This is a genomic window from Methylobacterium sp. Leaf88 (assembly GCF_001422795.1).
GTDB lineage: Bacteria > Pseudomonadota > Alphaproteobacteria > Rhizobiales > Beijerinckiaceae > Methylobacterium.
The window spans coordinates 383-58,053 of record NZ_LMMK01000007.1; the positions used below are offsets into that span (position 1 = coordinate 383).

Sequence of the window (57,671 nt, forward strand, 5' to 3'; positions counted from 1 at the left end):
CCGGTTCACGAAGGATTTCGTGAAGGTCTGGGACAAGGTGATGATGCTCGACCGCTACGACGTCCGGACGCGGTAACCCGCCCCCCCGGCGTCTCGTGAGGGGAGGAGGGGCCGGGACATCCCCGTACGGATGTCCCGGCCCCGGCCGCCGTCACGACCGCAGGGTGGACTCCCCGGATCCTCTCGGCTCGCGAACCCATCGCACGGGCGCTGGCACGACGGCATTCTGCGTCGTATCCTGCCGCGCGCGCACCGCGCCAACCCGACCCGGAGGCACTGACTGCCATGCGCCGGTCCCATGCCGAGAGCCACCTGATCGACCGGATCGGCTGGCTCCGCGCCGCGGTCCTCGGCGCCAATGACGGGCTCGTCTCCACCGCGAGCCTGATCGTCGGCGTGGCGGCCTCCACGGCCGCCACCGGCGAGATCCTGGTCGCCGGCACGGCCGGGCTGGTCGCTGGCGCGATGTCGATGGCGGCCGGCGAGTACGTCTCGGTCAGCTCCCAGTCCGACACCGAGCAGGCCGATCTCAGCCGTGAGCGCCGCGAGCTGGAGCAGGACCCTGCGGCCGAGCGCGCGGAACTGGCGGCGATCTACGTCGGCCGCGGCGTCGACCACGAACTCGCGCTGAAGGTGGCCGACCAGCTCATGGCCAAGGACGCGCTGGGCGCCCATGCCCGGGACGAGCTCGGCATCTCGGAGTTCACGACGGCGCGCCCGATCCAGGCCGCGCTGACCTCGGCGGCGACCTTCTCGGCCGGGGCGGCACTGCCGCTGCTCGTGGCTGCGATCTCGCCGGCGAACCTCGTGGTCACCCTCGTCTCCGCCGCCTCTCTGATGTTCCTCGCCGTTCTCGGGGCGCTCGGCGCGAAGGTCGGCGGCGCGAAGGTCCTGCGGGCGACGGCCCGCGTGGCGTTCTGGGGCGCCCTGGCGATGGCCGTCACGGCCGGCATCGGTCACCTCGTCGGCAAGGCCGTCTGATCGGCCATCGGCTTGAACCGGCCCCTGATCCGGCGACGAAAGATCGACAGCAGGGCGTCGCTGCCAGGACCGGTTTCGGTGTCGGAAACGCCGATGCGGTTCGCCCGCTTCCAGCTCCAGCCGGACTCCGACGTCACGCGGACCATCGAGGCGGCCTGCCGCGCCGCCGGCATCGCGAACGGACCGATTTCCTCCAGGGGTCGCCAGCCTGCCCACCCGGCAAGCCGGGGGGACGCCCAGCCGGCGTTCACCGAGAGGAATTTCCTCTCTCGAGGCGGAGGCCGAGAACGACGGACTACGCGGAACGGTATGCGAAACTGAGCCGTTCCCTGAGCCCGGTCGGCGTCAGCCCCGATGCCGCGCCGGCAAAAACCCCCTGTGAGGACGCCCATGAGGAAGTCTCTGTTCGCCGCCGCCATCCTGGCAACCCTGGGCGCCATCGCGGCCGCCCCGGCCTCTGCCGCCCCCGGTGTGATCGGAGCGGTCGACGCGCCGACCGCCGTCACCGAGGTCCGGATGGACGGCATGCATGGCCATCGCGGCCATGGTCGCATGATGGGTCACCACCACATGCGCGGCCACATGATGCGTCATCACCACCGCCATCACCGGATGGGCCACCGTCACCATCGCGGCCACATGATGGGACACCACCGCGGCCACCGGATGTAAGCGAGCCCCCTGCGGGTTCCGATCGATCTGGATATGAGCGCGGACGAGAGGGTCACGGCACGCGACTGCGTGGGTGACGCTCTCGTCTCCGCCGGCGGAAATGAAGCTCCCCCGGTGCTTGTTGCGCCCGCGATGCCGGGTCGGCGCTCCATGAACCGTTACGACAGGCAGCCTTGGCGGGCAGGCGGGCCAATCCCAGCCTCGACCCCGACAGCTGGGCAGCCCGTGATCCGAAGGACCCGGATCGCCGGTGCCGCACCGGCCCCAGTGGGGGAGGTTTTTAACGGGAGAGGTGGTGGGCCCGGCAGGACCTTAACCTACTACAGCAAGACACCAGATAAAACAGGTACTTAGCCCAACCTCACAGGTGCCCATGTGTAACACTCCTGTGGCACTCGCGGAAGGCCTAGCTGGACCGTGCAATAGATTGCACGGGCTTAAGCGGACGCGTGATCTCGGATCAGCACACCGAAGATGCGTGGATCTCCGCTACCCACGACTCATTCCGAACGGGAACGGCCCTAAGGGCCTGGGCTGCCGAGAAAGAGGCCTGCCGTGGGGGAGCTGGAGATGATCCAGCTACCGATCGCGCTCGCGAGCGCCGGAAGGCCACCAGCCAGCGGCTCGCGGCGGCTGGCCTCTGCTACGGGCGAAAGGGCGAGGCCGGCTATCACCAAAGCTGGCATCGCTGCGGCCCAGGCTCCAGGCAGCCCTAGCGGGAGAAATCTGACGCTTCGTACCCGCGCCGAACGTCCGAGAAGGGTGGTGAGCGGACCCCGGCTCTTCGCCCGAAAGCGGACGCCCCATGTCTGACCTATAGCGGACCATCAGCTCTGGCGTTACCGCCTCGCCTCCCGCCCCGCCTCGATCATCGAGCGGATGCGCGCCGCCATCGTCTCGATGGCGAACGGCTTGGTCAGCACCCCCATACCGGGCGCCAGATGGCTGTTGCCCAGCACGGCGTTCTCGGCGTAGCCGGTGATGAACAGCACTTTGAGGTCCGGTCTGGCAATACGGGCGGCATCGGCCATCTGCCGCCCGTTCATGCCGCCGGGCAGGCCCACGTCGCTGACCAGGAGGTCGATGCGCACGTTCGACTGCAGGATCCTGAGCCCGGCCGCGCTGTCTCCGGCCTCGATGGCCGTGTAGCCGAGATCCTCCAGGATGTCGGTGACCAGCATGCGCACGGTCGGCTCATCGTCGACCACCAGCACCGTCTCGCCCTGCTCGGAACGTGGCAGCGCGACTGCTGGGACCATATCCGAACCATACGGCACCTCGCCGTAGTGGCGCGGCAGGTAGATAGAGACGGTCGTCCCCGTGCCGACCTCGGAGTAGATGCGCACCTGCCCGCCCGACTGCTGCGCGAAGCCATAGATCATCGACAGCCCGAGACCGGTGCCCTCACCGATGGGCTTGGTGGTGAAGAACGGCTCGAAGACCCGCGCCACGACCTCGGGCGGCATGCCGGTGCCGGTGTCGGTGACGCTGAGCGTGAGGTACTGCCCCTCCGGCACGTCCTGCTGCCGCGCCGCTCGCTCGTCCAGCCATTTGTTGGACGTCTCGATGGTGATGGTGCCCCCGTCAGGCATTGCGTCGCGGGCGTTGATGCAGAGGTTCAGCAGCGCGTTCTCCAGCTGAGACGGGTCGACCAGAGTGGGCCAGACCCCTGAAGCGCCGACAACCTCGACGGCGATGCCGGGACCGACCGTGCGCTGGATCAGCTCCTGCATGCCGAGGGTCAGACGGTTCACGTCCGTAGGCCTGGGATCGAGCGTCTGCCGGCGGGAGAAGGCGAGCAAGCGATGCGTCAGGGCCGCTGCCCGTTTCGAGGCGCCTTGCGCGGCAGCCATGTAACGCTCGATGTCGTGAAATCGTCCCTGCTGCATGCGGGACTGCATCATCTCCAGCGAGCCGGATATGCCCGCCAGCAGGTTGTTGAAGTCATGCGCGAGCCCACCGGTGAGCTGCCCGACCGCTTCCATCTTCTGCGCCTGCCGCAGGGCCTCCTGCGTGACGGCGAGCTCCGCTTCGGCGCGGAGCCGGGCCGAGATGTCCCGCGCATAGTGGAACGCCCCGATGACGCGCCCCTGTTCGTCCCGCAGCGGCGAGTAGGAGACCTCCCAGCGGGGCTTGGCCAATCGAGGGTCGCCGAACTCCTCGGTGACCGTGTACGCCTCCCCCGTCAGGGCTCGCGCCATCAACCCACGCATGATCGGGGCCTGGTCGGGCGGGAACAAGTCGGGAAACACATCGCCGAGCGCGACCCGACGCCCGAAGATCCGATAAAACTCGTCGCTGTGCGCCCGGTTGAAGTCGATCAGGCGATAGTCCGTGTCGAAGGCGCAGATCGGATCGGCGTTCGACTGGATCATGTCGCGCGAGAGCTGCAGTTCCGTCGTCCTGGCACGGACCTGAGCCTCCAACGTCACGTTGAGGTCGCGCAGGCCCCGTTCAGCAGCGTGCTGCGCACTGATATCGGTGTTGGTGCCAAACCACCGAACGAGTTCGCCAGCCTCGTTGCGGATCGGCTCAGCGCGGGTGAGGAACGGCCTGTACTCGCCCGTGGCCGAGCGCAGGTGATAGACGCCTTCCCATGCCTCCCCGGCGGCCCAGCGTCCACCGACCTCGGCGATGATGCGCTCGATCTGGTCCGGCAGGTGGACGTCGCGCCAGCCCCAACCCTGCATGACCTCGAGGGTCGTGCCGGTGTATTCATACCATCGACGATTGTACCAGAAGATGTGCCCGTCCGGCTCCGCCATCCAGGCCAGTTGGCTGACGTTCTCGGCCAGGGCTTGGAATTCGCGCACCATTTCCCCGAGTTCCCGCTCGCGCTGCCGCAAGGCGGTCTCGGTATGCACCCGCCGGGTCGTCTCGGTGCAGGCGCAGAACATGCCCGCTACGGTGCCGTCCTCGCCTCGCAACGGCGAGTACGAGAACGTGAACCAGGTCTGCTCGTCGAAGCCGTTCCGCGCCATGCGGAGCGGCATGTCTTCCATGTAGCTCGCCTCGCCGTCGAGGGCCCGCCGGACGATAGGTTCGATGTCGCTCCATATCTCCGGCCAGACGTCCCGAAAGGCGCATCCAAGCCCGGCGGGATGCCTACTCCCCAGGATCTGGACGTAGGCGTCGTTGTAGAGGAAGCCGAGGTCCGGCCCCCAAGCTAGGAACATCGGGAACGCGGAACCTAACATCAGACTGACGCTCGCCCGTAACGGCGCGGGCCATGTTTCTGGCTGGCCGAGGGGTGACAGCGTCCAGTCATGGGCACGCATCAGCGCACCCAACTCGGTCCCGCCAGCGAGGAACGCGGTTTCGCGACCGACCGTGTCAGCCACGGCTCGCCCTGCCGTGGGCCACCGGAGCCTTAATCGCCGTGAGGGTTGCAGCTTCGTCACGCTCCAGCAGGCGGAGCGCAGACCGCATAACCTCACTGATGCTGCGGTAGCGGCCGGACGCGAGGAATGCGCACAGGAGCGCATCCTGTTCCGGGGTGATCGAGACGGTAACGGTTCGGCGCACGGACATCGATAAGCCATGCCTGCCGGGGCTTGTTCTTACAAGCGCGACACGGCCACAGATGCCCCCTAAGACGCTTCAGTTTCTGGTCGCGGCGCAATGCCAGAACCTCCGCTGATCGCCCATCCGGTTGTCGGTCTCCACCTCAACAGCCTCGAAGCAGACGTTCCAAGGATCGGCAAGGGGTCGAAAGCGTCCTTGAGCGGTCACGCTGGATCGGGTTCAGACCTAGGCCGTGCCGACGACGTGGAGCTTTTGCCCGTCTCTCGGCCGGGCCCGAGACCGGACCTGAGTTGTGTTTTGGGGCTGGTCTGCGCCCTGATCAATTTGATCACCCCGGTGCAAATTTTGTACCTCCCCCTGCAATGATTGCAGGTTCCCCCCGGTACTGAGTACCGGTCCCCCCTGGCACTCAGTGCCACCCCCGGTAATCGTTACCGGTCCCTGGTCATCTCCGTTCAAGGCCGCGACGATGGTGCGGGCCTCGTTCAAGGCAGCATGGCCTGCCGGGGTGAGCTTGTGCACCATGCGGTGCTGATGGATCAGCCGGGCGCGCAGCAATCCCGCACTCTCGGCCTCGACGATCCACCCCCAGACCCCGGTCCGCGAGAGCCCGGTGCCGCGCACGAGCATGTCGAGGTTGGCAGCGACGCCGCGCCGCTGGAGGCGTTCGATCTCTGATAGCAAGAGGATTACCCAAAGCCCGGCAGGCGTCCGGTTGAGGGCCAGGAGTGTCGAGGCGAAGTCGTTGAGGGGGGCAGTCGGTGCAATGTGCTGCACGGATGGGAACTCCTGATCAGTGAAGGGAGGCGGTGGGCTGGGCTGCACCGAGTTCGGTGGTGATCATCCGGGAATAGGCTGGCGTGAGGGCGTACTGGGGGGCACTGGCCCTTTTCCGAAGCCGGGAGCGCGTGAGCACTCCATCGCGAGCCAGGGCCTCGCAGACAGGCTGCGGGGCGCAACCGGCTGGGCCAGTCTGCTCCAAGCGGTGATGGGCGAAGAGCAATTCCAGCACCCGCTCTGCGTCTTGCCCCTGGGCAGCCCGAACCACAGCCAGAACGAGGCGCTGCATGCTTACGGCTTCTCCGGTGACGTTCCCCAGTTTCATGGCGCTGTTCCAAAATGCATGAAGGCGCTCCCCAGCATCGCTGCGAAGTGAACAGAGAGTATCGATCACAGTTCCTCGTGTAAACTTCCCGCGATCAGTGACGATGTCATTAATCTTTGGGCCATCGCTGTACTCCACTTCAAGCCGCACTCGACCAAGCATCTTCGCATAGACCTTCAGGAAAACATCCTTGCGCAGCTCCAGGCGCAGAATTTTTGCGTTCCCGTCACCGGATACCTTCACGTATCGGCTGATACTCACGGCTGCATCGGCATTCAGTACCCTAGTCGCGAGAGCATTGACCCATGATACCGCTGCCGGGTGATCCAGCTCCCATTGCACTTCGGCTGAGCGCACGTGCGTGAACTCAAAGCTATCGAAGCGGCCATCTATTTCGGTCGGGGTGAAGACGGCCGTGAGCGCGGCTTTGACGTGGTCAAAATAGGCGTCGAGGACGCCGCGCCACCATTGCTCGCGCTCCGAGAAGTGGGGGAAGTACGCCCTGCCGATGATGACGTTGTCCCGCCCGTCAAGCGTCTGAGCTTCCAAGGCCGCGCGTCGGTTCGGATCACGCCACAACGCGTCGAGCGGGTCGAGCAACCGGACGGCTTCAACCGACGGATCAGTCTGGTAGGCGATGAAGCGAGAGGGGTTGAGGTGCAGTTCTAGCTCAATTTCGAGCCGCGAGGCCTGGTGCCTGTAGCGCGCCTTTCCTTCCATGCCGAAGAGCCAGTCGGCAGAGGAGGTCTTGAGCTTCCAGTCCCAAGAGGTGACCCCACTATTGCACCGGACTAGGCCACTCCCTCCAGCCCCGCCCCGATCATCAGCGCTCCCCAGCAAACCCTCTACGTCTGCAAGGGCCACGTAGGCCCGTACCTTGGCCACCACTACCAGCTTGTCGTGCCGGGCTTCGGCAGAGGGCAGAAGGGCTGTTGCAGGAATGGCCGGGTCTAGTGGGCGATTGCCTGTCTTAGAGCGCAGCCGGGCATATGGGATGCCTGGGGCTAATAGCAGGGTCATTTTGTGTGTCCCTATAGATGCACAGGGCTGGCGTCAGCCCGTGCAACACGTTGCACCGATTAAGGGGTGGGTGGCTGAGGGGCGAGGGCGCGATGTACACTGCCCTTACCGATGCCGAGCCGCGCCGCGATGGTGGCCATGCTCAGGCCCTCAGCCGCCAGGGCTTTTATCTCGGCCGCCTTGGCGCGTGCGGTAGGCTTCCGGCCCTTGTAAGCGCCCTCGCCCTTGGCCCTCGCTATACCTTCGCGCTGGCGCTCCAGCATCATCTCCCGCTCGAACTGCGCCACGCCGCCGAGAACGTTCAGCATCAGCTTGCCAGTGGGGGTCGAGGTATCCACGCCCAGGTTCTCGATCCGCAGGGCCACGCCCTTGGCCTCCAGAGCGGCGATGATCGTGCCCAGGTGCGTGACAGACCGGGCGAGGCGGTCGAGCTTCGTGACCACAAGCGTGTCGCCCTCACGCGCGAACTCCATGGCCGCGTCGAGCACCTTGCGCGGTCCAACAGATGAGGCCTGTTCCTTGTAGAGCTTGGTGCATCCCAAGCCGGTGAGGTCGCGGACCTGGGCCTCCAAGCCGGCTTCCTGTTCCAGGGTCGAGGTGCGGGCGTAGCCGACGAGCATGGCGGGGCGTTCCAAACGTTTTCGTTCCACTAGGGTCTTGGACATAGAGCTTTCATCCGTTCCAAAAGTAAAATCTATTTTATTGGAACAAAAAATCGTGGGGTGTGGAACGGTCCACTGGAGCAAGCCCTGTGGAACGATCAGAGCCATGCACCCGACGCCTATCAGGCTGGGGGCGGCGGCACGGCAGCCAGTTCGGCCGCCGCTTCGGGGGCCGTTACCGCGAGGCTCGCCAGAGCTTCAGCCTCGGCATGCGGGTTCGATGACCAGGGCGCGAGAAGCCAAGCCTCCAGATCATGAACGGGCTGGCGCGGCACTGGAGGCTCCCTCCAGCCTGGGTGGCCCTGAAGTTTGTCGACCGGCACGACTGCGTGGAATTGCAGAAGGGCTCGCAGCTCGCGTAACGCGCGGACGGACACCCCATGGTCACCGAGGGCATCGGCGGCAGCGTAGACATGGCCGAGACCGTCTAGGGTGAGCCGGACCCAGTCTTGGAGGGTACGGTCCGGGCTCGCCGCCGCGCGTGCGAACAGCCTCTCCAAGGCGAGGCTACTATCAAAGGCCCCAACCGACGGCGCTGCCCCCTCAGGTGAAACGGTGTCCGTCCCGAGCGCGGACGGGGGTAGGTGAAAGGTGACTGCCCGCCCGAGATGGCTGGCACGATGGCGCTGGAGTGCGGAGCGCGATGGGAGGCCGAACCGGGCGAGCACCTCGTCGAGCGAGGCGCCGGCCGCAAGATCGGCATCGATCTCAGCACGCCGGGCGTGGCCGCACAGTGAACATCGTCGAGGCATGGGACGGCTCCGCGTATCGAAACGTCCCGGTTGGTATCGAAACCGGGACGCAGGGTCAGACCATCGTCGGCGCGGGCGCCGTGGCGTGAGCGTTGGCAACGATGCGGGATACCTGAGCGGCCTCGTCCTCAGGATTGTCGGCATCCATCAAGGCGGACAGCTCCGGGTCCAGGGCGCGGACAAGGGCCATGGCAAACTCCAGCCCATCGGCCCGGAGCTGAGCGGTTGAGAAGCCGGTGAGGGCGGGAGCCTCCTCCAGGGTCTTCTCCTGAGCGACGATGAGGTCCGCGACGAGAGCGCCGGTTACGAGCGCTAGCTTCTCGCGAAGGGTTCGCTCTACAGCGACGGGGCGCGCGGCGTCCGCCATCGCGGCAGGCAGAGGTTTCGGGAACGGCTTCCGGCGTGCGCGGGAAGCAAGGCGGACACGCGTGGTCGAGCGGAGCATGATGGCCTCCTATGGCTGGGGCTGAGCGGGGATATCGATCTGTGCCGGCGTGGTGGCCGCCAGCACGATCAGAGCGAGGCGCCGAAGGTCTCGCTGATCGCTCGCCTTCAGGGCGCAGACGGAACCGGCAAGGGCGAGCGGATCAACTTCGTGGACGCACTTGCGTCCAATCGATCGTAGAAGATCGACCCAGCCGTCGATGACGGTTTGGCGCGGATCGAGGGGGATTTTGCGACGCTTGTTCATGATTTGTACTCCGGTCAGGCCGCGAGGGCGCAGGGCAAGAGGCCGAGGGCTTCGCCGAACACCTCGACGAGGGCGGCAGGCAAGATGTCGGGGGGTATTGCCGAGGGGGCAGGAGGGCGTGGATCGGAAACCCCGCATTCGTAGCTCCGGAAAGGTCGGCCACGTCGCGGAGCGGGCGTTCGGCGAAGCGAGCGAGATCGGCAGCGAGAGTGCCCTTCACTGCGTTTGGGTGCTCTTCCACGAGGTCGACGATCGCGACCTGAAGCGCGACAGCTTCCTATAACTGATCAAGCCCTTGAACCCGATCGAGCCGCCGGCCGTGCTTGGCCTCCGCGATCGGCGATACTCGCCTTGCGCCAAGATCAAGGGCGTGGGCCGCGTGGGCCGCGTGGGCCCGAGACAGAAGGCGGGCGCAAGCCACGAGATCGAGAGGCGGGCGCCCCACGAACTTCGCCTCCACGCGCAGAAGGGCGATGCAATTCACAGGTTCACCCCTGCAGGCCGCATTGCAAGAGCTGCGTGTGCGGCCCCGCGCGCGCCCGGCTTGGCGCCTGTACTGCGCTGCGTGAGCGCGAAGTCGGCTGACTTGCGAGACACGGCGACCGGTTGAGGTGGGGCTTCTACTCGCGTCGCGCGCGTGATGCGGAAAGTGCCTGAATTTTTCGGACACGGCGGTTGCTCCTAAAGTGCGCGCCGCGTGCAACGTATTGCACCGGACGAGTTGCGTTGCAGGTATTCGGCGCATGCTGCTCGGATCACGTCCGAGCGCGTCACGCGGTGCAGAGACTTCGCGCTGAGCACGGCTGCGGCCTCGTCGATCTTCGAGGCCATTTCTGCCGACGCGCGTATCCTGATGACTTGAGCTTGCATGGTCGTCATCCGTGAAAGAAGACGGGGCCGGCTGTCTCACGACCCACCCCAGGGACGAAGGATCCCGTCACCATCGGCGACACATGCGGACTACAGTACGCCCCTCATACCTGCAAGTAGTTTATTCGCTTTCTTGCCGTTGACGATGGATTGTTCACTGGGTATATCGCACCTTCACTGTACTACGCGTTCAATTTTTGATCAAACCGGTTACGGTGTAACTTGTTGCACGGGCCCTCAATAGCCTCCCATGCGGCTGAGCAGTCCGCCGGCACGGCGGTCGTTCAGGCTCTCCTCGCGGATCAGGGCCCGGAGGGCTTCTTTCATCTTGCGAGCGGCGCCCTTCTGGTGCGCTTGATCTTGCTGCGCGTTGCCTAACGAGCCGGACATCTGGACGTTGATGTCGCCGAAGCTCACGCCGCCCCGGCTACCTCCGCCACCGCCGCCCGTGAAACCCGTTGCACCGACGCCGAAGGAGCCGTCGGCCATCCGGACGGTCGGGAAAATAGCCTCGTCGTCCTTGGCGATGATACCGCGCGCGCGGCTCTTCAACCGGCCGACGATGCCACCGGCATGAAAGCGCGGGGGCCCCGACCACTTCCACTACGTCACTAAGCAAATGCAGCAGGGCATCGGAGGCGACTACTTCCGGGACAAGAAGAAAATGCCCCGGGTCGGAGGCTTCTGCTCCGCCCATTTGGCTCGACGCACCATCCAAGGCTTCGAGGCTATGCTTTGGCTGCGCACGGGCTTCGGCTTTGCCGGCGTGTGGACCATTGTGAGCAAAACTAGCTGCTAGGGGTCTGCTTTAAGCTTCCCCAAGCGAACAAAGCGTGAAAGCGGGTCGGAAGAGGCCCCTTCACGCCTTATGTCCAAGCTTGCGATACGCCCCTTGCGCCCTGAAAGCGGACGTTCCGCTACCGACCCAACTTAGTCACTCACACGCGGCTGCAAGTTTTTGTAAGCAGACGCATGTGCCGCCGCCACTCTGGCAGATATGATCACCCTTAGGGCACCGGGATGCGGTCGCAACCGGTTCGCGGATCGGGACGCATTGGACCACGGCCCGTTCGTACCGAAGCCGTACAGTTGTTCCGATGTCGTCAAGGCCATTCATCGCGCGGACTAGCGTTCAACGAGGGGTTCGTCTCCCGACGGCATATGGGGAGGCGATTGTCGCGCGGGTCGCGCGACAGCGAGCTGTTTGTGGACTGACGCAAGCTTACCAGTCCATCTGCACTGTGACCGTATAGCCCAGATCACATTATCGGCGTTGAATGCTCCTGTCGTAGGCAGGCGCCGACCTGAATGTTATGGGCTTTGACATGACGCGATCCAGTGTCGTTGGCCACCATGGGGATAACCTCGCTTGAACGTACGGAGCGCCGACACCTTCACGGTCGATCTGACGGCCTGCGACCGCGAACCGATCCACATCGTCGGCAGCATCCAACCGCACGGCTTCCTGCTGACCCTCGATGCGGCCAACCTGGCCATCGTGCAGGCGAGCGCGAATGCGCCGGTTGGGACGGACGTCGGCGCGGCCCTGGAAACCGCCATTCCCGAACTGGTCCCTGTCGTAAGGCGCTATCTCGACGATCAGCCGACCGAGGACGGGGCCCACTACCTGCGGACCGTCACCCTCGCCGCCGCCGCGTCCCAGGCCTACGAGGTCGCGGCGCATCGCGTTGGCAACCTCGTCGTGCTGGAACTGGAGGAGTTCGCCGACCCATCGGTCGAGGCCGGGCTCGACGCACTTAGCCTTCGTCTGCGAGCCTTCGTGCAACGCCTCCGTCAGGCACGGAACGTGGAGGATCTGTGCGCTATCGTCGCTGAGGACGTCCGGCACGTCACGGGCTTTGACCGGACCCTGGTCTACCGATTCGACCGGGACTGGCATGGCACGGTGCTGGCGGAGGCGGGCAACGGCAACCTGCCTTCCTACCTTGACCTGCGCTTCCCGGCCTCCGACATCCCTGTCCAGGCGCGTGAGCTCTATCGGCGCAACCGTCTGCGCATCATTCCCGACGCCGGGTACGTCCCCGTCCCAATCCGACCGACGCTGACGCCGGCAGGCCCACCGCTGGATCTCAGCCAGTCCGTGCTACGCTCCGTGTCGCCGGTCCACGTCGAGTACATGCGCAACATGCGCACGATGGCTTCGATGTCGGTCTCGATCCTCGTCGACGACCGCCTCTGGGGCCTGATCTCCTGCCACAACGCCGAGCCGAAGCGTGTGCCTCTCCAGGCCCGCAACGCCTGCGACTTCCTCACCCAGATCTTCGCCCTGCAACTCTCGGCCCGCGAGCGCGGTGCCCAGGCCGAGCAGCGCCTCGCCCTCGGAGCGATCCAGGCGCGTCTTCTCGGTTTCATGGCCGAGGAGGACAGCTTCGTCGACGGCCTCCTGAAGCACCCCGACGACGTCATGGCGCTGGCGAACGCCGCCGGCGCCGCCATCGTCACCGGCGACCGCTGCCGCCTAATCGGCGCCACCCCGGGCGAGACGCAGGTGCGCGCCCTCTATGACTGGCTTTCCGCCCGCGAGGATGCGGACGAGGTCTTCACGACCGATGCGCTGTCCGAACTTTTGCCAGAGGCGGAAGCTTTCGCCGCACAGGGCAGCGGACTCCTCGCGATCTCGGTCTCGAAGAAGTATGCGAGCTACATTCTCTGGTTCCGGCCCGAGGTGGTTCGAACCGTCAAGTGGGGCGGCAACCCGGCCAAGCCCGCAATACCCGACCCGGAGGGCGGCCCGAACCGCCTGCACCCGCGGAAAAGCTTCGAGATCTGGAAGGAGACCGTAAAGGGGCGCTCGCTGCCGTGGTCCCTGCCCGAGGTCGAGGCCGCCAAGGACCTGCGCTCCTCCGTGCTTGGGATCGTCCTGCGTCGCGCCGAGGAACTCGCGGCCATGAGCGAGGAACTCCAGCGCTCCAACAAGGAGCTGGAGGCGTTCTCGTACTCAGTTAGCCACGACCTGCGCGCGCCGTTCCGACACATCGTCGGCTACTCGAACCTCCTCAAGACCCGCGAGGCCACGAACCTCTCGGACAAGGGCCGGCACTACGTCGACACGATCATCGAGGCGGCCTTCTCGGCTGGTACCCTTGTGGACAACCTCTTGACCTTCTCGCAAATGGGTCGCCACGCCCTGAACAAGGTGTCGGGGGAAATGAATGCCCTCATCGAGGAGGTGCGCCGGAAGGTTCTTCGCGACGTGCCGCCGGAACGGACGATTCGTTGGGAGATCGGCCGCCTGGGACGGGCCTACGCCGACCCGTTCATGCTGCGGCTGGTCATCGAGAACCTTCTGTCGAACGCCGTGAAGTACACGCGCGACCGCCCGGAGGCCGTCATCGAAATTGGGCGCGCGGCACCGAAGGACGGCGAGGCGGTCTTCTACGTGCGAGACAATGGCGCCGGTTTTGACATGGCCTACGTCGACAAGCTCTTCGGCGTGTTCCAGCGCCTGCATCGGGTCGAGGAGTTCGAGGGGACCGGTATCGGCCTCGCCAACGTGCGGCGCATCGTCGAGCGCCACGGCGGGCGAACCTGGGCCGAAGGTGCGCTCGGCAAGGGCGCGACCTTCACCTTTACGCTGCCCCTTCGGGGCGAGGGATACTGAGATGGCCGGCCTGAAGCCGATCCTCCTCGTCGAGGACAACCCGAACGACATCGAGCTGACGCTGGCCGCCCTCGAATCGAGCCAACTGGCCAACGAGATCGTCATCTGCCGCGACGGTGCGGAGGCCCTCGACTGGATCTATCGGCGCGGCTCCCATGAGCGGCGGGCGCCGCAGGACCCAGCCGTGATCCTCCTGGACCTCAAGCTGCCGAAGGTGGACGGACTCGAGGTCCTGGCCAAGGTGAAGGGCGACCCGGCGTCTCGGGGCATCCCCGTGGTGATGCTGACGTCGTCTCGGGAGGAAACGGACGTGGTCCGTTCCTACGACCTCGGGGTGAACGCCTTCGTGGTAAAGCCCGTCGGCTTCGAGGAGTTCTTCGCGGCCATCAAGGACCTCGGCGTATTCTGGGCGGTGCTGAACGAGGCGCCTCCGCACAGGGGAGGCTGGCCATCGAACGTGTGACCGGTACGCCGGGGCCCTTGCGCATCCTTCACCTGGAGGACAGCGACCTCGACGCCGAACTCATCGAAGCGGAACTCGACGGTCTTGGCCATCCGGTCGTGATCGAGCGCGTGATGACTCGCGACGCCTTCGCGGCGGCGGCGCGGCCAGAACGCTGCGATATCATCCTGGCCGACTACGTCCTGCCGACCTTCGACGGCGTCAGCGCCCTCGGCATCGCCCGGGAGCAATGCCCCGAGGTCCCCTTCATCTTCTGCTCCGGCACCCTGGGCGAGGACGTGGCCGTCGAGGCCCTGAAGAACGGAGCGACCGACTACGTGACGAAGCAGCGACTTGACCGTATGCCGCGCACGGTCGTTAGAGCACTGGCGGAGGCGCGCGCCAAACGGGACAAGGCGGCGGCCGAGGCCGCGCTCCAGGCCGTGAACGAGACCCTCGAAGCCCGCATTGCCGAGCGGACGCAGGAGCTTGCCGAGGCCAACGCCGCGTTGCAAGCGCAGATCGCGGAGCGCGAGCGCGCCGAGGATGCGCTCCGCCTCGCCCAACGTCTGGAGGCTGTCGGGCAGCTCACGAGCGGTGTCGCGCATGACTTCAACAACCTGCTGACCGTCATTGCCGGCAACATCGAGTTCCTGGATCGCGCCGTGTCGGACGAGCGCTCGAAGCGCCGCCTCGACATGATGCGGGGCGCCGCCGAGCGCGGCGCACGGCTGACCGCGCAGCTTCTTGCCTTCTCGCGCCGGCAGAGGCTGGTGCCAGCTCCCGTGAACCTGAACCAGACAGTCGCCTCGATGCAGGATCTCCTGCAAAGCTCCATCGGCGGCGCCGTGCACATCGAGACCGCACTCCAGACCGACCTCTGGCACGCGCTCGTGGACCCCACGCAGATCGAGCTCGTGATCCTGAACCTCGCCATTAACGCCCGCGACGCCATGGCGGTGGGCGGGCGTCTCGCCATTGAGACCGCCAACGTGACGGTCACCGAAAGTCCGACCCGGCCCGAGCTTCCCGCTCCCGGCGAGTACGCGATGATCGCGGTCAGCGACAGCGGGACGGGGATAACGCCGGAGGTGCTGGCCCGAGTGTTCGAGCCCTTCTTCACCACCAAGGAAGTTGGGAAGGGCTCAGGGCTCGGACTGGCGCAGGTTTTCGGCTTCGTGAAGCAGTCGGGCGGAGGCATTCGGATCGATACGGTCGTCGGCGAGGGGACCTCGATCAAGGTGTATCTTCCTCGCGCCGAGCCGGGAGAAGATACGGTGGCTGCCTCGGATGCGGACGCGGCACAGGTTCATCGTGCCGGGAACGCACCGACCCTGCTCGTGGTCGACGACGACGGCGGCGTGCGGGAGGTCTCGGCGACCCGTCTCTCGGAGGCAGGCTACCATGTGCGCGAGGCGGCATCCGGCCTGCAGGCACTCGCAGCGCTGGAGGCCGATCCGAGTGTCGACCTCGTCGTCATCGATTTCGCCATGCCGGGCATGAACGGGGCGCAGACCGCGGCGGAGATCCGGAAGCGCTGGCCCAGCATCCCGATCCTGTTCGTGACCGGGTTTGCGGACACCTCGGCTCTGGCGCAGGCCGGGTCCGCCAGGGCTGACGCCATCGTCCAGAAGCCGTTCCGGGCGGGTGAACTCGAACGCAAGGTCACCGCTGCCCTGGCGACGCGCGTGGGACCGAACCTGCGGCTCGTCTCGGATCGAACGCGCGGCTCCTGATCGAGGAGAGACTGTTTTTCGGCTTGCTAACGGAGGCTGGCTATCAGCCGGCGCTCAGGTATGGACCTATCAATCGCGTAGCCCTGATGCTGAACGACCTAGCGGGCCTTCGTGTGGGTCAGATTTCATCACTTCGCTGGAGCAACCTCCTTGACGGTGATGGCAATGTGCAAGCCTACGGGCGCAAGGCCGTCGTGCTGGTCAGATAGTGGGCGAAATTCGACCGATGAATCCTATGCCCCCGGAGTCCGGCTCCGACCCAACCAAGTCATAGAACTTGAGCCGGAGCTCTGGCGAAAGCGGACGCTGCGGTGGGTTAGGTTCGCTGCATGGTGACAGGCGAAGCGTAAGGTCAAAATTTCGTTCGCGCCGTGACCCGTTGTCTGCCGCACCGCGCTTAACGACCGCGACCTTGCCAAGCATCGGTATGGACTGTGAGGCCTGACCAACCGCTTCACCGCCACCGGCGGGTTCAATAGGAACCAAGTCTAGTCTGGGCGCGGGAACCTGAGCAGGTTTAACCGGAGCTCAGGTCTCGATCATGGACCGTACGCGCTCGGCCATCGCCTCGATTGAAAATGGCTTCGTCAGGATCCCCATGCCGTGGCCCAAACGCCCGTTCCCGAGGACGGCATTCTCGGCGTAGCCGGTCACGAACAGCACCTTGAGGTCCGGGCGCCGAACCCGTGCGGCGTCCGCCATCTGGCGCCCGTTCATGCCTCCGGGCAATCCCACGTCGGTTACGAGCAGGTCGATGCGGGTGTTCGACTCCAGCACCTTGAGGCCGGCGACGCTGTCGGCCGCCTCGATGGCAACGTAGCCGAGATCTCCGAGCACGTCGGTGACCAGCATGCGAACGCTGGGTTCGTCATCGACCACGAGCACGGTCTCGCCCTGCTCGGAGCGCGGCAGAGAGCCGCCGGCGACGGGAACGTCTGCGTCGACCGCTCCGAAGTACCGCGGAAGATACAGGCGCACCGTCGTACCGATGCCGACCTCGGAGCAGATCCGGGCCTGCCCGCCGGACTGGATGGCGAAGCCGTAGATCATGCTGAGGCCGAGGCCAGTGCCCTGGCCTACGGGCTTCGTCGTGAAGAAGGGGTCGAAGGCCTTGGCGACGGTGTCCGGGCCCATGCCGCATCCGGTGTCGGTGACGCACAGCGAAAGGTACTGCCCCGGTTCCAGTTCGCGTGCGCGAGCATCGTCGTGGTCGAGCCAACGATTGGACGTCTCGATGGTGATGCGCCCGCCATCGGGCATCGCATCCCGGGCGTTGATGCAGAGGTTGAGCAGCGCGTTCTCAAGCTGCGGCGGGTCGACCAGCGCGGGCCACAGGCTCGGTGCCCCGAAGACCTCTAGATGGATGGACGGCCCGACCGTCCTGCGGATCAGGTCCTCCATGCCCTCTACGAGACGGTTCACGTCCGTTGGCTTGGGGTCGAGGGTCTGCCGACGCGAGAAGGCGAGGAGCCGATGGGTCAACGCGGCGGCGCGGCGCGAGGCGCCCTGGGCGACCGCCATGTACTTTTCGACGTCGGCAATACGCCCCTGCGCGAGGCGGGTGCCGATCATCTCCAGGGCGCCGGAGATGCCGGCGAGCAGGTTGTTGAAATCGTGCGCCAGCCCACCCGTGAGCTGCCCGACCGCTTCCATTTTCTGCGATTGGCGCAACTGGGTCTCGGCCGCCTGCAGGGCCGCCGTCCGTTCCTCGACACGCTGTTCCAGCTGCTCGTTGAGCTCGCGCAGATCGATCAGGGCGCGATCCCGCTGCTCCTCGACCGCGCGCCGCTCCTGCACGTCGATGAGAACCCCGGGGAAGCGCAACGGGATACCGTCCGGGCCGTGTTCGACGAGGCCGTTGGCTTCCAGCCAGTAGTACAGGCCATCCGCCCGACGGACCCGGTACTGGTGCGCGTAGCGGCCGCCCCGCGTGATGGCCTCCTCGATGGCCTTGGCCAATTCGGCCTTGTCGTCGGGATGCACGGTCTCGACGACCTGGGCCAAGCTGATGCCACTGCGTCCGAGGGCAGGATCGAGGCCAAAATTGATCGCGAACGCCTCGTCCACCGTGAAGCGGTCGGAAGGTAGGTCCCAGACCCAGGTGCCGATGATGGCTCCGGCCGCCAGAGCGAGTTGGACGCGCTCGACGTTCGCCCGTGCGAGCGCCTCGCTCTCCCGGAGCGCGGCATCCCCGAGTACGCGGCCGGTGGTCTCGTTGGTGAAGATGAACAGGCCCGCAACCGCACCTGCGCCGTCGAGCACGCGCGAATACGAGAACGACCACCAAGTGTCCCGCTGGCCGCGGTCGGTGTCGAGCTTCCAGGGCAGGTCGACGAAGCGCTCAGGCCGGCCGTCGAGGGCATCCTGGATGATGGGTTGGGCCTGCTCCCACCCGTCCGCCCAGACGCGGTCGAAGCGCTCGCCCATCGCCCAGGACAGGCGCGGACCGAGCAATGGGAAATAGGTGTCATTGAAGAAGAAGTGCAGCTCCGGCCCCCAGGCCAGGATCATGCTCTCGGGTGAGTTCAACACAAGGGACAGGGCGGTGCGCAGTTCGGTCGGCCATCCTGAGGGATGCCCGAGCGGATGTCCGGTCCAGTCGCGATCTCGGATCATCCGGGCGGCTTCGCGGCCTCCGTCGAGGAATGCCAAAGGGTTCGTCATCGTGTCTATGTGTGCGGTTTAAGCGTGGGGATCCGCTACCCTACCAATTGGTGGATGCTGCAATAGGGTAGCCGGTGACGGCAGCGATCCGTGTTCGGTCGTTCCATGGGAAGCGACCGTCTATGGTGGTCGCGGTCTTGTGAAATTGGCCAATCAGGACACCAGGAGCAGGTGGTCCGGCAAGATCTTACTACGGGCTCCGGGAGGGCCCGATGGACGCAACTCGATCCTCAGGAAACCAGCACTCAGCGCGCCTGTGTGCCGACGCGCTCCACGGCCCGTCTGAGGATGCGCGAGAGGTCGGCCACCGAATAGGGTTTGCGTAAGAGTTCGAACCCGTGGGTGCCTTGGGCAGCGAGTACGTCGCTGTAGCCCGATGCTAGGACCACCGGCAGGTCGGGCCTCCGCCGCCGGAGCTCGCGGGCGAGGTCGACCCCGTTCATCCCGGGCATCACCACGTCGGAGAACACCACCTCGAAACGGTACGGAATGCGCTCGAATTCGTTCAAGGCCATCTGTGCGTCTTTCGCCCACACGGTGCTGTAGCCGAGCTCTTCCAACGCCTGCGCCGCGAAGGCCCCGACCTCGTGGTTGTCCTCGACCAGCAGAACGCAGGTTCCGTGGCCCTCGGCGAGATCCGCGGGCTCGTGCGCCTCTTCCTCGGGAACGGCAGCGGCCTTCGCACGCGGGAGGTACAGGGTGAAGGTCGTGCCTTCGCCCAGGCGACTCTCGGCGATGACCTCGCCACCGGACTGCTTGGCGAAGCCGAAGACTTGGGAGAGCCCCAGCCCCGTACCTTGGCCGACGCCCTTAGTGGTGAAGAATGGCTCGAAGATCCGGTCGACGACATCCGGGGCGATGCCGACACCGGTGTCGGTCACCGATACGGCCACGAAGTCGCCGCGCATGGCCGGGTGGGCCCTGACGGCGGGGACGAGGCCCACGGGCCGGACTTGAATGACGAGGCGACCTTCGCCCGACATCGCGTCGCGGGCGTTGACCACCATGTTGACCAGGGCCGTGTCGAACTGGCTCGGGTCAGCATCGACGAGACAGGGCCCCTCCCGACCGCGGCCATCGCGGAACGGCTCGACCCGGGTCTCGACCTGGATGCGCGATCCCGTCAGCGTGCGGACCATGTCCGAGACTGAGGCGACGCCGCGCCCGACGTCGAACACCTCCGGCTGGAGCGCCTGGCGGCGGGCGAAGGCGAGCAGTTGCCCGGTCAGCTTGGCGGCGCGGTCGACGGTGTCCGAGATGGCGTCGACGTAACGGGTCCGACGCTCCTCGGCGAGGTTCGGTCGCTTGAGGAGGTCCGTGGACGACTTGATGACGGTCAGCAGGTTGTTGAAGTCGTGCGCAACGCCCCCGGTCAATTGCCCAACCGCTTCCAGCTTCTGGCTCTGCCGGAGTTGCTCCTCCAGAGCCTTGCGCTCGGTGACGTCCCGGCCGGCCGCGTAGAAATGGTCGCCACGCGGGATAGCGTACCATGACAGCCACCGGAAGCCGCCGTCGCGCGTCCGCATGCGCACGTCCAGGCCTTCGAGGACGATGCCGTCAAGGAGGTCGCCGAAGACACCCTCCACCGCCGGTTTGTCGTCCGGGTAGATGAACGCGTTGAAGTGTGCGCCGACCAAGTCGTCCTCGGTCCAGCCGAGCGTGTGGGTCCAGGCCGGGTTCACGGATCGGTAGCGCCCGTCGAACCCGCAGACCAGGAACAGGTCCCGGCTCGTGCGCCAGACCATGTCACGCTCGTCCGTCCGGTCGCGGGCCGTCTCCTCAAGGGTCCGCTCGGCCTCGCGCCGTGCGGTAATGTCGTTGAACAGCACGGCGACCCGCCGCCGGGCCGGCTCGCCAATGCGCAGGGCGTGGACGTCGAACCATCGGCCCATTGCCACCGCGCCACTCTCGAAGCGCACCGGCTCGCCCGTCAGTGCGACCTTACCGTAGGCGTCCAGCCAGGATCTCTCTAGGCCGGGGACGATCTCGCTGATCCATCGGCCCGCCGCGTCGCGCAGCCCGGTGTGGCGTTCGAAGGCCGGGTTCACCTCGATGAAGCGGTAGTCGACCGCGCGCTCCTCGGCATCGAAGCGCATCTCGATGATGCAGAAGCCCGCATCCACGGCCTCGAACAAGGTTCGGTAGCGTGCCTCGCTCTCGGCGAGCCGACCTTCCTCGGTACGAAAGCGCGTGACGTCGAGCTGGCTCGCGAAGAAGTATCGCAGCTCACCGGCCGGGTCGAACACGGGGCTGACATAGAGCTCGTTGCGGAACGGGGTCCCGTCACGGTGATAGTTCAAGATCTCTACGACCACGTCGCGGCGCGCGGCGATGGCGTCGCGCACCTTCGCCACGTCGGCCGGGTCGGTGCCGGGCCCTTGGAGAAATCGGCAGTTGCGTCCGATCAACGCGTCGGCGCCATAGCCGCACAGCTCCTGGAAGGCACGGTTAGCGAAGACGATCGGGTTGTCAGGCAGGTTTGGGTCGGTGATGATCTGCGGCATGCGGGTCTTCTCCGCCGCGGTGAACAGCAGGTCGGTCCCGGCGGCGGAGGTTCGTTCGTTGCCCGTTGGGGCATGAACGTGCTCCTCGTTACGCCGCCGCAGGCGCTCGATTTCCGCGTTCGCGGCGGCCAATTGCCGTCGCAGATCCTCGATGTCCGATTCCATCCGTCCGTCCCGACCAGGGGGCCCGTGATCCTGGCCGCTGGTAGCCCGACAATATTGACCCAGCGCCGCTTCACGACGCCGCCCATCATCCGGGGGTGTCATATGGCCAAGGGTATGCCCACGGAAAGTGTGGCTTATGGGTTTGACGGCATGCGTCAGCCGTAGCCGCTACGAGCAGACGGCACGAAAACCCGTCGCCTTCTCGTGTCTGTATCAGCCCCGTGTGGCATAAGGCGTTTCGATCTTTCACATCGGATCGACAGGTCCGCAAAACTCGATTATCGGCCTGGAATCAACACCGAGTGTACGGGTGGCCGTGGAACAGATCGACAGCACAGCGCAACGCCAAGCGGCGCTTGCCGGCTACGACATTCTCGACACGCCGACCGAGGCCGAGTTCGACGACATCGTAAGGGTAGCGTCCGAGACCTGCGGCATGCCGGTGTCGCTGATCTCCCTGCTCGATGGCGAGCGCCAGTGGTTCAAGGCCAAGACCGGCTTCGGCCAGAGCGAGACCCCGATCTCGCAATCCATCTGCGCTTACGCCACTGAGCAGCACGACGTGTTTGAGATCCCGGATCTCACCCTCGATCCGCGCACGGCCGACAACCCCCTCGTGACCGGCGGGCCAGAAGTGCGGTTCTACGCGGGCGTGCCGTTGAAGACCGCGGACGGTATCGCTCTCGGCGCGCTGTGCGTCCTCGACACCAAGCCCAACCGGTTGACCTCGGCGCAGGCGTTCACCCTGCGCACACTCGCCCAGCAGGTCATCACCAACCTGGAGCTACGACGCGCCCTGAAGGAGCGGCGCGAGAGCGACCGGCGCAATAAGGCGATCCTGGAGAGCGCGATCGACTACGGCATCATCGCGATGGACCTGAACGGTCGCGTGACGAGCTGGAACGCGGGGGCCGAGCAGATCCTCGGGTGGACCGAGGCCGAGATGCTCGGGCGACACGCCAACGTGTTCTTCACTGAGGAGGACGAGCGCGACCAGATCGCCGAGAAGGAGATGGGCGCGGCTCTGCTGCACGGGCGCGGAACCGACGAGCGTTGGCACCTGCGCAAGGACGGCAGCAGGTTCTGGGCGAACGGCGAGATGATGCCGCTTAAGGACGAGGATGGGCGCCCCGAAGGCTTCATCAAGATCCTGCGCGATCGGACAGAGCAGCGCAACGCCGCCGCCCGGGAGCAAGCAGATGCGGAGTTCATGCGCGGCGTGCTCGCCTCCTCAGCCGACTGCATCAAGGTGCTCGACCTCGACGGCGGCCTGACCTTCATGAGCGAGGGCGGCATGCGGGTGATGGAGGTCAGCGACTTCAACCAGGTGAAGGGCTGCCCGTGGCCGGACTTCTGGCAGGGCCAGGGTCACGCCGATGCTGTCGCAGCCCTCGCGGCCGCCAAGGCCGGCGGCGTCGGCCACTTCCAGGGTCCTGCCGATACCTACCTCGGCACCGCGAAGTGGTGGGACGTGCAGGTGACGCCGATCCTTGGGCCGAATGGACAGCCGGAGAAGATCCTGTCGGTCTCGCGGGACATCACCGACCAAAAGTCCTTCGAACGCCGACTCGCGGTCAGCGAGGAACGCTGGCGCGGGCTGTTCAGCGGGATGCAGGAGGGGTTCCTCAGCGCCGAGCTGATCCGCGACGAGGGCGGGCATCCCGTGGACTTCCGGTTCCTGCAGGTCAATCCGGCGTTCGCCGGGCTGACCGGGCTACCGGCCAGCAGCGCCGGGCGCACCATGCGCGAGCTTGTGCCGGCCATCCCGCAGTGGCTGATCGACACCTACGCCCGCACCGTCGAGACCGGCCAACCCGAGAAATTCGAGATCCACGTCCCCGAGCTTCATCGCACGTTCGAGGTCCGGGCGCATAAGCAGTCCGGCCAGCAGTTCGCGGCGCTGTTCCTGGAAATCTCGAACCGCAAACGGACCGAGGCTCGCCGTGCGGCCATGACCGAATTGGGCGACCGGCTGCGCGACGTGGGCGACAAGGGCGAGATCAGCCGAGTTGCCGCGGAGGTCATGGGGCGCACGCTCGGACTGAGCCACGCGGGCTACGGGCAAGTCGATCCAGACGCCGAGACGATCCTTGTGGAGCAGGGATGGACCGCGCCGGGCCTCACGAGCATCGCCGGGATACACCAATTCCGCGCCTACGGCTCGTACATCGAAGACCTGAAGGCGGGGCGCGATGTCGTCATCGTTGACGTCGGCGGTGACCCTCGGACCAGCGCGGACGCCAAGGCATTGGCGGCGATCAGCACGCGCTCGCTCCTCAACCTGCCGGTGATGGAGCACGGCCGGTTCGTGGCCTTGTTCTACGCGGTGAGGGCAGAGCCAGGGGAGTGGACGCAGGAGGACATCGCCTTCGTGCGCAATGTCGCTGACCGCACCCGGTCGGCCATCGCGCGCATCGAGGCCGAGACACAGCAGCAACTGCTCAACCACGAGCTGAGCCATCGCATGAAGAACATGCTGGCGATGGTCCAGTCCATCGCCACGCAGACGATGCGTGGAGCTGCCGATCTCGACACCGCGCGAGATGTGCTCGCCAGCCGGCTGATCGCTCTGGGCAAGTCGCATGACCTCCTGCTCGGCGGCTCCCTGTGCCAAGCCTCGCTGCCGAGCGTGATCGAGAGCGCGCTCGACATTCACCGTGACCATCAGGATCGGTTCGTGCTCGATGGCCCGACGGTGATGGTGGGGTCCAGGGCGGCGCTGTCGTTGTCGTTGATGATGCACGAGCTGGCGACCAATGCCGCCAAGTACGGTGCGCTCTCGACCGCGGACGGTCGGGTCTCCATCACCTGGGATATCGGCGGTGACGGCGACGATGCTCCGGTCACCTTGCGGTGGGTCGAGGCAGGCGGTCCGGCAGTGTTTGCACCGAAGCGGACGGGGTTCGGTACCCGGCTGATCGGACGCGGGCTTGCCGGAAGCTTCGACGGGAAGGTTGACTTGAGCTACCCGCCCTCCGGTGTGGTCTGCACGATCGTCGCGCCGCGGCGCGGGCTCATGGCGAGCTAAACCCTCAGGCTCGGCTAAAGGGAGCCTATCGGGCGATCAGTCCGATCCGCTGGCCGTATCCAGCTGGGCCAGGAGTTGGTTCAGGCGGTCCGGTAGTGGCGTTCCTGGGATCTGGGCGTACATGCCCTGCAACTTGCGTCCGAGGTGGTGCTGGATCGCATGGGGAGATCCCGGCCGCGTCCATGCGAAAGAGCCCTCCGAGAGAGGTTGTCCGCTCTCGTCGCGGACAGGATCAATTCCGTAATCGGAGGCACGTGAACCGCTCCGGGTTTCCCGGAGGCCATTCGGTTTGGATCAGGCGGCCAAGGCTTGTACCTCGGCCTGGGCATAGTAGCGCGCTTCGGCCTCGGCGGGAGGGATATTCCCGATTGGTTCGAGCAGTCGGCGGTTGTTAAACCAATCGACCCATTCGAGCGTGGCGTATTCCACGGCTTCGAAGCCTCGCCACGGGCCGCGCCGATGGATCACCTCGGCCTTGAACAGGCCAATCACCGTCTCGGCGAGCGCATTATCGTAGGAATCTCCAACGCTACCGACGGAGGGTTCGATACCTGCCTCGGTGAGACGCTCGGCGTAGCGGATGCTGACGTATTGCGACCCGCGGTCGGAGTGACAGACGAGACCGCCGCCGGCGAAAGGGCGGCGCTCGTGCAGGGCCTGCTCCAGGGCATCGAGCACGAAGTCAGCCCGGGCGGAGCGCGACACACGCCAGCCTACGATCCGGCGCGCGAAGACGTCGATCACGAAGGCGGCGTAAACGAAGCCACGCCAAGTCGCCACGTAGGTGAAGTCCGCGACCCACAATCTGTTCGGGCACGCGGCCTTGAACTGCCGGTTTACCCGGTCGAGCGGACAGGCCGCCGCCGGATCGGGAATGGTCGTGCGGACCCTGCGTCCCCGGACGACGCCAGCCAAGCCCATCACCCGCATCAACCGAACCACCGTGCAGCGGGCGGCTACGATCCCCTCGCGGGCGAGTTGCCGCCAGACCTTGCACACGCCGTAGACCCGGAAGTTCGCCTCGTACACGCGCCGGATCTCGGCCATAAGCGCCGCGTCCCGCTTGGATCGGGCGGGCAGCTTCTCGGGATCGGTCCGCCGCGCGGCATGGGCGTGATACGTCGACGGGGCGATCGGCAGCACGCGGCAGATCGGCTCGACCCCGTAGGTGGCGCGGTGCTCGTCGAAGAACATAATCGTCGCTTGAACGGGCGGTCGAGCTCCGCCTGTGCAAAATACGCGCTCGCCTTCCTCAGGATCTCGTTGGCCTGCCGGAGCTCCCGGTTCTCTCGCTTCAGGGCCTTGCTCCGCTCGCGCTCGTCCGTCGTCGGTCCGGCTCGCACACCCTGGTCGCGCTCGGCCTGGCGCACCCAGTTCCTCAGTGTCTCGCCCGAACAGCCGATCTTGGCGGCAATCGAGCGGATCGCTCCGTACTGAGAGGCGTGATCGCCCTGGTGCTCCAGCACCATCCGCACAGCGCGCTCACGGACCTCAGGGGAAAACGGTGGGGTTCGCTTCGTCATGGCTCCATCCTCGCAAGAGTTGGGGCCTCCGGAAAACCCGGAGCGGTTCAGTGGGGGGCGTGCCGGCGATGCGCTCGCATCCCGCGCTGGTCGGGGACTACGTCCGGATCGCGCTGTCCGACACGGGATCGGGCATCGCGGCCGACCAGGTCGACCGGATCTTCGAGCCGTTCTTCACCACCAAGGGCGTCGGCCAGGGGACGGGGCTGGGGCTCAGCCAGGTCTTCGGCTTCGCCGAGCAGTCGGGCGGCGAGGTGATGGTCGACAGCGAGGTCGGACGCGGCACCACGTTCGCGCTCTACCTGCCGCGGGCGGACAGCGGCGTCGCCACCGCCGAAGAGGAGCCCGCGCCGGTCGACGCGGTGGTCGATGGGCGCGGGACCTGCGTCCTCGTGGTCGAGGACAATCTCGACGTCGGCACCTTCTCGACCCAGACGCTGCAGGAGCTCGGCTACGGCACCCACTAGGTCACGAACGCCGACGAGGCCCTGGCGACGCTGGCCGCCAAGCCGGACGGCTACGACGTGGTCATGCCGGGCATGAACAGGGTCGAGCTCGGGCGCGCGGTCCGGCGCTTGTATCCTGGCCTGCCGGTGGTGCTGACCAGCGGCTACAGCCACGTCCTCGCACAGGAGAGCGACCACGGCTTCGAGCTGCTGCAGAAGCCGTACTCGGTCGAGGCCCTGTCGCGAATCCTGAGCCGGGCCGCCTCGAAGCCCCGGCGACGTAGGAAGGCTGCGGAATAGATAGGACCGGGAAAGCTCGCCGATGGACGAACCCGGCTAACTGACCAGGGACAACCACCTTTCGCCGACCCGGCGTGCGGCAGCGCCGCCTATCGAATCCGCCCCGGACAGGTTAGAGCCTTTCGAAGATGATGAGGATGGATTGATGAAGACGGACGGCGCCGAGGTCCTGACCAGGACGCTCACGGAAGACGAGGCCGCCATCCTCGATGCCTGGAATACGAGCTTGCGCGAGGGAAGCTCTCTGCAGAGCGGCCGCATCCGCGAGGCGGAGCTCAAGACCCAGGCCAAGGCTGTGTTCGGCCAGCTCCGGGACGCGCTCGGGGCGGGTGGGCTCGATGCCGATGGCACTGGTTTCGTCCCGCTGCGCGAGAGCCTCGCCGATATCTCCCGCTCGCGGGCGATCCAAGGCTTCACCCCCACCGACACCGCCAACTTCGTCTTCTCGCTCAAGGAGCCGATCTTCGAGGCCCTGAAGCGCGCGTCCGGCACGGACGCGACGTCCCTCGCGGCCGGTATCTGGGCGGCCGGCAAGGTCCTCGATCGGCTCGGCCTTCAGACCGTGGAGGTGTTCCTGGCCAGCCGCGAGGAGGTGATCGGGCGCCAGGGCCAGGAGATCGCCGAGCTCTCGACGCCGGTCGTCCGGCTCTGGGACGGCATCCTCGCCCTGCCGCTGATCGGCACCCTCGACAGCGCCCGCACCGGCGTCGTGATGGAGAACCTGCTGCAGGCCATCGTCGACGAGGAGGCCGAGATCGCCATCATCGACATCACCGGCGTCCCGACCGTCGACACCCTGGTGGCGCAGCACCTTCTGAAGACCGTCGCGGCGGCGCGGCTGATGGGCGCCGACTGCATCGTCTCCGGCATCCGGCCGCAGATCGCCCAGACCATGGTCCATCTCGGCGTCGAGCTGAACGTCGTCTCGAAGGCGACCCTGGCCGACGCCTTCGCCGTCGCCCTGAGGCGGACCGGCCGCAAGGTGGTACGCCAGCAGGCTTCGACCGAGGGACGCGGCTGACGCCATGGACCGCATTCCGATCCTCAAGCTCGGTGGCGTGCTTATCGTCACCATCCAGGTCGACATGCACGACCGCCTCGCCCTCGCGCTGGAGGAAGACCTCACGGCGATGATCGCGCGCACCGGCGCGCGCGGCGTTCTGCTCGAAATCTCGGCGCTGGAAATCGTCGATTCCTTCATCGGGCGCATGCTGGTGAGCATCGCCGCGGTCTCCCGCGTCCTCGACGCGGAGACCGTCGTGGCGGGCATGCGGCCTGCGGTCGCCATCACGTTGGTCGAGCTCGGCCTGGAACTCACCGGCATCAGGACCGCGCTCAACGTCGAGCGGGGCATGGCACTGATCCAGGCCCGGATTTCCGAGGAGGACGACGGACACGGGAGCGACCGTGACCGTCACGAAGACTGAGACCTTACCCGTCCGATCCGGCGACGACGTGGTCCGCGTGCGCCAGCGCGTGCGTGCGCTCGCCATCGAGATCGGACTCGGGCTCGTCGACCAGACCAAGATCGTCACCGCGGCGAGCGAACTTGCGCGCAATACCCTCGATTACGGAGGGGGCGGCGACGTCCGCATGGAGATCGTGCAGGCCGGAATGCGCAAGGGCCTACGCCTAACCTTCGAGGACCACGGGCCCGGCATCGCCGACATCGAGCAGGCGATGACGGACCGCTTCACCACCGGCCGCGGCATGGGGCTCGGCCTTGGCGGAGCCAAGCGGCTCTCGAACGAGTTCCACATCGAGTCGACGCCCGGTTCAGGCACCCGCGTGACCATCGCGCGCTGGAAGTAGCCATGGACCGGGTCACAGTCACGGAAACGAGCCAGGTTGCCGAAGCGCGGCGGCGGGCGGTGTCCGCCGCGCAGTCCATCGGCTTCGACGAGACAGCGACCGGCCGCGTGGCCCTCGTCGCGACCGAGCTCGCCACCAACATCGTCAAGTACGGCGTTCCCGGCGAGATCCTTGTCGGCACCTATGAGGACGGTACCGGCTCGGGGGTCGAGATCCTCGCCCTCGACAAGGGATCCGGCGTCTCGGACATCAGGTCGGCCCTGCGCGACGGCCATTCCACCGGCGGCAGCCCTGGCGAGGGTCTCGGTGCCGTACGCCGGCTGTCCGACGCCTTCGACATTGCTTCCCGACCCGGCGGGGGCACCGCGGTGATGGCGCGTCTGTCGGGCGTGTGGCCGGCCGCCTCGCACGCACTGCCAGCCTTCGGGGCGGTGACGGTGCCACTGAAAGGCGAGACGGCCAATGGCGATGCCTACGCGGTACGCGAGCGGGCTGACGGCTGGACGGCCATCGTGGCGGACGGGCTCGGCCATGGACCCGAGGCGGCCAAGGCGTCCGAGGAGGCGCTCAAGATTTTCCGGTGTCATCAGGACAGACCGCCGGCCACGATCCTCGCCGCCATCCATGCGGGTCTCTCGCACACCCGGGGCGGGGCGGTCTCCGTCGCGCGCTACGAGCGGGATCGAGAAACCGTCGCGATCGCGGGCATCGGCAACGTGATGGGAGCGGTCGTCTCAGGCACGGCGACCAAGCGAACGGTCAGCCTTGCCGGCACGGCCGGTCACGCGGCGCGGCGCATCCAGGAGTTCGAGTACCCGATGCGGCGGGACGATCTCTTCGTGCTCTGCTCGGACGGCATCGCGACCGGATGGTCCCTCGACGCCTTCCCCGGCATCGCCGGGGCGCATCCGGCGCTCGTGGCGGGCATGATCTACCGCGACTTCGCCCGGATCCGCGACGACGCCACCGTCCTCGTCGTTCGGGGGGATGCGGCATGAGGTGGCCACTCCTCGCCAGCCAAGTCGAGCACGAGGACGACATCATCACGGTGCGCCAGCGCGTGCGCCGCCTGGCCGAGCGCCTCGGCTTCGAGGTCCAGGACCAGACCCGCATCGCCACGGCCGTGTCCGAGATCGCGCGCAACGCCTACGGCTACGCCGGCGGCGGCCGGGTCGAGTACGGCCTCGACGAGGAAAGCGGCGGACAGTCCCTCGTCGTCCGCGTCCGCGACCAGGGGCCGGGCATCCCCCACCTCGATGACGTCCTTCAGGGACGCTATCGCTCGACCACGGGGCTCGGCATCGGCATCACCGGCTCCCGCCGGCTGATGGACCGCTTCGAGATCGAGACCGATCCCGGCAAGGGCACGGTCGTGACCTTCGCCAAGCAGCTGCCGCACGGCACGGTATCCTTCACCGGAAAGAGGCTCGCGAGCCTGGCGGAGGATGTCGCCCGGGCGCGGACCGAGGAACCGCTGGTCGCCTTGCGGGAGCAGAACCGTGAACTCCTACACAGCCTCGCCGAGCTCGCTGAGCGTCAGGAGGAGGCGGAGCGCCTGAACCGCGAGCTCGCCGAGACCAACCGCGGGGTGGTCGCGCTGCATGCCGAGCTGGAGGACCAGGCCGAGCGATTGCGCCAAGCCGGGGCCTCGCTAGAGACCCAGGTCGCCGCGCGGACGGCCGAGCTCGCGGAGGCGAACGAACGCCTCGTCGCCGAGGCGGCCGAACGCGAACGGATGGAGCACGACCTGCGTCAGTCGCAGAAGCTGGAGGCCGTGGGCCAGCTCACCGGCGGCGTCGCGCACGATTTCAACAATTTGCTGACCATCATCCGGTCCTCCGTGGACTTCCTGCGCCGCCCGGACCTACCCGAGGAGCGGCGCAAGCGATACATGGATGCAGTCTCCGACACGGTCGACCGAGCGGCCAAGCTGACCGGTCAACTCTTGGCCTTCGCGCGCCGGCAATCCCTCAGGCCCGAGGTGTTCGACGCCGGCGAGCGCCTTCGTGCCGTCGCCGACATGCTCGACACCATCACCGGCGCTCGCATCCGCCTCAGGGTCGAGGTTCCGGACGCGACCGCGCTGGTGCGCGCCGACGTCAACCAGTTCGAGACGGCGGTCGTGAACGCCGCGATCAATGCGCGGGACGCCATGGACGGTGTCGGTACGCTGACGATGCGGGTGCTCGCCGGGCAGCCCATGCCCGCGATCCGGGGACACGGCGGATCGCGGGGGCCGTTCGTGGCCGTCTCCCTGACCGACAGCGGCACGGGCATCCCCGCCGACGTCCTTGGGCGCATCTTCGAGCCCTTCTTCACGACCAAGGCCGTCGGCCGCGGCACGGGGCTCGGGCTCTCCCAGGTGTTCGGCTTCGCCAAGCAGTCGGGCGGCGACGTCGACGTGGCGAGCGCGGTGGGAGAGGGTACGACCTTCACGCTCTACCTGCCCGAGGTCTCGGACGAGCCGGCCGAGATGCCGGTCCCCGGCCCCGACGCTGAGGTGGCGCCCTCCGGCCTGGGCCAGCCGGTCCTGCTGGTCGAGGACAACCTGGAGGTTGGACGTTTCTGCGTCCAGATCTTGGAGGACCTTGGTTACGCGCCCGAATGGGTCGTCAACGCCGAGGAGGCGCTTGAATGCCTGGGCGCCGACGGCTCCGGCTTCCGGGCCGTCTTCTCCGACGTGGTGATGCCCGGCATGGGCGGCATCGAGCTCGCCAATGCGCTCCGGATACGGCTTCCGGACCTGCCGGTGTTGTTGGCCTCGGGCTACAGCCATGTCTTGGCGCGCGAGGACAGGCACGGCTTTGAGCTCCTGCACAAGCCGTACTCGGCCGACCAGATCGGCGAGGCGTTGCGACGCCTCATCGCCGCGGCGCCCGCGGGTTAGACGAGTACAGGGTTCGGGATCGTGATCCCCTGCGGAATCCGGCACCGCCGCCATCGTGCCCGGCTTCGACGGCCTCTCCATCCTGGCGCGCACTGTCCGCCGGGCTCTCGTCTCACCGGTGGTCCTCGTGGCGGCGGATCGCCGATGGTCCAAGGCCGACTAGAGTGCGGCTGACATCCATGCGCCGGTCCTCATGCCGGCGGATCGGCTGGAGGATCCGTTCGATGGGCACCGACCTACCGATGGGCAGCGATATCGGCCGGGCCCAGGCCTATTGCTAGCCAGCGGCGACATGGTCGGAGCCGCGTCGTATTGGTGGCGTCAGGCATCGGCGCATGCGTCGAAGAAGCGGCTAGGCCTTGAGTGGATCCGGCTTGCGACCATCCGGCAGCATCGCGCGCAGATGGTCGTGGACTGTCCGTCGTCAGATGATTCGGAACATTCAGCGGTGTTCAAGAGCGGAGGCTCTGGTCCATCTGGGATGACAGGTTAGACAGCCTGCGCGCAGTCACGCAGTCGATCGATGCTCTATAGCTTCCGCGGAAGGCGGCTTGTGGACGTCTTCTGATCGGAAGCAGCCGGACCGCATTCTACCCCTGTCCGACGTTAAGAGGCGCAGGGCTGCGGGGTTGGACACGTTGCTCGCGGGCGTAATGGATCGGCGGTCTGCCGACATGACGGGCGAAGGCGGTGCTGAAGGTGCTTGCGGACCCGTAGCCTACGCGCTCGGCCACCTCCGCCACGCCGGCTCCCTCGCGACCAAGCAGGTCCTTCGCCAGCGCGATGCGCCATGCCAAAAGATACGCCATCGGTGGGACGCCGACCTCGCGCCGGAACCGTTCGAAGAATGTCGAGCGCGACAGTCCCGCCTCTCGGGCCAGGACCGCGACCGTCCAGGGAGCAGTCGGTCGCTCGTGCATCCGGCGCAACGCGGCGGCCACGCGCTCGTCGGCAAGTCCGCGCAGGAGGCCCGAGGGCGCCGTCGGACCCGTAGTAGACCGGAGCGCCTCGATTAGGAGCACTTCCAGAAGCCGTGCAAGGACCACCTCACGGCCGGGCCTGTCCGCCCGCGTCTCCTCGTTCACCAGGCCGAGCAGCATCGCAAGTCGCCCGACGCCGCGCACATGGACGAACCGAGGTAGGAACGAAAGCAGCAAGTCAGTATCGTCGGAGGCGAAGGTGCAGTGCCCCACCAGCATCCGTAGGTCGGGCGGTACTTCGGCAGGGCCGAGCCTGAACACGCCGGGGCCGACTTCGACTGGTGGCGGCGGTCGCCCTGCCGACGGCGCGACGAGGCTGGACGCGGCGAAGGCGCTGGCTGCGGGGATCAGTACGAAGTCACCGGCCGCAAGGACGATCTCCGCCTCGCCGTCGATTACGAGCCGGCAAGTCCCATCCAGCACCGCGGCATAGAACGGCTGGCTATGATCATCCCGGCGGACGGTCCAGGCGCCGCCAGCCAGGACCAACTTGGAAAACGAGGCGCTGGGCTGAAGCAGCCCGACCACTTGGGTGAGCGGATCGACCATTACGGACGCTCGCCAATGAAAAAGGGATTTGTATCCGTATCACGTCCGGCGGTACGCACCTATCACCCTGTAGTGCGTCCCACGGGAGATCCCCATGAACACAATCCTCATCACCGGCTGCTCATCCGGCTTCGGCCTAGAGACGGCGCGCCTGTTCCTCGACCGCGGCTGGCGGGTCGTCGCGACCATGCGCACGCCCCTCTCCGCCCTGCTCCCGGAGTCCGACCGTCTTATCGTCCTGCCGCTCGACGTGACCGACGCCGACAGCATCGCCTTAGCAGTCGAAGAGGCTGGGCCGCTCGATGTCCTGGTGAACAATGCGGGCGTCGGGTTGCTGAACGCCCTGGAGGGCTTGTCGATGGAGTCCGCCCGGGAGGTGTTCGAGACGAATACCCTAGGCACCATCGCCACGACCCAGGCCGTGCTGCCGCAGTTCCGGGAACGGGGCGCGGGAGTGATCGTCAACGTTACGTCGAGCGTGACCCTGCGGCCGCTGCCGCTGCTGGCGGTATACACCGCGAGCAAGGCGGCGGTGAACGCCTTCACCGAGTCCCTCGCGCACGAGCTCTTGCCATTCGGCGTGCGCGCCCATCTCGTCATTCCCGGTCGATCGCCGGAGACCTCGTTCGGGGCCAACGCCCGCACCCGGATGGGGATGAAGGTGCCAGAGGCCTACGGAGACTTGGCGGGCAAGGTGTTCGCGAACTTCCAACAGGCGACGGAAGAGCTGACCCGGGCGTCAGACGTGGCGGAGGCGGTCTGGCGTGCAGCAACAGATCCGGCTTGCCCGATGCGCCTGCCTGCTGGCGCTGATGCGATCGCCTGGGCGGCGGCCTGACACAATCCCGCGAACGTCTGCTTCCGCTGCATATTTGGGCCGAAGCGGACTGGCAGAAATCCACCCAGAGCAGACACTGTGCGTGTAAACTGTCCCGCTAACCCGTGACCGACGCTCGTAGGAATCCGAACTCCAGGCCAGGGTAGGCTACCCTCGCAATATCGTCGGCGAGCATTCGCGTCGGAAACCCACGACCATATCCTGCATCGATACCGCTACTGGCCCAGCCCCCCAGAGCCTGCCTGCGATCCTCTGGCACCCCTGCTTCACGTAGACGGTCTGTCCAGCCATGCCGGAAGCAGTGGAAGCTTTTCCCAGGTCCGATTGCGCCACAGCTTACGAGGAAGCGCGAAAACCATTTCTGGAATGCGTCGGAATAGTATCCTCTTGCATCTCGGGTCAGCTCGGGGAACAGGCGCTCATGCTGCTTCGAGCGGGCCTGGGCCACGAAGTCCAGAAACCCGACGCCGACAATTTCGGGGTGCAAAGGGACGATCCGGGTCCCGGCGCGGCTCTTAACGCGTTGGCTCGCATCGGCGGACCTGACGAAAATCGCCGGAACGCCATCGCGCTCCACAATGTCCTCCGGCCGAAGCTGGCACGCCTCGTTCAGCCGAAGCCCGTGGAAAAGGCTCAGGAGGGGAACCCAGAACCGCGAACGACGAGGCCTGGAGGTGCCGACCTTGGCATACCCAGGCCCATCATCCTCGCATCCAGTGAAAAGCGGTGCGGCGAACATTGCCTGAAGCTGAAGAACCGAGAACGGCTCACGTCTCGACTTCGCAGCCTCGTCGATAGACAGCCCCGAAGCTGGGTTCTTCTCGATCCAATCTTCTCGAACAGCCCAATTGAAGAGCGTAGCGACCTTCGTCAGGTGTGAATTCACTGTCTGCGTGTTCAAGGGCCGCAAGCCCTTCCGCGCTGCCACCTCCGCTGCCTGCGAAAGTGTTTGGCCAGGAAACCGCTTAGTTGCGTTCGGTGGAAGCGTCCTGAAAAGTTCGCGGACGCGTTTGGCGTCGTCGCGTGTGATGCGGGTGACCGGGGTCGAAGCCCCGACCACCTCACGAAGTGCAAGAAAAACCATCGCATAGTCAACGTTCGTCTTGCCGGTTCGGCTACCACGCCCCGGATCAGCCTCGAAGGAAGCAATTAGTTCGTTCAGAGTCCGCCTGGACATCGGCGATCCCCCATATGCCGGAGGCGCTAGGTCGTCGGCTTGGTCGAGATGAGGCTCGCCGGTGAGCTGCGCGACGTGACTTCGGCTTAAGGAAATGAGGCCGCGTCGTACGAAGGCCGCCAGTTGCCGATACTGCATTGTGTCGCGATCGACCTGCGGCCTGCGAACGCGCCGCTGAAGTTTACCCGGACCGTGAGGCACGGGCGGGACGCCGGCAGCAAGTAGGATTTGGTCGGTAGTTAGGTGAACGTGCTCCTCATAGTGGATGGGATCAGGGCTTTCGAGAAGCGCGCTTTCGGCTTTTGCATCCTCCAACACGATATCCCAATCCTGGGTGCGAAGGTGATCCTGCTCCTTCGGCGATCGTGCAACGTGTTGCACGGCGCTAGCGAACCAGCGCTGGGCGATCTCCTGCACGTGCTCCGGCATCAAGCGCTCAAGGCGCCCTTTCGCTAAAAGCACCCGTAGCGCATCAGCATCCTTCATCTGACGCCGAGCGGCCTCGAAGTCCCTCTCCGCCTGTGCCTGAGCCAGTCGAAAGCGCGCCAACGCGACGCGGTATTCTTTGGTCCTCAGGCTCTTGGTGATGTGCGTTCGGCCGAGTTCCTGAACCAATTCCGGGGGCACCCGCATACGCAGGTAGTACGTGCCAGCGCGGGTTGTCAGGTTCGGATGATGGGCCACGGGTTCGTCCGCCATGTGTCACAGTCCTGTGTCACAGTCGCGCTAAGAAACCCGTTTTCTATCAGTATCTTGTTCCACCACAAGCACTTAGTGGGGGAGTGGTGGGCCCGGCAGGACTCGAACCTGCAACCAGACCGTTATGAGCGGTCGGCTCTAACCATTGAGCTACAGGCCCCACAGAGCGAAAACGCCTAGGGAAGCGTTACCCGAACCGCCCCGTCTCGTCACCCCAGATTCCCCTAGATTCCCCCTCATTCCCGTCCATTCTCGTGCCCTAGAACGGATGAGCAACTCTGAGCATGGCCGCGAATTGGCTTGCTGCTCATGGGCAATGGCAGGTCATATCAGGGGGCTGCGTCGTGGCGTCTCAACCCGTTTTGAACATAATGTCGAGCGCTAATGTAAACTCCTTGTTTTGGATAAAGTCGCTCGAAGCGTCAGAGGAAGGCACAACTCAAAGGGTTCTAGATGATCTTGAGCCATTCCTAAGCAAGCTCGGTGTGCCCTTTCAGGTTTTTACCCCGAAAACATCCGCAGAACTCTTGTCTTATCTCTCGGACATAGAAAGCTACGCTCAGGCCGGCGCTAGGCCAATGATACACATTGACACTCACGGTGGCCCTGATGACGGTATTTGCATTATAGGAGCCAACGGGGACGAGTTCGTCCCATGGAATGTTGTTTGTGATAGCCTCAGATCTATAAACATTGCCACGGGCAACAATCTGTGCGTCGTGTCAGCCGCCTGTTTTGGTTTCTATGTTGTGAAGCACAACGATATTCATAAGCCCGTCCCGTTCTATATGCTCGTAAGCTCCTCAAAAACGTTGTCATTCAAATTTACCGAGGCGCAAACTTTTGGTTTTTACAAGTGCATATTTGAAGAACTAGACTTTATCAAAGGGTATAACGAATACCTCGCGAGTGAAATGGAGCTATTCCTCTGCGAGAAGCTATTCGCCATCAGTCTGTCGAGATACTTTCGATTTAAGTGCATGGGTAAAGGAGGCAAAAAACGCGTAGAGGATTTAGTAACAATGGCGCTTCAAGGCAGAATTCCTCCCACACCGGCGAATCTATCGTTTTTGCGCCAAGCTGCCCGCCAGCATATCAAGCCTTCTGAAGCCCTCTTCAGCAAATATGCCTCCACATACTTTATTGGGAAGTCGCCAGGATTTACGTTCTCGGACGTCATCAAGTTCGTTAGAGCGCGAGCTTGAATTGAGAGGAAGCCTGTAAACTCAAGCTGCCCTAGCCTTATGGACGTTGGCGACTCCGAAGACCGACGCTACTGGGAACTCCATAACGTTCGGCGCCTGCTTCCCATCGAGGCGGGCGCGAACTTCGGCCTGGAACGCCGGGTGGAAGTGTCCGTAGCGTTCCTCCAGCATCTTCTCGCTCATGCCGAGATACCACGCGGCCTCGCGGACCTGGCAGCCCAGGAGCATCAGCTACGTCGCCGTCGTGTGCCGCAGGATGTGCGGGGTGACGCCGGCTTCGAGCGCGGCTTCCAGGACCGCGCGGCCGAACGCCTTGCTGACCTCCTTCACCGGCTTGCCGTCGTGCTGGACGAGGTAGTCGTCGGTCCCGAGCCGGTGCCATCGCCGCATGTGGGCGAGGAGCCGTTCCGGAAGCCGAGCTTGCCGCGCACTCCGAAGCGCAGGGACCTTGAGTAGGCCTTACCCATTCCGACGTCAGGCCGCCGGCAGCGCCTCCTCGACCATGGTGGCCGGTTTCCCGGCCCCTATGGCCGAGGGGGCGCTCAGCCGCTCCCGAAAGCCCTCCCTCCACCGAACCTGCCCGTACTCGATCTCGACGGCGTCCTCATAGGTCGGTCCGTCGAGGTGCAGGTCCGCCAAGCGCTTCCGGAAGCCTCGGCGGGCTGCCCAGTCAAGGATGTTCTGGAAGCCGAACTTGGGCTTCTGCCGTAGCTCCTGCACCGTATGGTAGCCCCCGATGAGGGCCATGGCGACGATGGCGCTCCAGATGGCGTATCGATCCGCGCCGACCCCAAGGGTGCTTCCTCCGAAGGCCGCGGCGGCGAGTCCGTACAATAAGCCGAGCATTGCCCGTTCCAACCTGCGACTTGTACGGTTGACCCGGGAAATGACTTCGTCGACGCGACCGACCTCGCGCTCGCGCACGGCGATGGCATCCCTGCGGAATCGCTCCCGCTCCTCTTCGATGGTTGCCAGCCGCTCCGCGCCTTGCCGCAGCTCGCGCTCTTTGTCGGCCAGGGCGACGGCGGTCGCCTCCCGCTCGGCACTTAGGGTCGCCGCAGCGGCGGCCCGCTCGGCGCTTAGGTTCGCGGCGGCCTGCTCCTCCAAATCCTTCTTCTGCTTGCCGTGGCGCTGCGCCTGCTGCCGGAGCCTGCGCCCGTACTCCTCCTGCACGTCCTCGGCGGTTGCGCGCCGCATCTCGTCGAGAAGCTTCTCGGCGCTGTCCGGGGTGACGAGACGCTCCACGTTCAGGGTCTCGTCCATCAACCTTTGGACGCTGCGCTGGTCAGCAAGCAGCAGTTCGTACTGGACCGTCTTCTCGGGAGCGAACTCCTTCAACCTGTCGTGGACCGCCCTCACGACCTCCTGCCGGGGTCGGAGGACCCGTTCGCAGGAGGCGATCAGGTGGCTGCGCGGGATCTCCCTGCGCAACTCGTCCGCGGCTCCAGTCAACCCCGTCCTAAGCCAAGCCGTGGTCGACAACTCGCGCTGGAGCAGGACGGGCGGCACCTGACGCTCGTTGATCATGCGATTCTTGCGGCAGAACTCCCTCGCATACCGCACGAACATCGCGTTCGTGGTCACGAAGGCGAACTTCGCGGTGAGCGGATCGGCGCTCCTGACCCCGGACCTCAGCCGCATGGTCAGGGCCGCGCAGGTCGCATCGTGCTCGCGGGCATCGATGGAGCCGTGCTTCCACATGATGCCGGCCAGGAATTCCTCGTAGGTGTCCCGGTCGAAGTGCCGGGCCCCGGCGGGGAAGTTCTGCAGGTCGATGGGCCGCACCGTGACGCCGACCGTTTGCAACGCGCGCTCGGGATTGTTCATGACGGAGCGGACGAAGTCCTCGGCGACCTCGCCCTTCCTCATGGCGTCGTGGGTCGGCCCGTGCCGGTCCGGGGGCGAGTTCGCCAGCATGCTGGCGAGGTTGCGGCTCATCTCCTCGCAACTAACCGGGAAGGCGATGAACGAGCAGCCGAGGGCACGCAGGGACTCGACCACGTTGCCGATGTCCTTTTGCGCCTCGGCGCCAGACAGGCCGAGGAGGTTCAGGGCGACTGGGGCGTCGAGGATCAGCGTCAGGTCGGAGCGCGTCGCTGGGGCGGTCGGCTTGATGAAGTCCTCGACCACCTCCGTCAGCAGCGCGATGGAGGCCAGCCGGGCGAGGTGCGGAACGAACTCGGGCTGCCGCTTGACGAGATGCTTCACGAACCGGGCGCACAGGTAGCGGCTCTCGGCGGTCAGGGGCTCGCCGCCCTCATCGAGTTGGTCGAGGAGTGACCGGCGGTCGAGGTCGAGCTTCATCCTCTCGACCTGCACGACGAACGCTTCCTCGGTGTAGGCATCCAAGGAAACCAGGAAGCGTATCAGGACCTCCTTGAGCTCCTCCCGGCCCAGGTTGAACTGGAAAAGGTCCGTGACCTTCGGGGGGAAGCTCTCGAACTCGTCGGTCACGCGTTCGAGGATGGTGGCGATCTCGATCTGCCCGTCCGGCGCCTCGGGGCGGGGTTCGAACTGAACGACGAAGACGTTCTGGGCGGCCCGCTTGAGATAACCCTTGGTCAGGAGGCGACCGGCGAACTGCTCCGCGACGTCGCGGTTGAAGCGCCACCCGTAAAGGCGCCGTACGCCCAGGGCGAGCAGGACGGGGTCGAAGACTTTGCCGTGCATGAGCTCCAGGATGGGCTCCATGAACGGGATCAACGCATCAATGACGTCGCCGCCCTGGTCAGGCTTCAGCCCCGACAGTGTCGCGTAGACGCGCAGGGCGTGCCGGGTGACGATTGTCATTCGGGAAGGCCAAGCTCCGAGCAAACTCATATGTGGTAGGCGAAACTTTGCTGGCCAGGGTTACACGTCCAGGCATCGCGCGTTTGCACAATCCCCGCACAGGGGCGCCGCCAAGTGGGCCAGATCTACGCTCGCCACCCATGCGCGAAGTCCGCGGAAGGTGCGCTTGGTGTAAAGACGGGGCGAGCGGACCGTGCCTCACTACCCAGACGCGGAGGTTCCGCATCCGGCCCGCTGGCGGACGTTCGCAGAGCCCCTTGGGCGCCGACCCTTTTATCGCTAGACGAGTCTTATGAGGGACGACTTCACCCAGGCGACAAGCCAGCGTCTGGCCAAGCGGGTCGGGTTCAGATGTTCGAACCCTGACTGCCGCAAGCCAACAAGTGGTCCTGGGGCAGACGGCGGAACCGTAAGCCTCGGTGTGGCGGCACACATCACCGCAGCTTCGCATGGCGGTCCTCGTTTCAACGAACACCTGTCGAGCGAAGGCCGGCGAGCGGCCGAGAATGGCATATGGCTTTGCCAACAGTGTAGCCGTCTCGTCGATGCGGATGACTCCGCCTATGACGTTGCCGATCTCATCGAATGGAAGACATTTGCCGAGGCTGCAGCAGCGGTAGAGCTTCGAGGGTACGTCGTTCGAAAGGGCCGGGACTTTGCAGGCCTGGAAGCAAAAATGCCGGAACTCATCGGTGAGATGCGGAGTGACATCCGTTCGAAGCCGTTCACCAGGGAGATCATCGCTCTCTCCAGGCGTGTGAGCTATAACCCTGGCCCGATCCCCTTTTTCTCCTATTTTCACGAAGACCACGATGAACTCTTCGCAAAGCTCCATATTTGCGAGCACTACGGCGCAATCTATGATGTGAGGCGGAACGACGTGCCTCGATGGAACTTCGACGAGGATTTCGCGGAGTACCTGCTGGGGCAGTAGGCTTACGGCGCTGGGACTTGTGTCGCATATTCTTGAACGACAATCCGCTTTTTAACGACACCGGCCGTGGGATTTTGCCTCATCAATAGCTAGAAAGCGGGCCTTCACAAGCCTGCAAGTGGTAGGGAGCCGGCATTCAGTCTGGTAGCTGCAAGAGACGTCGGAACCGGCTCTAATGAGACGATACAGAGGGGCGGATGCCTGAGAAGGGAAAGCAAGCGAAAGCCACGTTCATGACGGAGGCGGAGCTTTTCGATGCGTTGACAAAAAGCGCATTCGAGTTCCTACATCGCTCAATCGACGAATTCGAGAAATCGCATAAGTTCTCGACAATACATTTTGCGATTGCGATTGAATTATTTCTAAAGGCAAAGCTTATGCGTGAGCATTGGTCTCTGCTTCTCGAAAAACCAGACCATGCAGAGAGGGCCTCTTTCTTTAGCGGAGATGCCAAAACTGTAACAATTGAGCAGACAATTGAGCGACTGCGTCGCATTGCATCTGTTACTATACCGCAGAATTCGAAAGACATCTTTGGGACGATTATACGCCATCGCAACAAGATGGTTCATTTCGCCCACGTAGTCGAAAATGACGATGAGGACGAGGAGGGGAAAGCTAAGCTCGCCGAGGAGCAATGTGCCGGGTGGCTTGCTTTGAGGACTTTGCTTGCCCAATGGCAGGAATTCGAGAAATTTAGCAATGACGTCGCGCATATTAGCTTCAAGATGGAGCGCTATCGAGCCTATCTGAAGAAAGTATTTGAGTCTCGCGCTCAAGATGTTCAAAAGCACATTGATTCGGGTGGCAAAGTAAGCAAATGCCGAAGCTGCGGGTTTGAGGCCGTCGAGGTGAGCGATCCGATTGGCGCAATAGCTTATGCCAAGTGTTTAGTGTGCCGATATAATGGCTCGGAGATCACCGTCGCATGTCAAAATGAAGACTGCGGCGAGAGCATATGTTTCACATCATACGATGGGCCACCAGACAAATGCCCTAAATGCGAAGAAGAGCTCACGAAGGACGAAGTTCGCGACTTTCTCGATACTGGCGAAGGTGTCCACAAAGATAACTACTTCGACCATGTGCCAGTCAACTGCCCTCAATGTTCAGGGTACCATACCGTCATAGAGCATGAGAGCATCTACGTGTGCTCAGAATGCTACGAGACAGATGATGGCTATGAAGTTTGTGGGTATTGTAGCGAGGGGCAGCTCGGAGGCGTCCCGGAGCACAGTTATCTCGTCGGCTGCGAGTTCTGCGAGGGGGCAGCCGAGAGATACAAGGACGATTAGGCGTGTGTCAGCCGAGCCTTCGGCATGGAAGGCTGCAGAGACAACAATGGCCTCGAACGACGCGCAGAGGCCCGCGCATGCCGCCGCTGATCGCTTCGATGGAGGCGCGATAAAGTTTTCGTGAGCAGGAGCCAACTTCCGACCTTGGGGCGGTTCATGCCGCCGGGACCGTGCCCGGCGCAGGAGAACCACGATGACGAACCTCAGCTTCCTCCCCTACGTTGGACCCACGTTCCCCGCGAGCGCAGTAAGGCTGCTTCTGCTCGGGGAGAGCCACTACCTCGGCGACGGGGATGAACTGCCGCGAGACCCGCTCCTCGCGACAAGAACCGTCGTGGAGAAGTGGAAGAGCCGCGAGTGGGCGATCAGGTACCTGACCATCGGCGCCAGGGTCATAACCGGGCAGCAAGCCTGGGAGATCGACCGGACGACGGTGTTCGACGCGATTGCCTTCGCCAACATGGTGCAGACCATCATGCCGACGCTGCGGCACCGCCCGACCGTCGAGCAGGCTCGTGCGTCGTGGCCGGCATTCCGTGAGGTGCTCGACCGGTGGGACCCGACCCACGTCGTCGCCACCGGACGTCGTTTCCTGTGGGACAACATGCCCGCTTCGGACCGGCGCACCGCTGAGGTTGCCTTCGGTGGGGCGCTGCTGCCCATGCGCGAATTCAGGACGCCGTCCGGCTTCGCCTCGACGGTGGTGATCCCGCATCTGAGCCGCGCATCCGCTCCACGCTGGCAGGGACCCATTCGTGAGTTCCTCGCCGGCTAGGTCAGCCTGCCGCGCCGCTTAAGCGCAGGAGGCGCTCCGGCGCCGATGAAGCGCATCCTTGCCGACCGGTAGACGGTAACGGGTAAGGGCGACCTTTACCCGTTACCCGAGAGGCAGCGCTCGGCTAGCCGGCGTCCGGAGGGCACGGACCGCAGCCCGGCGCACCTCCCGACGGCCCCCGCAAGCTTGCCGCCGCGATCCGGGGATGTCCCGGAACGGGTCAAAACCCCGGGCGAACCCCGGAAATCGCGATAATCGGGCTAAGCCGTTGGCGCCGGAGGCGGAATCGCCCGGGCCTCCACCCGCAGACCCGGCCAATTAGGCCGCCCTGGCCTTGTGCACGTTGCTGGCGCCGAAGACCGCCGCGACCGGGAACTGTATGACGTTCGGCGCCTGCTTGCCGTCGAGGCGGGCGCGAACCTCTGCTTGAAAGGCCGGGTGGTAGTGCCCGTATCGTTCCTCCAGCATCTTCTCGCTCATGCCGAGGTACCAGGCGGCCTCCCGGATCTGGCAGCCAAGGAGCATCAGCCACGTCGCCGTCGTGTGCCGCAGGATGTGCGGGGTGACGCCGGCTTCGAGCGCGGCTTCCCGGACCGCGCGGCCGAACGCCTTGCTGACCTCCTTCACCGGCTTGCCGTCATGCTGCACCAAGAAATCGTCGGTCCCGAGGCGATGCCATCGCCGCATATGGGCGAGGAGCCGTTCCGGCACCGGGATGGTCGGCCGCAGCTTGTTCGCGCTCTCGTTCTCGTCCTCGGGCAGGCGGTGCATCAGGCCGGTCGTCAGGTCGACATGAGCCCGACCGGGCCCCCGTCGGAACGAGGCCGAGACGACGACCCCGGAGCGCGAGCCGGTGTAGAGTGCGATGAGCAGGAAGCGCGACAGATGCCTCCAGATGCGCTTCCGGGTCGCGACGGCCTCGCCCTTCATCGGTCCGCGGGCATGGACCTGGATCTCGCGCCGCCGCCACATGGCGAGGAGAAGACGGGCGGCCTCGCCGCGTCGCAGCCACCTCTCGCGCTTCTTGCCTCGCGGAGGCAGCCAGACCTTGATGATCTCGCGGTGGTGCCCTTCGGAGTGGTGATGTCCGATGGCCGCCGCCAGATCCTCCAATTCGCGTCTGACGCCGGCGGGGCTCATCATCCGCGGGGCGTTCCCGGTCTTCCCGGGCTTGGCCGACTTCCAGGGCTGCTTCTCGCGGTGCTTCAGGTAGTCCCGGCACGCGCGTCCCGTGACCTCGGCCAGGGTCTTGCCGACCCACCACACGGATAGCTGCTGGATGCGCTGCGCCGACTTCTCCGGCCGCTTGAGGCCCGGGACGACGTCCGTCGCGTAGATCGCGAGGACGTCGGTGACGAGGATGTTTTCTAGCGCTTGGTTGAGCCGGCGGGCCGGGTTGTGCTTGACGATGAGCCGCTCGCCTTGGGCTTGCTCAGCCCTTGCACGATCCTCTGCAGGGAATCGAGCGATAACTTCGCCGTCGTCGATAAGCTCGATGACGGCGCGCTTGCGGATCTTGCCCGTCTTTCGGTCGATGATTGCGGGGCGGTCGTAGAGATAGATCCCCTTGCTCTTTCGCGACATTCTTCCCTCCACTCCGAAACCCAGGCACGCGTCGTGTAAATTTTTCGACCGTTGCTGTGTATTTCGGTGCGAAGCTCGCCCCGTTCGGCGGCGCCGCGCAGTTGCTTCGGCGTGAAGACGTCCTTGAGTTCGGGAAGGTACGACGCGAGGTCGAGGGAGATCAGCGCGTCCGGGGCCACCCGCTCGGCGTCGAGGTACGGCGACGCCTCGATGGCTCCCTCGCAGTGCAGGAGTTCGGGGTCCCAGATGGTGAAGGTCCGCATGTCGGCACGGAAGCGCGGGACCCGGGCATAGTCAACGGGGATCCAAAGGCAGGCTCAGCGAACCCTTAAGAGGCTGGGGATCCCCGGGAAAAAGCGACTTCGGCGAACGGGCGCGGACTAATCACATCCTAGGGAAAGGCCGGGTTTGGGCAGGCGGTAACGGAACCCCCGACCCGTTACCGAGCGGGACCCGTCGCGTTGCCGGAGGCCTGTCGCTTCGAGGTACGGCCGCGCTCGATCAGGTCGAAGCGGCCGTCCCCCAGGGGCGTGATGTACTTGTTGTGCTCGTTTCGGACCGTCAGCTTCCCGGCGATCACCCCGGGGGTGATCCTCTCGAAGTTCCGCATGGCGAACTCCCGCGTGTCGTCCGTGATGGTCGCATCGAGTTCCTCCGCGGTGAGCGGACCCCGCTTGCGTATCCTGGCCGCGAACTCCCGCATCAGCTGGTCCCAGAAGTGCAGCGAGGTGGAGGCCACGATCCCTGACTTGCGGCCCTCGGGCCGGCCCTTGACCAATGTCGCCACGGTCGAGGCCAACGCCGCGATGTCGGCTCGCAAGGCGGCGTTCTCAGCGGCGAGGGCCGCGACCGTCTCCTCGATGCGGCCTGCGAGGAAATTGACCTGCGAGCGCGTGGCTGTCTCATCGTCGTCGGCAAGGCGGGCGTCGATTGGCTTGTCCGAACGAGCGAGCGCGAGGAACCGCGCGAGGGCCCTTTCCGTACCTTCGTCGAGATCGAGTGCGGCGAGGTGCGGCCGGTATCGCCGCCGACGTTTCCAATCGTCGAACGGGCCCTGCAGGTCCCGTCGGGAATGCCCGGCGGGCCGGCCGGCCGTCAAACGGCTGCGCTCACGGAACGCCCCCTCCAGGGTCGGATAAGTCACCTGCACGCCGGCCGCGACCAGACCGTCGGCGAGTTCATCGAGGAGTTTCTGATCGACCATGCGGTACGGCCCGGGTGAGCCGTGACCGTGGACTTCAAGCGTGAAGAAGCCGTCAGTACGCGGGACATGGCGTCAGCCAGGAGGTGCCAAGCCGCGTCGGCTGGTGCCTTTCCCGGCCTCCCTCGATCATCCCTCGGATGCTTCGTAGGATTCGAACCATGGCCGCGCCGATCCCGTACACCGAACTGTCGCTGCACCCCGACTCGGAAGCGGACCGTCGCTTCAAGAACGGCCGGGATTTTCCGGAGGACTCTGGGGACTACCGCCGTATCACGCGAATTGCTCCCCTACCCTCGGCCTCCATGCGTCCCGTGATCGGGATGGCGACGGATACTCGTATCCTCAGGGCCTTGGCGGTGAGCGGGACCGGTTGGGTCAACCGGGACGGTCGCGTCATCGCGAAGGGAACGTCCTTTGGGTACGAGGCCCTGTTGGCCCTGCCGGAGACGGCGGCCATCGTCGCGGTGCAATTGAGGATCGGCCAGGAACGTGCTGCCGGATGCTATGAGGAATTCGCTGAGCCGCAGGACATAACGGAGGAAGACATCGAGGCTAACGAACCCGACATGAACGATCTGGTGGACCATGGCTTCGATGGGCTGCTCGACGATGCCGGTTGGCTGCGGGTGGACCTGTTTTGTGACCGGGGCGTCAGGACGATAGGAACCGGGATACCGACGCCGACGAACAAATCCTTCATGGCGCTGCTGAAGCCGGTACATCAGCCCTACCGGGCGCTGCTGGTGTCAATCGCGGATAGGCTGGGCTGCCGCGTCCTGGCCGGAACGATGACCGGCATGAACATGCTGTTGTACGACTCGGCCAACACCGAGGGACTGCCCTTTGCCCAGGGATACATCGGCTACCAGACACGTCCCGCCGCGCCCCCGATGCCGCTATGGCCCAGGAACGTCGTCCACGAGCGCGACGAGGATTACGGGGACACCGTCGGGTTCGGAATGTGAGCCCCTCCGTCTTCAGCCTTCCGTAACATGCGGCCGGTCCAATTCCCCGCCATAGGGGACGGGCCGGGTATCGGACGATGGCGGGATCGACGCAGAAGACGGGTCTGGAACGCGCACCTCGCGGCCGCGTGCAGCCAAAGGTACCGCCCTTCGTGCGGGACCCAAGGAAACCGGTCACGGGCGAGTGGCTTCCCGCTTCCGGCTTCGAGAGGATCGAGAGGCCACGCGGCAGGTACCATCCCACCGCCGAGCAAGCTGCCATGCTTAAGCAGGCGGTCGCCTTGACGGACGAGGCCCGGAGGACGGCCCGTAGCGGAGATGAAGAGGCTAGGGCAAGGGGGGCCGGCCTGCACGCTGTCGCGGCGGACCTGCGGCGGGAAGCCGGGGATTGGGGAAGCTGCGCCGAGAACTTCGTGGCGTTGGCACGATATTACGTCCGTATCGGTCGCACGGCGGCGGTTGAGGAGTATGTCCGGAAGGCCCTGTTCGTCTCCGAGTTCCTGCCAAGGGACGAGGACCGGGCCAGGGTCCATTTATCGGCCGCGCTCGCGACACAGCGGATAGGGAAGCTCGACGAAGCCACGAACATCTCAGCCAGGGCCAAGACGGTCGTCGGGCTATGCAGCGACCGCTACCTCGCGGCGAGGGTCGGCAGGGCCCATAAACGCGTGAAGGCCGCGCTGGGGGCCTGGCAGGACGCCGCGCGAGCGGCCCGGGAAGCGGAGCCGCTTCCGATGATGGCCGGATCTTCGCTCGACGCCTCGCCCGTGCCGGCATCGCAGGATGTCGGCTCCACGAAACCTTATGCATGGGAACACGCCTCGCCCCCGGTCGAGTTCAGGATCAGGCCAATCGTGACGGGTCACGGGGTGAAGGCCGGCGCGCCTGGATATGCCGGGGTGCAACACGACGCCGGCATCGACTTGTTGATGCAGCGGCCGGGGCCTTCCGGCGAATGCAGGTGTTGGGTCTCTCATCGGGTCGTGGACGGGGTTCACGAATTCGTGGCGTTTCCCAATTGGTCGGGACGCGCGATACAGGCGGCCAAGGCCATGCACAATATCACGAAAGACGTCGCAGGGACCAACGGGCCTTCCACGGTCGTCATGCAAGCGTGCAGCGCCCTTGAGGCGTTCATGAATTCAGTAATCCATTTCATCAGGCACGGGGATGACGAGCGATGGAAGGGATCGCTCATTAGGAGACTCATACAAAAGGAATACAAGGATAGGGACTGGGTCCCGACGTTGAAGCTTTGGGGGATTGTCCCGGCGGCGTTGTTCGGAGACGATTGGAGGCCGGATACATCGCCGGAAGAATTAAGGAAATTGTTCGACCTCCGGAACCAGCTTCTGCATTTTAAGGGCGACAACGAGGAAGTTGTCGGAGCGGATGGTTATGCGCGCCACTTCATCGGCCATTTTGACTTCGACCCCTTCGCCCCCGGCCCATGGGTCGACAAGGTGCTTACAAGGGAATGCGCCGAATGGGCGATCAGCGTGGCGGAGCGCATGATGTGGTCGTTCCGCAAAGCCTGGATAATGGAAGCGGCGCGGATACCCGGCAACGAGGCGTTCGCCCACGAGGCGGACGACCCGGACGAGACGTTCGACCCCCAGGAGGACGTGCCCGACGAGGAGTTGCTCCGTGCCCAGGAAGAGAATCTAGCTGAGTTCTTGCGACGCTGCCGTGAGCGCGAAAGAGCGGTGTCTGGGTTGGATGAGGTTCTTCCGGCAGCCTAGGACGCGGTGTTCGAGAGCTACTGTTCGTGCGGATGGCTCGATGCCACGACCACGGATGTGCGACCCGCCCGTCATCGGCCGACCCCTGACCTCACCTCTACGATAGCGTGCTGTCATGACAGCATGACAGCTGCGTAGGCCGACCGTACACCCTGTCGCCTGGCATCGACTATCGACGACGTGTTGTCATGACAGCTTGCAGTCGCCAGCCCAGGCATTCCCCTTGATGGTCATACCGCAGAAGATCTCCACCTCGAACGTGGCCCCGGGACCGACCGCGGCATCCGCAGGCAAGGTCAAGGCGATGGTGTACGTCCCGGAGGGGATGCAGGCGGCCGTGAGGATGCTGGCGGCGCGTCGGGCCTGCAGGATCAGCGACGTCTACGTCGAGGCCGTCGCCGCGTACCTCGCGGCGCTGGAGGCCCCCACGCCACAAGCCGGGAACGAGGGCGGGGGCTCGGCCGATATTGAGGTCATCGCCTCCCTCACAAAGGCCATTGAACAGCAAGGGGCACTTGTCGAGGAGCTGGTCGATAAGGTCGGCAGCTTGGCAATCGCCGATCCTGCCGTGGTCGGTCCCCCACCCATGTTGCTGGACACCGCAGCCTGGGCCGTGGCCACCGTTCTGAGGCTGCTGGTAAATGCGGGCGACGACGGAGCGACCAAGTTGGAGGTCGGGGAAATGGGCAAGACCCAACGCCTCCGCCACGGGCTCGTGAACGCCCTCTACTCGCTACGAGGCGTCGGCCTAGCCCGTAATATGGGATCGCGGTGGTGGGCGTGCTGGCCGCCGGTTCAGGGCGACAATGCTCCCTTCATTAGCGGCAAGCACGCGGAATTCCATCGGCAAGGCTAAGCAGGGTGAGTGCCCCACGGAGGGCGCATTTCGGGACGGGATTGCGACCCCCCTGCGACGGCGTTCGAGGGATTGCAATCGCGCCCGCGGGGGTTCTGGGCGCCGCGCCGCGCTTGATCGATCCACGCGAAGCTCCCGCATCGATTGGCAACCTCGTGAGCCGGTGGCGGGGAACTCGGGCATAAGTGGTCGGCGGGCGATCAGGTCCCTGGGCGAGTGCCGGGAAGCGGGCCCGCACGCCTTGGGAAAGGCCGCATGGGGGAGCCCGCCGCTATGGCAATTCTTTGCCACTTAGCGTGCCGAACCCTGCCGGAACGGTGCTTTTGGCCACCTGATGCGGGTTTTGCGCGTCTCTTCGACGAGCCCCATCGCACCGGCTATTTACCCAAATTGTTCGAATAAATTTTTGCACCGTTGCTTGAATTGAAAACGGCGCCGCTTGTTTAGTGCGGCGCCGTTTCCCTAATTTTGACTTGTCTCTGTCAACTCAAAGAATAGCCCAAGGCAAGATGCAAGCCTATTATTTCAAGCCTGAACCGTCTAGGATATATGTCCTAGTAGGTCCCGAACTTGTAATTCAGGCCGGCGCGGACCACGGCGAACTGGGTGTCGTCGAGGCGCTTGAGGCCGGAGGCCAGGTACGGGGTGTTGGTGCTGGTGTCGTACGCGAAGACCGATCCGCCGCTCTTGCGGGAATCGCGCTCCAGGTCGACGTACAAGCCTTCGACCTTCAGCGTCACCGCGTTGGTGCCGAAGAAGTTCAGGAACGAGGTGGTGGGGAGGGCGTACTCGACGCCGCCGCCGACCGCGTAGCCGACGCGGGTCTCGTTCGAGCGGCCGTAGGCCAGGCCGTCGCTCTCGCCGCCGCCGCCGTAGGCGAAGCCGCCGGTGCCGTACACCATGAACCGGTCGAAGGCGTAGCCGACGCGGCCGCGCACGGTGCCGAACCAATCGACGCCGCGGTTGCCCGCCGGATCGACGAACACGACGCTCGGGCCCACCGCGGTAGCGGCCGGGCTCAAGGAATAAAAGCCGCCGTCACGGCGACGATTATTTAGATCGGCGTACTGGATGTCGGTCTCGACGCCGAACACGAAGCCCGAGCCCTGGCCGAACTGGATGTTGTACCCGACGTTGGCAGCTGAGCACTCTCAAAGACTTAGCGGCCCTCGCGCCATTTAGTTTGGCAAATTGTCCTTCTTCGCCCTTCCGAACCGTGCCGAACCACGGCGGAATACATCACAAAGGCCGAAGCCGTCAGCGAGCTTCGTCCCGCGGGCGCATCGGACACCTCCAGCCAATAGTGCGGCCCCGTCGCTTCCCTACGCCTCGGATCTCCGTCACCCTCGCCGGGTACCGTCGGCATGCCGCCTGAAAGGCCCCGCCGCCAGCTCGCTCTCGCACCGCTCGCGCGTCCACGAGGCATCGAGGAAGGGGCAGAGGTAGGAAGGACCGGTATGCTCCCAATAGGCCTGGTCGAAGAACCCCCTGGCAGCCTCGTGGAACTCCTCCGGCATCAGCAGGAACGCGACGTCCTCCGGCGCGAAGGCAAGGTCTCCGACGTGTCGCCACTCGCGCTCCCACTCGAAGTAGTAGGAGCCCCTCCGGCCAGGCAGATCGACGAACGGCGTCAGACGCCAGACCGGATCGGCTGCCGGGTCGTTGGAAGCCCGGGCACGCCTAATGAGGGCATCGAGCGCCTCCGATTGCGGCGTGCCGTCATACGCGTACATGATTGGCCCGCCGCCCCTCGCGACAAGGAATTCCTTGGTGAATGCTATCCCGTGCCAGGCAGACCGGTCGGGCGGCAGCCGGCGCGCGATCACGCGCCCGATCAACTCGACCGGGATCTCCGAGAAGCAGACGCAGTTCTGGGTGGCTCCCTCGGGGGCGGCCAGCCTCGCGGCCCCGAAAGGGTTACGAGCCTGGAGCGTGCCGCTCGCCAGGATCGAGATGATGTTGTCGTAGGCTTCGCTCGACGAGCACCCCCGCACGACGTGGACGAGATGCCCCGACATGTCATGCCACTGGGACTCGCTGCGTCCCGGCCTGTCGTATCTGCGCATTGGCATTCTACCCATCCCGCCTCAGCCGGGCTGCAGGAATAGATGAGCGTCCGCCGTATCGATCCGGAGCACCTGGACGGTGTTGCGGCCATCGACAACCGCGCGGATCAGACGATGCGACCCATCGAGGATCTTGGGCCCCGGGTCTCCCGGTTCCTGAAAGAACAGCACCGGCTTGGCGACCCGCTCGGCCGGCATCGTGGCAACCCATATGAGATCGGCGTTCGAACCCGCGCCTTGGCTCAGGCTCCCATCTTGGAATTCGACGCCCCACTGCAAGAAAGCATATCGTGACGCGGGCACCGGCATGGTCGTAGGCATGATCGTCCCGTCGTCGATCAGCGCCTGGGCGATGTCGGCATCGTAATGATGCCCCGGCCGGTGGAAGGCGGGCACCTTGCCCTTGGCCGGGTTCTTGTCGGCCAGGCTTATCGCGAGGCGGTGGAGCTTCTCGATAAGCCTCGGCACGGGCAGTCGCCGGGCCGCGCGCGGGCGAAGGATGCGCATCAGCGCCTGCCCCATCAGGTTCGTGACGTACACCGTTCCGCCCTCGTCGTTCTTACCTTGCCAGCCCTCAACGCACGAAGCGTGACAGAACCCCTTGGCCAATCTCGAACCGGGGCGGCCTGCGCCGCAAAGGCTTGAGCGAGAACGCCACGGCCGGTAACGAGATCTAACGGGCGTTACCATTATGGATGCCAGCTAGGTGGAGCCTCGGCCGAGGCGCTCCGCTTCGATCTTTCGGAGGTACTGCAGCGCCGGCAAACCGGTCGGCGCGTCGGTGACGGGGACGGTCGAGATCGCCCGTTCCGAGACGCGGCGGGACGGGACATTGTCCACGTGGACGATGCCCTCGACGTAGAACGCCTCGATGCCGGCGCGCCCGAAACCGTTGCGCATCTCGGCGATGGCCGCCTTCAGTGTGGAGGTGGCAAGCCCACGGCGCCTGAAGCTCACCGGGACGGCGCAGCCGAACTGGAAGCACGGAAGCCCCTCAACGGGCGGGGCGAGCGCGGCGTTCACGAAGGTCGTTACGGTCGCACCGTCGAGCCTGACATAGGCAAAGCGCTGCACGCCGTTCACGGCGTCGGCGTCGGCGTAGAGATCCCTATCAAGCTCGCACCGCCGGACGCCGACCTGCCCGTTCGTCAAGGCTTCCTCGAAGGACACCATCGCGGGCGTCGGATCGGTCATCTCGGGCATGGCCATCTCCGTGGCTGCCCGACGGACATCGAGCGGTCGCACGCCCGTCACCGGCGTGCATCGGCCATATGGTTCGCGGCGCGGCGGCATGCCATCCCGTCGAATGAGGATCAAGCGCGGGATGCAGGCACGAAAAAAGGCCGCCCCCGAAGGGACGGCCTTGTCGATGGGAGCAACGGCGGTTCAGCTGCCGCTTTCGCGCAGGCGGCGCTCCGCCATCGCCTGGTTGCGCGCATTCTCCATCGCGATCTGCCTTTCCTCGACGTCGTCGAGCACGACGTGGACGTAGTGCTTGCGTGTCGTCTCGATACTGGCGTGGCCCAGGAACTTTAAAACCGCGGCGATGTCGCCAGTCGCCCGGTACATGCGCTCGCCCGCCGTCCGCCGGAGGTCGTGGATGGTTAGGCCCTCCACGCCGGCGCGGCGACACACCTTTTCGAAGAAGTAGGCATAGCCCTTGTAGCAGACCGGCACTCGCTGGCCGGCACGTTCACGGCATTCGTGCGTGGAGGTGAACACAAAGGTGTCGTGGTGCCCCCGGACAGATTCCAGCACCTCCTTGATGCCCTGGGTGATCCTGACCTCGTGCTGCTTCTTGTTCTTCACGCGCATCCTGATGACCCGAGAGTCCCAGTCCACCTGCGACCAGCGAATGAGGGCGTCCGCCCGCCTCACCCCGCTCAGGAGCGTGAACTCCAGGAGCGGTGCCAGATCGCCCGCAACGGCGAGGATGGTCTCCTCCTCCGCGTAGGACATGCAGCGTGTGCGCGGGTCGATCTCCACGTAGTGCTTCGACCACTTCGGCTCACGCGGAAGGCGAACCTCCCAGCGTTCCTTCGCCCAGGTGCAGAGCGACTGCAGCCGGTCCACCACCGCACGCTGGGCGTAGAGCGGCGAGACCAGGCCCTTGTCCGGCCGTCCCCAGCGAGACTGGTTCGCGCGCTTGGCGATGAGCTTGGACACCACCTCGCTGGTGATCTCCACCAGGGGCGTCTCCTCGCCGATTTCGTCGACGAGCCAGTCGAAGAAGGTTTCGAGGCCGCGCGCGTTGACCAGCTTTTCGCCGCGTTGCTCCATGAAGAGATTGACCGCCGCGAGGAAGGTCATGTGACCAATCGGATTCTCCGCCTTTTCCTCAGCCTTCTTCAGGCGGTGCGCCTTCCAGCGCTTCGCCCACGCCTCGGCGTCCCGCTTGTTGGCACAGCCCGTCGACTTGCTCTTGCGGTCGCCGTCGATGCTGATGCGGCAGTGGAAGACGTCCGAGTTCTTCGGCTTGTAGACGCTGATCTCGCTCTTTCGTGACATAATGTACTCCAATTCGGTTGCGTGTGCGGGATGCCCGATCAGGGTCAGAGGGCTTGCCGGGCCTTCCGCGATGCGCGGCGCTCGGAGAAGGTCGGCTGGGCCGGAAGCGGCTTCGGGCGCGCGTCCCTGGCGTCCTGGAAGGTCGCGGCCTTTGCGGCGGACGTCCGTCGCCGGACGAGGAAGCCCTGAAGGTCGGCGTCGAGGATGCGGAGGTCCCTCCGGATGCTTCCGCGTCCGAGGTCCACGGCAACGAGCGAGCCATCGTCGACGTGGTTCTGAACCTGCCGGATGCTGAGGCCGAGCATGTCGGCCACCTCGGCCAGGCTCTTGGCCGATTGCAGCATGTCGACGAGGTCACCGTCCGCGAACGCGGACATGGCTTCCCCTTCACGCCCCGGCGCCGGGGCGAGTTCAAACATCATCATGGTCTTGTCCTCGTTTGGTCCTCGCCCGGACGGGCGACGAAAATGGGTGCCTTGGTTGGACCGTGGCCGGCGGCGGGCGTGCCCGCCGCCCTCAAGGCATGGCTGGAGAGCAGGCCCGGGCGGCAGCCCGAGCCGTTCACCTTCGGTGACGGTGGGTTGGTCTCAGCGTTTCGGCGCTATCGGCGCGACCGAAGGCGCGGGGGGTGTCTCCTTCGCCGCTTGGCGGAGAAGGTCGCGCTCCTGCATCGAGACGATACGGCTCAGGTACCGGTCGTCGAGACGGAGGGGCAGGAAGAGGTGCCTCTGGAGGCGCCCCCTGCACGCCTTGAGAAGCAGGTCGAGCATCCGGCTCGGGGGCGAGCCGTCCTCGCCGGCCACCCGGCTTCCCACGCTGAGGGCGAGGGCTCGCTGCCAGAGCGCGAGGGCGGCCGCATGCTCCGCCCTCGTCGGAACGTCGGGGGGCGACCTTCCCCGGCCCTTGACGGTGCTTGTGGATCCCTTTGCCCCGGTCGTTTCGGAGCCTTGCTGCCGAGTCTTCACTGCGGTAGCCCTTCCCTGTCGCGGCGGCTTCCCTGCACGGAAGCCACCCGGTTCTGGTCTGGCCAGCCCCCGAGGGGGCGGATGCCGGCGGATGTCCTGGCCTCGCGGCCGGTAAGCCCTCGACAGGGAGACCCGTCGGGGGCTTTCTCTTGAGCCGGGGCCTAGCCCCGGTCGGTCCTGCGGGAAGATGTCCCGTCGGCCCTGGCCGGAGGACCTTGCCGCCCGGCGTGGCATCGTGTTCGCTCAAGTCGTTTCACGTCTCAAGTCACCACTCGAACCAGCGACTTCGCTGTAAAAACACAAGTCCCGAGAGCCGCTTAGTCGGTTGACCGGCCCGGCTCGGAACTTTTCCGCCCGGTGTGGGCCGCCCGATACTTCGGTCCTCGGTCCGGCGACGTTCCGGGGCGAGCCACGGAGCGCCCAAAGAGGTGTCCGTGCACCGCACGAAAACCAGCTGCGGACAATGGGTTGGCCGGCCGCGCCCTCGGCGGCGCGGCGTTCTCGAAACCCGGCCCTAACCTTTCGTGCTTCCTGGGCCGGGTGCCGGCTTGACTCTTCGCCGAGCAGCAAGCCGGCGGCCGACCGCGCCGGTGGTTAGGGTCACGGCGCTCCCTGTGGATAAATTCGGACGGGCTTTCGGCCATCAATTCAGACCTCGCCGCCGGAGGGCTCCCGGGGTGATGCCTCCCCGGGAGCCTTGCCCGGGAAGGCGATGACGGAGCCGGGGGCGGACGGGCGACGACGGGCGCCCCTCATGCGCGCGTCGTGCTCCAGCAGGGCCGCCTCGGTCTCGCCGGACACGTGCTCCAGGAGAACGGCCAGCCATTCCGGATGCAGTACCCGACCGGCGCGGACGAGGGCCGCGACGGTCTCGCCGAGCAGGGCGTCCACGTCACGCATCGATGCCCTCCCGGGGAAGTGCGGGGATCGGGCTGGCACCATGCTCGGTGATAATGCGCCTGACCTCGTCGCCGGAGAGGACGCGCCGACTGACCAACCGGGCCGCCACGGCGTCGATGGTCCCGGCGTGCGCGCGCACGAGCGCGTCCGCGCGTTCCTGGAGGACGGTCAGGTCTTCCTCCACGCGGAGCCTGAAGGCATCGTTGGTCCTCACGAGGGCCATGGCCTCGTCCTCCGTGCCGAGCCACGCGACCGAGTCCCCGAGGCCGTAGGAGGCGTGGGCGGCGGCGACGAGCCGGGTCGCGGCGGCCAGGTCGGACCCGGGCTGGCCGGCGGACCCGCTGTGGACGCTGCCCCAGAGGGCGTCGGCGGCCCGGCCGGCCAGCAGGGTCACGACGTAGTCGTCGAGGTCGCTCCTCCTGACGCTGGATCGGACGCGCACCCGGCTCCGCGTCAACCCGGCGTAAGGGCCGGTCGGCACGGTCGAGACGGTTTCCACGTCCGAGCTCTGGGTAAGGTGGCCCGCCAGGCAATGAGCCGCCTCGTGGCGCGCGATGCCCAGGACCTCCTCTGCGTCCCGGGTCTCCGGCGGGGCGACCTGCGCGACGAGGTCGGCGTGGGTCATGGGCCGGCCGGCGGCCCTGGCCGTCGCCCGGGCTCCCTTCGCCCAGCCCGCGATCTCCGCCCCGGTCGCCCCGACGCCGATGGCGGCGACAGGCCCGAGGTCGACGTCCCGCAGGTCGTCCATCAGGTGCTGTCTCAGAATGCCCGCGGCGGCCGCCGCATCGGGCCTGCCGATCCGCACGATCCTGTTGAGGCGCCCCGGCCGGACCAAGGCCTCGTCGAGTCGCTCCGGGAATTTAGTCGCACCGATGATGATCAGCGACGAAGTCGCTCCGGACATTGTCGAGTCCAGGGCTGTGAGAATGTGCGACGTCAAGGCGACCCAATACTCTCTATTACGAGAGTCTACTGTGGCTCTATTCGGAATAGAGTCAATTTCCTCAAGTACAAGCACGGCATGGCCTGCGGCGGACGCCTGCCCGATGACGGTATCCACCTGACGAATGATCTCGTTGAGGTATCCGCCGGTCGAGGCGAACCAAGATGAAACGCTTGTAGAGAATAGTGGCAGTCTAAGTGACCTGGCTAAGCTGCGAGCAAACGAAGACTTGCCAACGCCTGGATCGCCTGACAACACGATGTTCTTGTCTTCGATACTACTCCAGGGGCGCAGTCCAGCGCGATATTCCTGCACCGCCGCGATCAGGCCCAGGGCCCAAGCCTTGGAGCCGCCCTCGTCGTACCCGTGACATTCCTCGATGGGCCGCACGTCGGCGACGCCGGGGTCGAACGCGGCGGACGCAGGACCTTCCGGAACTGCCGCGGCGGATGCAGCCGGCCAGCGTAGAGAACGGCAGACCCGTTGCGATGCCGCGCGGGATCGGCCCCGGCCGCGACCCGGTCGCGAGTTGGATGGCGGCGCGTAGCGCCCGGGGGCTCGGCGACGGCAGATCCACGCGGATGTCCGCCAAGCCGACCAGGTTCGAGGGAAGGTAGCGTTCAGGCGCATTGCTTACCCCGCACACGCTATGCCCGGCACCGAGCGCCTCGGCGACGCCGTCGCATCCGACATCGGGCCGCTCGTTGCGTGACGCACCGTGCCGCTTGATCACCTCGCTCCAGACGCCGACCTTTTGCAGTGCGCGCGCGACTGGATCGACCCAGTCGGGGCCGGGCACGCCGACGACGACCGCGAGGCCGCGGGCACTCGCGATGCGCCGGAGGTCGACGGGCCGCATCGCATCCTGGATCATCGCCATCGCCAGCAACGTGGTGACGCGCAAATTCCCTGTGGCCGCGCCGAAATTCTCGACGCCGAGCTCGGGAGGGAAGTCCTCGAACGTGTCGGCCTCGGTCGGCGGGGCCTCGACGGTCGCGAGGGCGAGCCGCCTCGGCGGCTTGGGCTTACGGGTAGGCTTGCTGCTCGGCTTGGACATGGCGGCCTCCGGCATGAGGCAGCCGCGCGCTGTGGCGCGCCGGTCAGGCCTCGCGGGGTGATCGGGAAGGGTTGGCGACGGGAGCGGCCGGTTTCCGGCTGGGTGGTGTCGCTATGGGGAAGGGGAACACGGGTTTCTCCTCGTTCACGTCGTCTACGGCTCGATTCTCTCGTCGAACGGCTCGCCGGTGGCGCGCCGTGCATGGGAGGTCAGGCGCCGGGGCAGGCCTCGG

Annotated in this window: 48 protein-coding genes, 1 tRNA gene, 2 pseudogenes and 1 other annotated feature; of the genes and pseudogenes, 22 read left to right on the top strand and 29 right to left on the bottom strand. The window is 65.6% G+C overall.

Going from position 1 to position 57,671, the window contains the following annotated elements; translation table 11 throughout:
- The first annotated feature begins 285 nt into the window (after positions 1–285).
- A complete protein-coding gene (locus ASF20_RS04270; protein ID WP_056271196.1) occupies positions 286–981 on the top strand; it encodes a VIT family protein in 696 nt (231 codons plus the stop codon).
- Here ASF20_RS04270 and ASF20_RS04275 read toward each other — a convergent pair.
- Entirely contained in the window at positions 957–1,232 is a 276-nt protein-coding gene (locus ASF20_RS04275) for a hypothetical protein (RefSeq protein WP_156647942.1), read from the bottom strand. The genes ASF20_RS04270 and ASF20_RS04275 overlap by 25 nt on opposite strands.
- 139 nt (positions 1,233–1,371) lie before the next feature.
- Here ASF20_RS04275 and ASF20_RS04280 point away from each other — a divergent pair, with 139 nt between their 5' ends.
- Positions 1,372–1,653, top strand: a complete 282-nt coding sequence (locus tag ASF20_RS04280; RefSeq protein ID WP_056271201.1) for a hypothetical protein — start codon at positions 1,372–1,374, stop codon at positions 1,651–1,653.
- A gap of 839 nt (positions 1,654–2,492) precedes the next feature.
- On the opposite strand, the gene ASF20_RS04285 is transcribed toward ASF20_RS04280, so the two are convergent.
- The 5 genes from ASF20_RS04285 to ASF20_RS04305 all read right to left on the bottom strand — a co-directional run bounded on the left by ASF20_RS04285 (position 2,493) and on the right by ASF20_RS04305 (position 7,923).
- The gene (locus ASF20_RS04285) at positions 2,493–4,931 is read right to left on the bottom strand and encodes a PAS domain-containing protein (protein WP_082501186.1); all 2,439 of its coding nucleotides are present in this window, start codon (positions 4,929–4,931) and stop codon (positions 2,493–2,495) included.
- 55 nt (positions 4,932–4,986) lie between these two features.
- Positions 4,987–5,184, bottom strand: a complete 198-nt coding sequence (locus ASF20_RS04290) for a type II toxin-antitoxin system ParD family antitoxin (RefSeq protein WP_056271207.1) — start codon at positions 5,182–5,184, stop codon at positions 4,987–4,989.
- Between the two features lie 219 nt (positions 5,185–5,403).
- Complete coding sequence (locus ASF20_RS04295; RefSeq protein WP_056271210.1) at positions 5,404–5,955, bottom strand: hypothetical protein; 552 nt, start codon at positions 5,953–5,955, stop codon at positions 5,404–5,406.
- Positions 5,956–5,971: 16 nt separating this feature from the next.
- Positions 5,972–7,303, bottom strand: coding sequence for a hypothetical protein (locus ASF20_RS04300; protein ID WP_156647943.1), 1,332 nt, complete (start codon positions 7,301–7,303; stop codon positions 5,972–5,974).
- A gap of 59 nt (positions 7,304–7,362) precedes the next feature.
- On the bottom strand, positions 7,363–7,923 hold the full coding sequence (locus ASF20_RS04305) for a recombinase family protein (protein WP_056271215.1): 561 nt from the start codon (positions 7,921–7,923) through the stop codon (positions 7,363–7,365).
- Between the two features lie 650 nt (positions 7,924–8,573).
- On the opposite strand from ASF20_RS04305, the gene ASF20_RS25240 reads away from it, so the two are divergent.
- Positions 8,574–8,702 carry a hypothetical protein gene (locus ASF20_RS25240; RefSeq protein ID WP_280136470.1) on the top strand — a complete coding sequence of 43 codons (129 nt, stop codon included), beginning with the start codon at positions 8,574–8,576 and terminating at the stop codon, positions 8,700–8,702.
- Between the two features lie 70 nt (positions 8,703–8,772).
- Here the strand turns inward: ASF20_RS25240 and ASF20_RS04310 are convergent, their stop codons facing one another.
- From ASF20_RS04310 to ASF20_RS04325, 3 genes are all read right to left on the bottom strand, one after another.
- Positions 8,773–9,162 (bottom strand): hypothetical protein, encoded by a 390-nt coding sequence (locus ASF20_RS04310; protein ID WP_156647944.1) that lies wholly within the window; start codon positions 9,160–9,162, stop codon positions 8,773–8,775.
- A gap of 9 nt (positions 9,163–9,171) precedes the next feature.
- Positions 9,172–9,408 carry a hypothetical protein gene (locus tag ASF20_RS04315; RefSeq protein WP_056271221.1) on the bottom strand — a complete coding sequence of 79 codons (237 nt, stop codon included), beginning with the start codon at positions 9,406–9,408 and terminating at the stop codon, positions 9,172–9,174.
- A gap of 1,107 nt (positions 9,409–10,515) precedes the next feature.
- On the bottom strand, positions 10,516–10,830 hold the full coding sequence (locus ASF20_RS04325) for a hypothetical protein (RefSeq protein WP_156647945.1): 315 nt from the start codon (positions 10,828–10,830) through the stop codon (positions 10,516–10,518).
- Positions 10,831–10,879: 49 nt separating this feature from the next.
- Between ASF20_RS04325 and ASF20_RS04330 the strand changes: the two are divergent.
- The 4 genes and pseudogenes from ASF20_RS04330 to ASF20_RS04345 all read left to right on the top strand — a co-directional run.
- Positions 10,880–11,070, top strand: a pseudogene (locus ASF20_RS04330) (IS6 family transposase); the annotation flags it as partial.
- Positions 11,071–11,647: 577 nt separating this feature from the next.
- Positions 11,648–13,900, top strand: a complete 2,253-nt coding sequence (locus tag ASF20_RS04335) for an ATP-binding protein (RefSeq protein ID WP_056271234.1) — start codon at positions 11,648–11,650, stop codon at positions 13,898–13,900.
- Position 13,901: 1 nt separating this feature from the next.
- The gene (locus ASF20_RS04340; RefSeq protein WP_056271237.1) at positions 13,902–14,363 is read left to right on the top strand and encodes a response regulator; all 462 of its coding nucleotides are present in this window, start codon (positions 13,902–13,904) and stop codon (positions 14,361–14,363) included.
- A gap of 17 nt (positions 14,364–14,380) precedes the next feature.
- Positions 14,381–16,078 carry a response regulator gene (locus tag ASF20_RS04345; RefSeq protein ID WP_244476325.1) on the top strand — a complete coding sequence of 566 codons (1,698 nt, stop codon included), beginning with the start codon at positions 14,381–14,383 and terminating at the stop codon, positions 16,076–16,078.
- A 528-nt stretch (positions 16,079–16,606) separates the two neighbouring features.
- On the opposite strand, the gene ASF20_RS04350 is transcribed toward ASF20_RS04345, so the two are convergent.
- Positions 16,607–18,742 (bottom strand): ATP-binding protein, encoded by a 2,136-nt coding sequence (locus ASF20_RS04350; protein ID WP_056271243.1) that lies wholly within the window; start codon positions 18,740–18,742, stop codon positions 16,607–16,609.
- 245 nt (positions 18,743–18,987) lie between these two features.
- Positions 18,988–21,411 (bottom strand): PAS domain S-box protein, encoded by a 2,424-nt coding sequence (locus tag ASF20_RS04355; protein WP_056271247.1) that lies wholly within the window; start codon positions 21,409–21,411, stop codon positions 18,988–18,990.
- Between the two features lie 316 nt (positions 21,412–21,727).
- Between ASF20_RS04355 and ASF20_RS04360 the strand changes: the two genes are divergently transcribed.
- Positions 21,728–24,439, top strand: coding sequence for a PAS domain-containing protein (locus ASF20_RS04360; protein ID WP_056271773.1), 2,712 nt, complete (start codon positions 21,728–21,730; stop codon positions 24,437–24,439).
- A 294-nt stretch (positions 24,440–24,733) separates the two neighbouring features.
- Here ASF20_RS04360 and ASF20_RS04365 read toward each other — a convergent pair.
- Positions 24,734–25,962, bottom strand: a protein-coding gene (locus ASF20_RS04365; RefSeq protein WP_156647947.1) for an IS3 family transposase whose coding sequence is annotated in 2 segments (ribosomal slippage) — positions 24,734–25,674 and positions 25,674–25,962 — 1,230 coding nt in all. Because the reading frame shifts where the segments join, the coding sequence is not laid out codon by codon here.
- Positions 25,565–25,681, bottom strand: a sequence feature (AL1L pseudoknot). (Overlaps the previous gene by 117 nt.)
- 59 nt (positions 25,963–26,021) lie before the next feature.
- On the opposite strand from ASF20_RS04365, the pseudogene ASF20_RS23070 reads away from it, so the two are divergent.
- From ASF20_RS23070 to ASF20_RS04400, 6 genes and pseudogenes are all read left to right on the top strand, one after another.
- Positions 26,022–26,708 (top strand): annotated as a pseudogene (locus ASF20_RS23070) (ATP-binding protein); the annotation flags it as partial.
- A 145-nt stretch (positions 26,709–26,853) separates the two neighbouring features.
- Positions 26,854–27,729, top strand: coding sequence for an STAS domain-containing protein (locus ASF20_RS04380; RefSeq protein ID WP_056271259.1), 876 nt, complete (start codon positions 26,854–26,856; stop codon positions 27,727–27,729).
- A gap of 4 nt (positions 27,730–27,733) precedes the next feature.
- Positions 27,734–28,135, top strand: coding sequence for an STAS domain-containing protein (locus tag ASF20_RS04385; RefSeq protein WP_056271262.1), 402 nt, complete (start codon positions 27,734–27,736; stop codon positions 28,133–28,135).
- Positions 28,116–28,520, top strand: a complete 405-nt coding sequence (locus ASF20_RS04390; RefSeq protein ID WP_056271265.1) for an anti-sigma regulatory factor — start codon at positions 28,116–28,118, stop codon at positions 28,518–28,520. The genes ASF20_RS04385 and ASF20_RS04390 overlap by 20 nt, the downstream gene beginning before the upstream one ends.
- A gap of 2 nt (positions 28,521–28,522) precedes the next feature.
- On the top strand, positions 28,523–29,518 hold the full coding sequence (locus ASF20_RS04395) for an ATP-binding SpoIIE family protein phosphatase (RefSeq protein WP_056271267.1): 996 nt from the start codon (positions 28,523–28,525) through the stop codon (positions 29,516–29,518).
- Positions 29,515–31,407, top strand: coding sequence for an ATP-binding protein (locus tag ASF20_RS04400; protein ID WP_056271270.1), 1,893 nt, complete (start codon positions 29,515–29,517; stop codon positions 31,405–31,407). Before ASF20_RS04395 ends, ASF20_RS04400 begins: the two co-directional genes overlap by 4 nt.
- Positions 31,408–31,997: 590 nt before the next feature.
- On the opposite strand, the gene ASF20_RS04405 is transcribed toward ASF20_RS04400, so the two are convergent.
- On the bottom strand, positions 31,998–32,936 hold the full coding sequence (locus ASF20_RS04405) for an AraC family transcriptional regulator (RefSeq protein ID WP_056271273.1): 939 nt from the start codon (positions 32,934–32,936) through the stop codon (positions 31,998–32,000).
- 94 nt (positions 32,937–33,030) lie between these two features.
- Here ASF20_RS04405 and ASF20_RS04410 point away from each other — a divergent pair, with 94 nt between their 5' ends.
- The gene (locus tag ASF20_RS04410; RefSeq protein WP_056271276.1) at positions 33,031–33,774 is read left to right on the top strand and encodes an SDR family oxidoreductase; all 744 of its coding nucleotides are present in this window, start codon (positions 33,031–33,033) and stop codon (positions 33,772–33,774) included.
- 97 nt (positions 33,775–33,871) lie between these two features.
- Here ASF20_RS04410 and ASF20_RS23075 read toward each other — a convergent pair whose 3' ends face one another.
- A complete protein-coding gene (locus tag ASF20_RS23075; RefSeq protein WP_082501163.1) occupies positions 33,872–35,650 on the bottom strand; it encodes a DUF6538 domain-containing protein in 1,779 nt (592 codons plus the stop codon).
- 84 nt (positions 35,651–35,734) lie between these two features.
- Positions 35,735–35,810: transfer RNA gene (locus tag ASF20_RS04420), tRNA-Ile, on the bottom strand.
- A 124-nt stretch (positions 35,811–35,934) separates the two neighbouring features.
- Between ASF20_RS04420 and ASF20_RS23785 the strand changes: the two genes are divergently transcribed.
- Positions 35,935–36,855, top strand: coding sequence for a hypothetical protein (locus ASF20_RS23785; RefSeq protein ID WP_156647948.1), 921 nt, complete (start codon positions 35,935–35,937; stop codon positions 36,853–36,855).
- A gap of 21 nt (positions 36,856–36,876) precedes the next feature.
- Here ASF20_RS23785 and ASF20_RS04425 read toward each other — a convergent pair whose 3' ends face one another.
- The 3 genes from ASF20_RS04425 to ASF20_RS04430 form a co-directional block, all read right to left on the bottom strand.
- Positions 36,877–37,083 carry a hypothetical protein gene (locus ASF20_RS04425; protein ID WP_056271283.1) on the bottom strand — a complete coding sequence of 69 codons (207 nt, stop codon included), beginning with the start codon at positions 37,081–37,083 and terminating at the stop codon, positions 36,877–36,879.
- A 3-nt stretch (positions 37,084–37,086) separates the two neighbouring features.
- On the bottom strand, positions 37,087–37,245 hold the full coding sequence (locus ASF20_RS23790) for a hypothetical protein (protein WP_156647949.1): 159 nt from the start codon (positions 37,243–37,245) through the stop codon (positions 37,087–37,089).
- 84 nt (positions 37,246–37,329) lie between these two features.
- Complete coding sequence (locus tag ASF20_RS04430) at positions 37,330–39,645, bottom strand: hypothetical protein (RefSeq protein ID WP_056271286.1); 2,316 nt, start codon at positions 39,643–39,645, stop codon at positions 37,330–37,332.
- Between the two features lie 292 nt (positions 39,646–39,937).
- On the opposite strand from ASF20_RS04430, the gene ASF20_RS23795 reads away from it, so the two are divergent.
- The 3 genes from ASF20_RS23795 (at position 39,938) to ASF20_RS04440 (ending at position 42,649) form a co-directional block, all read left to right on the top strand.
- A complete protein-coding gene (locus ASF20_RS23795; protein WP_156647950.1) occupies positions 39,938–40,579 on the top strand; it encodes a hypothetical protein in 642 nt (213 codons plus the stop codon).
- 197 nt (positions 40,580–40,776) lie between these two features.
- On the top strand, positions 40,777–41,874 hold the full coding sequence (locus ASF20_RS23800; protein ID WP_156647951.1) for a hypothetical protein: 1,098 nt from the start codon (positions 40,777–40,779) through the stop codon (positions 41,872–41,874).
- 193 nt (positions 41,875–42,067) lie between these two features.
- Positions 42,068–42,649, top strand: coding sequence for a hypothetical protein (locus ASF20_RS04440; protein WP_056271293.1), 582 nt, complete (start codon positions 42,068–42,070; stop codon positions 42,647–42,649).
- A 318-nt stretch (positions 42,650–42,967) separates the two neighbouring features.
- Here ASF20_RS04440 and ASF20_RS04445 read toward each other — a convergent pair whose 3' ends face one another.
- Together ASF20_RS04445 and ASF20_RS04450 are read right to left on the bottom strand one after the other, a co-directional pair.
- Positions 42,968–44,233, bottom strand: coding sequence for a tyrosine-type recombinase/integrase (locus ASF20_RS04445; RefSeq protein ID WP_056271297.1), 1,266 nt, complete (start codon positions 44,231–44,233; stop codon positions 42,968–42,970).
- A 439-nt stretch (positions 44,234–44,672) separates the two neighbouring features.
- Positions 44,673–45,332 (bottom strand): hypothetical protein, encoded by a 660-nt coding sequence (locus tag ASF20_RS04450; RefSeq protein ID WP_156647952.1) that lies wholly within the window; start codon positions 45,330–45,332, stop codon positions 44,673–44,675.
- 263 nt (positions 45,333–45,595) lie between these two features.
- Here ASF20_RS04450 and ASF20_RS04455 point away from each other — a divergent pair, with 263 nt between their 5' ends.
- The 3 genes from ASF20_RS04455 to ASF20_RS04465 all read left to right on the top strand — a co-directional run bounded on the left by ASF20_RS04455 (position 45,596) and on the right by ASF20_RS04465 (position 49,000).
- A complete protein-coding gene (locus ASF20_RS04455) occupies positions 45,596–46,402 on the top strand; it encodes a hypothetical protein (RefSeq protein WP_056271303.1) in 807 nt (268 codons plus the stop codon).
- A gap of 152 nt (positions 46,403–46,554) precedes the next feature.
- Positions 46,555–48,144 carry a hypothetical protein gene (locus tag ASF20_RS04460; protein WP_210166841.1) on the top strand — a complete coding sequence of 530 codons (1,590 nt, stop codon included), beginning with the start codon at positions 46,555–46,557 and terminating at the stop codon, positions 48,142–48,144.
- A 226-nt stretch (positions 48,145–48,370) separates the two neighbouring features.
- A complete protein-coding gene (locus ASF20_RS04465) occupies positions 48,371–49,000 on the top strand; it encodes a hypothetical protein (RefSeq protein ID WP_056271308.1) in 630 nt (209 codons plus the stop codon).
- 554 nt (positions 49,001–49,554) lie between these two features.
- Here the strand turns inward: ASF20_RS04465 and ASF20_RS04470 are convergent.
- The 9 genes from ASF20_RS04470 to ASF20_RS24395 form a co-directional block, all read right to left on the bottom strand.
- Positions 49,555–50,094, bottom strand: coding sequence for a hypothetical protein (locus ASF20_RS04470; protein ID WP_156647953.1), 540 nt, complete (start codon positions 50,092–50,094; stop codon positions 49,555–49,557).
- A gap of 246 nt (positions 50,095–50,340) precedes the next feature.
- Positions 50,341–51,018, bottom strand: a complete 678-nt coding sequence (locus tag ASF20_RS04475; RefSeq protein ID WP_244476326.1) for a hypothetical protein — start codon at positions 51,016–51,018, stop codon at positions 50,341–50,343.
- 69 nt (positions 51,019–51,087) lie between these two features.
- Positions 51,088–51,606, bottom strand: a complete 519-nt coding sequence (locus ASF20_RS04480; RefSeq protein ID WP_056271313.1) for a hypothetical protein — start codon at positions 51,604–51,606, stop codon at positions 51,088–51,090.
- Between the two features lie 162 nt (positions 51,607–51,768).
- Positions 51,769–52,359: an N-acetyltransferase gene (locus tag ASF20_RS04485; RefSeq protein ID WP_156647954.1), complete on the bottom strand. Its 591-nt coding sequence runs from the start codon at positions 52,357–52,359 to the stop codon at positions 51,769–51,771.
- Between the two features lie 93 nt (positions 52,360–52,452).
- On the bottom strand, positions 52,453–53,574 hold the full coding sequence (locus ASF20_RS04490) for a tyrosine-type recombinase/integrase (protein WP_056271319.1): 1,122 nt from the start codon (positions 53,572–53,574) through the stop codon (positions 52,453–52,455).
- Between the two features lie 44 nt (positions 53,575–53,618).
- Positions 53,619–53,951 (bottom strand): hypothetical protein, encoded by a 333-nt coding sequence (locus ASF20_RS04495; protein ID WP_156647955.1) that lies wholly within the window; start codon positions 53,949–53,951, stop codon positions 53,619–53,621.
- 1,236 nt (positions 53,952–55,187) lie between these two features.
- Positions 55,188–55,439 (bottom strand): hypothetical protein, encoded by a 252-nt coding sequence (locus tag ASF20_RS04505; protein WP_156647956.1) that lies wholly within the window; start codon positions 55,437–55,439, stop codon positions 55,188–55,190.
- Complete coding sequence (locus tag ASF20_RS23080; RefSeq protein WP_162242608.1) at positions 55,432–56,772, bottom strand: AAA family ATPase; 1,341 nt, start codon at positions 56,770–56,772, stop codon at positions 55,432–55,434. Before ASF20_RS23080 ends, ASF20_RS04505 begins: the two co-directional genes overlap by 8 nt.
- On the bottom strand, positions 56,660–57,439 hold the full coding sequence (locus tag ASF20_RS24395; protein ID WP_162242609.1) for a hypothetical protein: 780 nt from the start codon (positions 57,437–57,439) through the stop codon (positions 56,660–56,662). The genes ASF20_RS23080 and ASF20_RS24395 overlap by 113 nt, the downstream gene beginning before the upstream one ends.
- Positions 57,440–57,671: the final 232 nt, after the last annotated feature.

What these genes read in the sequence shown, in the direction of transcription:
- ASF20_RS04270 (WP_056271196.1), top strand. Translation starts at nt 286, where the DNA reads ATGCGCCGGTCCCATGCCGAGAGCCACCTGATCGACCGGATCGGCTGG.
- ASF20_RS04280 (WP_056271201.1), top strand. Translation starts at nt 1,372, where the DNA reads ATGAGGAAGTCTCTGTTCGCCGCCGCCATCCTGGCAACCCTGGGCGCC.
- ASF20_RS04285 (WP_082501186.1), bottom strand. Translation starts at nt 4,931, where the DNA reads ATGCGTGCCCATGACTGGACGCTGTCACCCCTCGGCCAGCCAGAAACA.
- ASF20_RS04290 (WP_056271207.1), bottom strand. Translation starts at nt 5,184, where the DNA reads ATGTCCGTGCGCCGAACCGTTACCGTCTCGATCACCCCGGAACAGGAT.
- ASF20_RS04300 (WP_156647943.1), bottom strand. Translation starts at nt 7,303, where the DNA reads ATGACCCTGCTATTAGCCCCAGGCATCCCATATGCCCGGCTGCGCTCT.
- ASF20_RS04305 (WP_056271215.1), bottom strand. Translation starts at nt 7,923, where the DNA reads ATGCTCGTCGGCTACGCCCGCACCTCGACCCTGGAACAGGAAGCCGGC.
- ASF20_RS25240 (WP_280136470.1), top strand. Translation starts at nt 8,574, where the DNA reads ATGGCTGGCACGATGGCGCTGGAGTGCGGAGCGCGATGGGAGGCCGAA.
- ASF20_RS04310 (WP_156647944.1), bottom strand. Translation starts at nt 9,162, where the DNA reads ATGCTCCGCTCGACCACGCGTGTCCGCCTTGCTTCCCGCGCACGCCGG.
- ASF20_RS04315 (WP_056271221.1), bottom strand. Translation starts at nt 9,408, where the DNA reads ATGAACAAGCGTCGCAAAATCCCCCTCGATCCGCGCCAAACCGTCATC.
- ASF20_RS04340 (WP_056271237.1), top strand. Translation starts at nt 13,902, where the DNA reads ATGGCCGGCCTGAAGCCGATCCTCCTCGTCGAGGACAACCCGAACGAC.
- ASF20_RS04350 (WP_056271243.1), bottom strand. Translation starts at nt 18,742, where the DNA reads ATGACGAACCCTTTGGCATTCCTCGACGGAGGCCGCGAAGCCGCCCGG.
- ASF20_RS04355 (WP_056271247.1), bottom strand. Translation starts at nt 21,411, where the DNA reads ATGGAATCGGACATCGAGGATCTGCGACGGCAATTGGCCGCCGCGAAC.
- ASF20_RS04380 (WP_056271259.1), top strand. Translation starts at nt 26,854, where the DNA reads ATGAAGACGGACGGCGCCGAGGTCCTGACCAGGACGCTCACGGAAGAC.
- ASF20_RS04385 (WP_056271262.1), top strand. Translation starts at nt 27,734, where the DNA reads ATGGACCGCATTCCGATCCTCAAGCTCGGTGGCGTGCTTATCGTCACC.
- ASF20_RS04395 (WP_056271267.1), top strand. Translation starts at nt 28,523, where the DNA reads ATGGACCGGGTCACAGTCACGGAAACGAGCCAGGTTGCCGAAGCGCGG.
- ASF20_RS04400 (WP_056271270.1), top strand. Translation starts at nt 29,515, where the DNA reads ATGAGGTGGCCACTCCTCGCCAGCCAAGTCGAGCACGAGGACGACATC.
- ASF20_RS04405 (WP_056271273.1), bottom strand. Translation starts at nt 32,936, where the DNA reads ATGGTCGATCCGCTCACCCAAGTGGTCGGGCTGCTTCAGCCCAGCGCC.
- ASF20_RS04410 (WP_056271276.1), top strand. Translation starts at nt 33,031, where the DNA reads ATGAACACAATCCTCATCACCGGCTGCTCATCCGGCTTCGGCCTAGAG.
- ASF20_RS23075 (WP_082501163.1), bottom strand. Translation starts at nt 35,650, where the DNA reads ATGGCGGACGAACCCGTGGCCCATCATCCGAACCTGACAACCCGCGCT.
- ASF20_RS23785 (WP_156647948.1), top strand. Translation starts at nt 35,935, where the DNA reads ATGGCCGCGAATTGGCTTGCTGCTCATGGGCAATGGCAGGTCATATCA.
- ASF20_RS04425 (WP_056271283.1), bottom strand. Translation starts at nt 37,083, where the DNA reads ATGCTCCTGGGCTGCCAGGTCCGCGAGGCCGCGTGGTATCTCGGCATG.
- ASF20_RS23790 (WP_156647949.1), bottom strand. Translation starts at nt 37,245, where the DNA reads ATGCGGCGATGGCACCGGCTCGGGACCGACGACTACCTCGTCCAGCAC.
- ASF20_RS04430 (WP_056271286.1), bottom strand. Translation starts at nt 39,645, where the DNA reads ATGACAATCGTCACCCGGCACGCCCTGCGCGTCTACGCGACACTGTCG.
- ASF20_RS23795 (WP_156647950.1), top strand. Translation starts at nt 39,938, where the DNA reads ATGAGGGACGACTTCACCCAGGCGACAAGCCAGCGTCTGGCCAAGCGG.
- ASF20_RS23800 (WP_156647951.1), top strand. Translation starts at nt 40,777, where the DNA reads ATGCCTGAGAAGGGAAAGCAAGCGAAAGCCACGTTCATGACGGAGGCG.
- ASF20_RS04440 (WP_056271293.1), top strand. Translation starts at nt 42,068, where the DNA reads ATGACGAACCTCAGCTTCCTCCCCTACGTTGGACCCACGTTCCCCGCG.
- ASF20_RS04445 (WP_056271297.1), bottom strand. Translation starts at nt 44,233, where the DNA reads ATGTCGCGAAAGAGCAAGGGGATCTATCTCTACGACCGCCCCGCAATC.
- ASF20_RS04455 (WP_056271303.1), top strand. Translation starts at nt 45,596, where the DNA reads ATGGCCGCGCCGATCCCGTACACCGAACTGTCGCTGCACCCCGACTCG.
- ASF20_RS04465 (WP_056271308.1), top strand. Translation starts at nt 48,371, where the DNA reads ATGGTCATACCGCAGAAGATCTCCACCTCGAACGTGGCCCCGGGACCG.
- ASF20_RS04475 (WP_244476326.1), bottom strand. Translation starts at nt 51,018, where the DNA reads ATGTCGGGGCATCTCGTCCACGTCGTGCGGGGGTGCTCGTCGAGCGAA.
- ASF20_RS04485 (WP_156647954.1), bottom strand. Translation starts at nt 52,359, where the DNA reads ATGCCGCCGCGCCGCGAACCATATGGCCGATGCACGCCGGTGACGGGC.
- ASF20_RS04490 (WP_056271319.1), bottom strand. Translation starts at nt 53,574, where the DNA reads ATGTCACGAAAGAGCGAGATCAGCGTCTACAAGCCGAAGAACTCGGAC.
- ASF20_RS04495 (WP_156647955.1), bottom strand. Translation starts at nt 53,951, where the DNA reads ATGTCCGCGTTCGCGGACGGTGACCTCGTCGACATGCTGCAATCGGCC.
- ASF20_RS04505 (WP_156647956.1), bottom strand. Translation starts at nt 55,439, where the DNA reads ATGCGTGACGTGGACGCCCTGCTCGGCGAGACCGTCGCGGCCCTCGTC.
- ASF20_RS24395 (WP_162242609.1), bottom strand. Translation starts at nt 57,439, where the DNA reads ATGTCCAAGCCGAGCAGCAAGCCTACCCGTAAGCCCAAGCCGCCGAGG.